39 protein-coding genes are annotated in these 42,792 nt (G+C 67.7%); 18 read left to right on the plus strand and 21 right to left on the minus strand.

The annotated features are described in order from the left end of the window. From VFY73_RS16190 to VFY73_RS16200, 3 genes are all read left to right on the plus strand, one after another. Window positions 1–2,685 (plus strand): serine/threonine-protein kinase (locus VFY73_RS16190; RefSeq protein WP_329720557.1); only part of this gene is annotated, 2,685 nt, incomplete at its 5' end. A gap of 90 nt (window positions 2,686–2,775) precedes the next feature. Then, window positions 2,776–4,311: a hypothetical protein gene (locus VFY73_RS16195; RefSeq protein WP_329720559.1), complete on the plus strand. Its 1,536-nt coding sequence runs from the start codon at window positions 2,776–2,778 to the stop codon at window positions 4,309–4,311. A 174-nt stretch (window positions 4,312–4,485) separates the two neighbouring features. After that, window positions 4,486–6,474, plus strand: coding sequence for a serine hydrolase (locus VFY73_RS16200; RefSeq protein WP_329720561.1), 1,989 nt, complete (start codon window positions 4,486–4,488; stop codon window positions 6,472–6,474). 75 nt (window positions 6,475–6,549) lie between these two features. Here VFY73_RS16200 and VFY73_RS16205 read toward each other — a convergent pair whose 3' ends face one another. Further along, window positions 6,550–7,026: a hypothetical protein gene (locus tag VFY73_RS16205; RefSeq protein ID WP_329720563.1), complete on the minus strand. Its 477-nt coding sequence runs from the start codon at window positions 7,024–7,026 to the stop codon at window positions 6,550–6,552. Window positions 7,027–7,238: 212 nt separating this feature from the next. Between VFY73_RS16205 and VFY73_RS16210 the strand changes: the two genes are divergently transcribed. The 4 genes from VFY73_RS16210 (at window position 7,239) to VFY73_RS16225 (ending at window position 10,794) form a co-directional block, all read left to right on the plus strand. Beyond that, window positions 7,239–8,513: an aspartate aminotransferase family protein gene (locus VFY73_RS16210; protein WP_329720565.1), complete on the plus strand. Its 1,275-nt coding sequence runs from the start codon at window positions 7,239–7,241 to the stop codon at window positions 8,511–8,513. Between the two features lie 3 nt (window positions 8,514–8,516). Continuing rightward, window positions 8,517–9,269, plus strand: a complete 753-nt coding sequence (locus tag VFY73_RS16215; RefSeq protein ID WP_329720567.1) for a TetR/AcrR family transcriptional regulator — start codon at window positions 8,517–8,519, stop codon at window positions 9,267–9,269. A 172-nt stretch (window positions 9,270–9,441) separates the two neighbouring features. Beyond that, window positions 9,442–9,897, plus strand: coding sequence for a universal stress protein (locus tag VFY73_RS16220; protein WP_329720569.1), 456 nt, complete (start codon window positions 9,442–9,444; stop codon window positions 9,895–9,897). A gap of 99 nt (window positions 9,898–9,996) precedes the next feature. After that, a complete protein-coding gene (locus tag VFY73_RS16225) occupies window positions 9,997–10,794 on the plus strand; it encodes a ParA family protein (protein ID WP_329720572.1) in 798 nt (265 codons plus the stop codon). Between the two features lie 16 nt (window positions 10,795–10,810). Here the strand turns inward: VFY73_RS16225 and VFY73_RS16230 are convergent, their stop codons facing one another. Then, window positions 10,811–11,515, minus strand: a complete 705-nt coding sequence (locus VFY73_RS16230) for a hypothetical protein (protein WP_329720574.1) — start codon at window positions 11,513–11,515, stop codon at window positions 10,811–10,813. A gap of 94 nt (window positions 11,516–11,609) precedes the next feature. Here VFY73_RS16230 and VFY73_RS16235 point away from each other — a divergent pair, with 94 nt between their 5' ends. The 4 genes from VFY73_RS16235 (at window position 11,610) to VFY73_RS16250 (ending at window position 14,922) form a co-directional block, all read left to right on the plus strand. Beyond that, the gene (locus VFY73_RS16235) at window positions 11,610–12,344 is read left to right on the plus strand and encodes a TetR/AcrR family transcriptional regulator (protein WP_329720576.1); all 735 of its coding nucleotides are present in this window, start codon (window positions 11,610–11,612) and stop codon (window positions 12,342–12,344) included. Window positions 12,345–12,367: 23 nt separating this feature from the next. Then, window positions 12,368–13,216 (plus strand): alpha/beta hydrolase, encoded by an 849-nt coding sequence (locus VFY73_RS16240; RefSeq protein ID WP_329720578.1) that lies wholly within the window; start codon window positions 12,368–12,370, stop codon window positions 13,214–13,216. Further along, window positions 13,213–14,433: an NAD(P)/FAD-dependent oxidoreductase gene (locus VFY73_RS16245; RefSeq protein WP_329720580.1), complete on the plus strand. Its 1,221-nt coding sequence runs from the start codon at window positions 13,213–13,215 to the stop codon at window positions 14,431–14,433. The genes VFY73_RS16240 and VFY73_RS16245 overlap by 4 nt, the downstream gene beginning before the upstream one ends. Before the next feature lie 78 nt (window positions 14,434–14,511). Beyond that, window positions 14,512–14,922: a heme-binding protein gene (locus tag VFY73_RS16250; protein ID WP_329720582.1), complete on the plus strand. Its 411-nt coding sequence runs from the start codon at window positions 14,512–14,514 to the stop codon at window positions 14,920–14,922. 51 nt (window positions 14,923–14,973) lie between these two features. Here the strand turns inward: VFY73_RS16250 and VFY73_RS16255 are convergent, their stop codons facing one another. The 15 genes from VFY73_RS16255 to VFY73_RS16325 form a co-directional block, all read right to left on the minus strand. After that, window positions 14,974–17,256, minus strand: a complete 2,283-nt coding sequence (locus VFY73_RS16255) for a bifunctional diguanylate cyclase/phosphodiesterase (RefSeq protein ID WP_329720584.1) — start codon at window positions 17,254–17,256, stop codon at window positions 14,974–14,976. 189 nt (window positions 17,257–17,445) lie between these two features. Further along, window positions 17,446–18,414: a tRNA dihydrouridine synthase gene (locus VFY73_RS16260; protein WP_329720586.1), complete on the minus strand. Its 969-nt coding sequence runs from the start codon at window positions 18,412–18,414 to the stop codon at window positions 17,446–17,448. 79 nt (window positions 18,415–18,493) lie between these two features. Continuing rightward, window positions 18,494–19,000 carry a DinB family protein gene (locus VFY73_RS16265; RefSeq protein ID WP_329720588.1) on the minus strand — a complete coding sequence of 169 codons (507 nt, stop codon included), beginning with the start codon at window positions 18,998–19,000 and terminating at the stop codon, window positions 18,494–18,496. Between the two features lie 57 nt (window positions 19,001–19,057). Further along, a complete protein-coding gene (locus VFY73_RS16270) occupies window positions 19,058–20,095 on the minus strand; it encodes a polysaccharide pyruvyl transferase family protein (protein ID WP_329720589.1) in 1,038 nt (345 codons plus the stop codon). Continuing rightward, on the minus strand, window positions 20,096–21,016 hold the full coding sequence (locus VFY73_RS16275; protein ID WP_329720591.1) for a hypothetical protein: 921 nt from the start codon (window positions 21,014–21,016) through the stop codon (window positions 20,096–20,098). It lies immediately after the preceding gene. Window positions 21,017–21,030: 14 nt separating this feature from the next. Next, window positions 21,031–22,038: a polysaccharide pyruvyl transferase family protein gene (locus tag VFY73_RS16280; protein WP_329720593.1), complete on the minus strand. Its 1,008-nt coding sequence runs from the start codon at window positions 22,036–22,038 to the stop codon at window positions 21,031–21,033. Between the two features lie 3 nt (window positions 22,039–22,041). Further along, a complete protein-coding gene (locus tag VFY73_RS16285; RefSeq protein ID WP_329720595.1) occupies window positions 22,042–23,253 on the minus strand; it encodes a glycosyltransferase family 4 protein in 1,212 nt (403 codons plus the stop codon). Between the two features lie 5 nt (window positions 23,254–23,258). Then, complete coding sequence (locus VFY73_RS16290) at window positions 23,259–23,921, minus strand: hypothetical protein (RefSeq protein WP_329720597.1); 663 nt, start codon at window positions 23,919–23,921, stop codon at window positions 23,259–23,261. Window positions 23,922–23,954: 33 nt separating this feature from the next. Continuing rightward, window positions 23,955–25,151, minus strand: coding sequence for a glycosyltransferase (locus tag VFY73_RS16295; RefSeq protein WP_329720599.1), 1,197 nt, complete (start codon window positions 25,149–25,151; stop codon window positions 23,955–23,957). Further along, window positions 25,148–25,900 (minus strand): hypothetical protein, encoded by a 753-nt coding sequence (locus tag VFY73_RS16300; RefSeq protein WP_329720601.1) that lies wholly within the window; start codon window positions 25,898–25,900, stop codon window positions 25,148–25,150. Before VFY73_RS16300 ends, VFY73_RS16295 begins: the two co-directional genes overlap by 4 nt. A 205-nt stretch (window positions 25,901–26,105) precedes the next feature. Continuing rightward, window positions 26,106–26,984: an SAM-dependent methyltransferase gene (locus tag VFY73_RS16305; protein WP_329720603.1), complete on the minus strand. Its 879-nt coding sequence runs from the start codon at window positions 26,982–26,984 to the stop codon at window positions 26,106–26,108. Window positions 26,985–27,028: 44 nt separating this feature from the next. Beyond that, the gene (locus tag VFY73_RS16310; protein WP_329720633.1) at window positions 27,029–28,042 is read right to left on the minus strand and encodes a MerR family transcriptional regulator; all 1,014 of its coding nucleotides are present in this window, start codon (window positions 28,040–28,042) and stop codon (window positions 27,029–27,031) included. Window positions 28,043–28,095: 53 nt separating this feature from the next. Next, a complete protein-coding gene (locus VFY73_RS16315; protein WP_329720605.1) occupies window positions 28,096–29,034 on the minus strand; it encodes a DMT family transporter in 939 nt (312 codons plus the stop codon). Between the two features lie 87 nt (window positions 29,035–29,121). Next, window positions 29,122–29,958 (minus strand): AraC family transcriptional regulator, encoded by an 837-nt coding sequence (locus tag VFY73_RS16320; protein WP_329720606.1) that lies wholly within the window; start codon window positions 29,956–29,958, stop codon window positions 29,122–29,124. Between the two features lie 80 nt (window positions 29,959–30,038). Further along, window positions 30,039–30,875 (minus strand): heparin lyase I family protein, encoded by an 837-nt coding sequence (locus tag VFY73_RS16325; protein ID WP_329720609.1) that lies wholly within the window; start codon window positions 30,873–30,875, stop codon window positions 30,039–30,041. Between the two features lie 330 nt (window positions 30,876–31,205). Between VFY73_RS16325 and VFY73_RS16330 the strand changes: the two genes are divergently transcribed. Further along, window positions 31,206–32,408 carry an alkane 1-monooxygenase gene (locus tag VFY73_RS16330; protein WP_329720611.1) on the plus strand — a complete coding sequence of 401 codons (1,203 nt, stop codon included), beginning with the start codon at window positions 31,206–31,208 and terminating at the stop codon, window positions 32,406–32,408. Here the strand turns inward: VFY73_RS16330 and VFY73_RS16335 are convergent. Both VFY73_RS16335 and VFY73_RS16340 read right to left on the minus strand, forming a co-directional pair. Continuing rightward, window positions 32,400–32,624 carry a hypothetical protein gene (locus VFY73_RS16335; protein ID WP_329720613.1) on the minus strand — a complete coding sequence of 75 codons (225 nt, stop codon included), beginning with the start codon at window positions 32,622–32,624 and terminating at the stop codon, window positions 32,400–32,402. The two genes, VFY73_RS16330 and VFY73_RS16335, sit on opposite strands and share 9 nt — an antisense overlap. 120 nt (window positions 32,625–32,744) lie before the next feature. Then, window positions 32,745–33,665, minus strand: a complete 921-nt coding sequence (locus VFY73_RS16340; protein WP_329720615.1) for a DUF808 domain-containing protein — start codon at window positions 33,663–33,665, stop codon at window positions 32,745–32,747. A gap of 169 nt (window positions 33,666–33,834) precedes the next feature. Between VFY73_RS16340 and VFY73_RS16345 the strand changes: the two genes are divergently transcribed. The 5 genes from VFY73_RS16345 to VFY73_RS16365 all read left to right on the plus strand — a co-directional run bounded on the left by VFY73_RS16345 (window position 33,835) and on the right by VFY73_RS16365 (window position 39,407). Beyond that, complete coding sequence (locus VFY73_RS16345) at window positions 33,835–35,910, plus strand: S9 family peptidase (protein WP_329720617.1); 2,076 nt, start codon at window positions 33,835–33,837, stop codon at window positions 35,908–35,910. 266 nt (window positions 35,911–36,176) lie between these two features. Further along, window positions 36,177–37,064 carry a hypothetical protein gene (locus VFY73_RS16350; RefSeq protein ID WP_329720619.1) on the plus strand — a complete coding sequence of 296 codons (888 nt, stop codon included), beginning with the start codon at window positions 36,177–36,179 and terminating at the stop codon, window positions 37,062–37,064. Window positions 37,065–37,068: 4 nt separating this feature from the next. Continuing rightward, on the plus strand, window positions 37,069–38,259 hold the full coding sequence (locus VFY73_RS16355; RefSeq protein WP_329720621.1) for a hypothetical protein: 1,191 nt from the start codon (window positions 37,069–37,071) through the stop codon (window positions 38,257–38,259). Window positions 38,260–38,316: 57 nt separating this feature from the next. Continuing rightward, window positions 38,317–38,793: a nuclear transport factor 2 family protein gene (locus VFY73_RS16360; protein WP_329720623.1), complete on the plus strand. Its 477-nt coding sequence runs from the start codon at window positions 38,317–38,319 to the stop codon at window positions 38,791–38,793. Between the two features lie 41 nt (window positions 38,794–38,834). After that, window positions 38,835–39,407 carry a peroxiredoxin gene (locus VFY73_RS16365; protein ID WP_329720625.1) on the plus strand — a complete coding sequence of 191 codons (573 nt, stop codon included), beginning with the start codon at window positions 38,835–38,837 and terminating at the stop codon, window positions 39,405–39,407. 216 nt (window positions 39,408–39,623) lie between these two features. Here VFY73_RS16365 and VFY73_RS16370 read toward each other — a convergent pair whose 3' ends face one another. Then, window positions 39,624–40,634, minus strand: coding sequence for a hypothetical protein (locus VFY73_RS16370; RefSeq protein WP_329720627.1), 1,011 nt, complete (start codon window positions 40,632–40,634; stop codon window positions 39,624–39,626). Window positions 40,635–40,836: 202 nt separating this feature from the next. Further along, window positions 40,837–41,907, minus strand: a complete 1,071-nt coding sequence (gene rsgA / locus VFY73_RS16375; RefSeq protein WP_329720629.1) for a ribosome small subunit-dependent GTPase A — start codon at window positions 41,905–41,907, stop codon at window positions 40,837–40,839. A gap of 523 nt (window positions 41,908–42,430) precedes the next feature. Here rsgA and VFY73_RS16380 point away from each other — a divergent pair. Beyond that, window positions 42,431–42,655 (plus strand): RNA-binding S4 domain-containing protein, encoded by a 225-nt coding sequence (locus VFY73_RS16380; protein WP_329720631.1) that lies wholly within the window; start codon window positions 42,431–42,433, stop codon window positions 42,653–42,655. Window positions 42,656–42,792: the final 137 nt, after the last annotated feature.

Genomic DNA, 42,792 nt, shown 5'->3' on the forward strand with positions numbered 1-42,792 from the left:
GTCGACGGGGCATTGCAGCGGGCCGTGGCGCTGAAGCTGCCGCACACCGCGTCATTGCACCAGCCCGGCCTGGCCCAACGCTTCGAGCGCGAACGCGACATCCTCGCGGCGCTCGAACACCCGCACATCGCGCGGCTGTACGACGCCGGCGCCACCGAGGCGGGCCAGCCCTATCTCGCACTCGAGTACGTCGAGGGCCAGCCGATCACCACCTACTGCGACGAGAAGCAGCTGCCGCTGCGCGCGCGCATCGACCTGTTCCTCCAGGTGCTCGAAGCCGTGCAGTATGCGCACGCGCGGCTGGTGGTGCACCGCGACCTGAAGCCCTCGAACATCTTCGTCACCGACGGGCAGCCCCGAGGTGACGGCTCCCCCTTGGGGGGACAGGACCGCAGGTCCGCAGGGGGTTCGGGTTCCACCGACGGGCAGCCCCGAGGTGACAGCTCCCCCTCGGGGGGGCCGGGCCGCAGGCCTGAAGGGGGCTCCGTCCGGCACGACGGCCAGGTGCGGCTGCTCGACTTCGGCATCGCGACCTTGCTCGACGACGGCGACACCCCGCGCACCCACGCCGCCACCGAGTGGGGCCATGCGCCGATGACGCCGGACTACGCGTCGCCCGAGCAGATCGCGCACCAGCCGATCGGCACCGCGTCGGACGTCTACTCGCTCGGCGTCGTGTTCTACGAGCTGGTCACCGGCCAACGCCCCTACCGCTTGCCACGCGAGACCCGCGGCGCGCTGGAAGACGCGATCCTCGGCGTCGATCCGACCAAGCCCAGCCGCATGCCGACCACCGAGACCGCGGCGGCGCAACGCGCGCTGCGGCCGGCCGGCCTGCGGCGCCAGTTGCGCGGCGACCTCGACAACATCGCGTTGATGGCGCTGCGCAAGAACCCGGCCGAACGCTACCCCTCGGCCGAGGCCTTCAAGCAGGACCTGAAGCGCTGGCTGCGCAACAAGCCGGTCCACGCCCACCCGGGCACCTGGTGGTACCGCACCCGCAAGTTCGTGCAGCGCCACACGCTGCCGGTGGTTGCCACTGCACTGGCCGGCGCCGGCATGCTGGCCGGGCTGGCCGTCGCGCTGGATCAGGCCGCCATTGCACGCCGCGAAAGCCAGCGCACGAAGGCCGTGCAGGACTTTTTGGTCGGCCTGTTCAATGAAGCCGACCCCGCCCGTGCCCAGGGCCGCGAACTGACCGTGCGCGACCTGATGGCCCGCGGCGAGCGTGAACTGCAGGCCAAGCTGGTGGCGGAACCCGATCTGAACGTCGCGCTGAGCGGCGTGCTGATCGACATCTACAGCAAGCTGGGTGACAACAAGCCGGCACTGCCACTGGCCGAGGCGCGTCGCGACCTGATGCTGCAAAGCCATGGCGAAGGCAGCCTCGAGCATGCGCGAGCACTGGTCACGCTGGCCTATGTGCACAAGTCGCTCGGTCACCACGACACCTCGTTGACCCTGCTGAGGCAGGTCCGGCCGATGCTGCTGTCCCATGTCCCGGCCGACGGCGCCGACGTGTTGCAGGTGGACCTGGGAGTGGCCGACAACCTGCTCGACCTGAACCGGTACGACGAAGGCCGAAAGCTGCTGCAGAGCCTGTTGCCGGCGGTCGTCAGGCACCACGGCGCCGACAGCTACGAAGTGGCGCTCGCTCGCGTGCGCCTGGCCACCTCGCTGGCCAGCGAAGGGCGCAAGGACGAAGCCACCAAGGCGCTGCAGGCCCTGGCGCCATTGCTGGAAAAAGACTGGCGCTCCGAGGGCATGGGCTCGGCGGCGCTGCGGGCCGACGTCGGCTTCACGCAGTGGCAGATGCGGCTGTTCCCCGAGGCCATCCGGACGCTGGAGAAGGCGGTGGCCGAGCTCGACCGCCTGGCCGGCCGCTACAACTCGCAATCGATCCAGGCCAGCCGCACGCTGGGCATGGCCTACATGGACAGCGGCCACTACGCCCGCGCCGACCAGATCTTCGCCAGCAATGTCGAGCGCTCCAAGAAGGTCTACGGGCCTGAGGACAGCGAGACCGCGCTGAACCTGTCGTTCCAGGTGATGACGCTGAACCGGACCGGCGACGCCGCCAATGCCGAGGAACTGGGGAAGGAGTCGGTCCGGCTGGCGCAGGCGCAAGGCTCGTCGCTGTCCGCATCGGAAGTGCGGGGGTTCATTCGTCGCTACGCGTCGGCCCTGGTCGTGAACGGCAAGGCCGCAGAAGCGCTGCGCTGGTTCGACCAACTGGCCGCGCAAGAAGAAGCCGCGGGGCAGAAGGACATTCGCCATGCATCGACGCTGATGCTGCGCGCCGGCGCGCTGAACGCGCTGGGCCGCGGCCCCGAGGCGGCAGCGGCCGGCGAGCAGGCGATCGAAGCCTGGCGCAGAGCGGGTGCGGCGCTCGGCTCGACGGGCCAGATCGGGATCGCGCGGGCGCAGCTCAACGCCGCGCTCGGCTGGCTCACCGCCGGCCAGCCGGCCCGCGCCGAGCCGCTCATCACCAGCGCCGAGCAGTTGCTGCGCGACAACCACCAGGGTCCGCACCCCGAGCAGCAGTTGGCCGCTCTGACCCGGGCGCAGTGGCTGCGCACCACCGGCCGCACGGCCGAGGCCGACGCGATGGAGCGCGAGGCCCGTGCGCGCTACCGCCAGCTCGCCGGCGCCGACGCGCCGCACCCGCTGCTCGTCGTGTTCTGACCCGAGCGCGTGTCGCCCAAGCGACGCTGTCGATCACCGTTGCATTCCCGGGTTGCCTGGGCAGGGCCGACCCCACAGAATGCCCGCCCCATGCAACACCCCATCTCACACCGCTTCTTCGCGCTACCGGCTGCCCTGCTCGTGATGCTGGCCCTCCCCCACCATGCCGTGGCCAACGACGGACGCAACCGCTACGACACCGGCGTGCCCGCCGAACTCGTCCACCTGCATGCCCCGGTGTCGGCGCAGGCCGGCTTTCGGGTGCTTGCCAGCGACATGCCCGGCGGCGCCGACGGTGACCCGGCCTTTCGCTGGACAACGCGCCCCGCCCTGGCGCTGGTGCGGCTGGCCAGCCGGCGCACGGTGGAGGCGCTCGGCGCCGGCCCGTACCCGCTCGCGATCTTCGACCTGGCCTCCGAGAACGCCGACACACCGATCGGCTTCGGCCCCGAGGGCCCGCGGGGCCGGCACCCCGGCGGCTCGCACGATGGGGGCCACAACCTCGACCTCGGTTACTACCTGAGCAGCGAACAAGGTCGCATCGAAACGCCGGACCCGGCCGCCTGCACCGACCACTTCCGCCAGGGCGCGCCCGCCGGGGCCGCGCCGGTCGAAGACAACATCTGCCACGGCCCCGCCGACAGGCTGGACACCGATCGCCAGACGCTGTTCATGCTCGAACTCGTACGCTGGCACAGCGAGCACTTCGCAGGCGAGCTGCTGGAGGCGATCGGCATCGATGCACAGGTGCGGCTCAAGGTGCTGGCGCGCGCCGGCGATTGGGCACGCAGCAGGCGTTTCGGCGTGACCACGGCGCGCGTGGCGGAGATGGAGCGCCTGTTCGCCTCCAGCCCATACGAAGGCTGGTCCCACTCGCATCATCACCACATCCACGTGCGCCTGCTGCCAATGCACGCCGGTGGCCGGCATGCCGCCCGCATCGCCGCGCTGGTCGCACAAGACCGGGCACTGGAAGCCCGCCTGCTGACACAGCCCGGCGCTGAAAGCGGGGCCGCGGCCGATGGCTGCGCCTTGGTGACCGAGCTGTCGTCGCAGGCGCTGACGCGCTCGCTGGATCTGCAGATCGTTGGCACCGAGCCTCGTTGCGCGCTGGCGGGTGCCGGCAAGCCGCAGCCGGCAGGCGCCGGCTTGAAGCGCCTGCGTTTTCGCATCGACGGCGGTGAATGGTCGGCGCCAGAAGACCCGCTGTCTCCCATGCACCATGTCGTCGATGCGCCAGCGGGCACGGCTTTCTCGACGCTCGTGGCCGAAGCCGAGCTGACCTTCGCCGATGGCCACCTGCGCCTCCTCAAGCGCACGGTCGCGATGCCGGCGCAACCGGGCTGGCTGCGCGTGCGGATCGACGCGTCGCATTTCGTCGGGCGGGCGCGCACCGAGGGCAATGAGCTGCTGTTGGCGCTCGACTTCCCGCCGGTGGACGCCACCTTGATCGACCACATCGCGTTCCTGGTCCATCGCCGCGGTGTCGCCGCGCCCGAGCGCGTCGTGGTCGATGTGCGCACCGCCGCAGCCAAGGTTCAGGAGGCCGGCTCGGTGGAAGCTGTCGAGGCCGAGGTCGGGCTGTCCAGGCGGATGCGGCTGCGCGTGCCGGTCGTGGTTCGGTGAGCGGGCCGGGCGGATTCTCGGACGCCCCCCCAATGGAGGGACCTAACCATAGGGGGTTCGACGTGTCCGGTTGCCCCGCGGGGTCACGAATTGTTAGGTAGGGCCGCACGAAACAACACATCGGCTCCCGACCTCAACCCCCGCAGTTCAACCACGACATCTGGAGAGAACCCCATGAAGACCCGCTTCACTCAGCCCCGCCCGACCTTGTTGATGGCCGCCTTGGCCGCCGCTGCAGCCGGCCTGCTGACGCAAGGCACCGCACGCGCCGAGGACGTCGCCGAAGAAATGGCGATCGACGACCAGGCGATGATCCAGCCCGAAGCGCTGGACATCAACGCGCTGACCGACGACCACTCGGTCAACGCCCCGACCGGCTGGTGGACGTACACCGGCGTGACCGCCGACCAGATCGGCACCTACCTCAACCAGAACGGCGCTCGCCTGACGGAAATCGAGGTCTACTCGGTCACCAACGGCGTGCCGCGCTTCTCGGTCCGCATGGTCAAGAACGCCGGCGCCTACGCGGTGCCGGGCTGGTGGTGGTACTACGGCCTGACCGCCGCGCAAGTGACCTCGTACGTCAACGCCAACAACGGTCGCCTGATCGAAGTCGAGCCGTATGACATCGGCGGTGGGGTGATCCGCTTCGCCGTGGTGATGGTGTCCAACACCGCGGGTGCGGCGCGTGCCTGGAGCTACCTGATGGGTGTCAGCTCTGCGCAGATCAGCTCGCACATCAACAGCTCCGGCCACCGGATGATCGACATCGACAGCTATACCGAAGGTGGCGTCAAGAAGTACACCGCCGCGTTCGTGGCCAACACCGGCGCCGACGCGAAGAGCTGGCAATGGTGGATCAACCAGACCCCGGCCTCGATCGCCAGCAAGGTCGCTTCGTTCAAGGGCCGCATCGTCAAGCTCGAGCGCCAGTCGAATGGCACGTACAACTTCATCCAGGTCAACAACACCGGCAGCGACGCCTCGGCTTGGTGGTACCAGTACGGCTTCGCCTCGATGGCCGACCTGAACAACTACGGTCTGCAGGTGGCATCGCGTCCGATCGACATCACGACCTACATCTCGAACGGTGTGCGCCGCTACGACGCGGTCTTCATCGACAACGCCAACGCGTCGACCCGCCGCATGCGTGACGTGCTGGGCAAGACTTTCCTGGACAGCAACGGCAACCCGACCAAGGGCATCTTCGAGTCCTACCTGAAACAGGTCAACGGCGCCGTCAAGGTCGACCTGAACAGCAGCCGCCGCGCCGAAACGGCCAGCTCGCTGAAGTCGCTGCACCTGCTGCACTCGATGAGGCAGGTCCAGCTGGGCCTGGACACGCTGCCCTCGGCCTTCACGTACTACGAGTACGACATGAACGCCGGCAAGGACGCCTGCCCGGATCCGTCGAAGGAAACGGTTGCCAATCGCCGCACCAACTACAACTTCGAGACCGGCCTGGACGAGATGATGCGCATCTCCGACAACCGCACGACCCGCGGCACCGTGCTGCGCTACGGCGGTACCTTCACGCCGTTCAACACGACGGCGACGAACTCGGGCCTGACCGGCACGACGATGCGCCACAACATCGGCTGCGCCTACTGGAACTTCACGACCAGCAAGTACGACCCGACGAACCGCCGCAACGACACGACGGCCGCTGACCTGGCCCGCATCTATGAAGGCGTGTGGAACTCGACGCTGCTGACCAACACCAACTCTGCGCGCAGCGAGTTCCTCGAATCGGCCAACCCGAGCACCGGCGCCAGCTCTGCGCTGCAGGCGATCATCAACGACGAGGCCTCCAAGCTCGGCAAGTTGTCGATCGCGGCCCAGTTCGGCTCGCTGATCAAGAGCTGGGGCAAGGGCGGCAGCTACGGCACCTGCCTGCCGGACAGCAACGGCGCATGCGGCCAGAAGGTCATCATTCGCTCGGGCACCGGCCTGATCCAGCTGCCGATCAAGGTCAGTGGCCGGACGTCGTACCGTGACTATGCGTTCGGCCGTCTGATCTCCGACACGCCGGTGCCGTGCTGGGAAGACTACAACACTCCGGGCACCAACTGCCAGGCCGACGTGGACTACACCAACGCCTACAGCAACGCCGCCAACGAGCTGTATCGCGACGAGATCCGCGAAGCGTTGAAGACCTGGTAATTCGCTTCCGGCCGATTAGTTTCTTGCTCCTCCCCAAAAAGGATTGCGCCCGGCCCTGCCGGGCGCTTTTTTGTTTCAGCCACCGCTGCGCCAGGTGGCAATCGCCTCGCCGCGCGAAGTCCTGACGACTTCATCGAGCTTCTCGACGGGCGGATCCTTGAAGAACTTGAGGCAGTTGCTGCCCCAGCAGCGCACCTTGCCGCCCTTGTAGATCTGCGTGGCCCAGTCCTTCACTGTTCCGTCGGCATCGACGAGGAAGTAGACGACCCGATAGCGCTGCCGCTCTTCGGCATACGAGCCTGATGGGCCGAATGGCTCGTCTTCGAGGGTGACGACGTGCTTGACGATCCGGTGGCCCGACGCCAGGGTTTCGGTGGCGGCCGGCGGATCTTTCAGGTCCGGACGTTGCTTGATCACCTGGACGTACGGCTTGTCGATGCTGTCCTTCAGTTGCGACCGGTTGGTGCGCTCGCTGTAATCGTCCGGGATGACTGCACAACCGCTCAGCGCCACGCAGAGCGCAGCAATGGCGAAGGCAAGGGTCTTGCGCATGGGTGGTCCTGGTATTTGGAAAGTTGACGAATTCTGGCAATTACCCACCATTTGTCGCGTTAGTCTCTTTCAAGATTTGTCAACCGCGGGCGACCAGGCCCGGCGCTGGTGCGGCTTGCGGCATTTCTTGTGCACCGTACAATGAATCACTGAACGGCGATCAACGGTCGATCCGTGCCGTTCGGCCCTCATGGCAAGGGAAAGGAGCCCGCATGGACCTGACCGACCGCCTCGCGGCGCTGCGCAGCGCCTACATCGCCCGCCACCCGGCCAGTGCCGCCCAGTACGAGGCCGCCTGCGCCCACCTGCCCGGTGGCAACACCCGCTCGGTGCTGTTCTACGATCCCTTCCCGCTGGCCATCGTCAAAGGCCAGGGTGCCCGTCTGTGGGACGCCGACGGCCACGAGTACACCGATCTGCTGGGCGAGTTCACCGCCGGGATCTACGGCCACTCGAATCCGGTGATCCGCGCCGCGATCGACGCCGCGCTGGATCAGGGCATCAACCTGTCCGGTCACAACCTGCTTGAAAGCCGGTTGGCGGCGCTGGTCAATGAACGCATCCCGTCGATGCAGCGCCTGCGCTTCACCAACTCCGGCACCGAGGCGAATCTGATGGCGCTGGCTTCGGCCATCGCCTTCACCGGCCGGCGCAGGGTGCTGGTCTTCAAAGGCGGCTACCACGGTGGCGTGCTGAGCTTCGTCAACGGCGTCGGCTCGCCGATCAACGTGCCGCACGAGTTCATCGTCAGCCGCTACAACGACCTGGCCCAGGCCCGGTCGCTGATCGCCGACAACGCTGCCCACCTGGCCGCGATCCTGGTCGAGCCGATGCAGGGCGCCAGCGGCTGCATCCCGGGTGATGCAGACTTCCTGCGCGGCCTGCGCGAGGCGGCCCATGCCGTCGGCGCGATGCTGATCTTCGACGAGGTGATGACCTCGCGCCTGTCGCCCGGCGGTCGCCAGCAACTGCTGGGCATCACACCGGATCTGACGACGGTGGGCAAATACATCGGCGGCGGCATGTCCTTCGGCGCATTCGGGGGCCGGGCGGACGTGATGGCCTTGTTCGACCCACGCCGCCCCGGCCACCTGCCGCATGCCGGCACCTTCAACAACAACGTGCTGTCGATGTCGGCCGGCATCGCGGGCCTGAGCCAGCTCTACACCGCCGAAGCGGCCGTCGCGCTGAACCAACGCGGCGCCGCGCTGCGCGAACGCCTGAACGCGCTGTGCCGCCAGCGCGGTGCCGAGCTGCAGTTCACCGGCCTGGGTTCGCTGATGAACGTGCACGCGACGGCCAGGCCCATCCGCAGCATCGAAGACCTGCCGACCGACGGCCAGCCGCTGCGCGACGCCTTCTTCTTCCACCTGCTGGAGCACGGCTTCTACACCGCGCGACGCGGCTTCATCAGCCTGTCGCTGCCGCTGACCGACGATGACCTGGACCGCTTCGCGCAGGTGGTCGAGCGCTTCGCCGTGGCCTAGGACATGGTCGACGTTGTTGCAGCTGCCAAGCGGCCGGCGAAGAAGCCTGTTGTCGCCGCCAAAGAGCCGGCCGCACCGACGCTGAGTGCCGGGCGCATCGTCGAGGCGGCGCTGGTGCAGATCGGCGAGCGGGGGCTGGAGCGCTTCAGCCTGCGCGATGTCGCGCGCGCGCTGGGCGTCTACCCCACCGCGGTCTACTGGTACTTCCGCAGCCGCAACGAGCTGCTCGCAGCCGTCTGCGCCCACGCCCAGCGCGACATCGTGCCACCGCCCCGTCAAGGCGATTGGCAAGCGTGGCTGCGCGAGTTGTTCCGCCGCTATCGCCAGGCGATGCGCCGCCAGCCCCACCTGGCCCAGTTGGTCGGTGCGCAGATGCTGTCTAACGCCAGCCTGGATCTGACGCTGGTCGACAGCATCCTGCACATGCTGCAGCAAGCGGGCTGTCCCGAAGAACACATCGTCGACCTCTACAACGCCGTGGTAGCGGCGCTGTGCGGCTTCGCCACGCTGGAGCTGGCGCCGTTGCCGGCCGAAGACCCGGAAGGCTGGGCCGCCGATCTGCAGCAGCGGGTGCGACAGATCCCGGCAATCGAGCACCCGGTGCTGGCCCGTCACTTGGCACGGATGGCCGACCGGTCGTTCATCCTGCGCTGGACGCCCGGCCAGCAGCGGCCGCTGGACAGCGGCTTCGACGCCTATGTCGAGGTCTTCGTTGCCGGGCTGGCGGCGAGGATCACCGCGGCGCGTGCCGCCTGACGCGCGAGTGACGCGCACCCCTGCTCCCGGCGCGTGATCACTTGTGGCCGCCTGGCCGCAAGCCTATGATCAACCACAGGCCGCCCGATGCCGGGCCGGTCGGTTCGAGGGATACGAGGGCGAACAGACTCCTGCCCCCCAGCGCGCCCGGCTGATCGACCGGAGTGTCATGATGTTCAAGCACATCTTGCTGCCCACCGACGGTTCCCGGTTGTCCGAGATCGCCATCTTCAACGGCATTGAACTGGCGCGCCAGCATGGCGCGCGCGTCACCGGCCTGTACGCCATGCCGGAATTCCACCTGCTCAGCTACCGCGCCGCTGCGATCGAGGAGACGCGCGACCACTTCGCCCAGGACGCCCAGGCCCACTCCCAGCGCTACCTGGACTTCGTGCGCCGCACGGCCGACGAGGCCCGCGTCGAGTGCGCCACCGTCTCGGAGTTGAGCGACCACCCGCACGAAGCGATCTGCAAGGCCGCCCGCCGGCTGGGCTGCGACCTGATCCTGATGGCCTCGCATGGCAAGCGCGGCTTGATCAGCGCCCTGCTCGGCAGCGAAACCCAGCGCGTGCTGGCCCACAGCGAGGTCCCGGTGCTGGTCTGGCGGGCGCCGCCGCCGACCCCGTAATCGCCGTTGTTGTCGCGGCGCAGCACGATCCGGGTTACCGGGTGGTGAAGGTCTGTTTGTGCGGTGCACAATCAGTCCCTCGTCATCCGGAGCCTGCCCATGCGTCGTGTCGTGTTCAACCAAAAAGGTGGTGTCGGCAAGTCGACGATCACCTGCAATCTGGCAGCCATTGGCGCGGCCGCCGGCCAGCGCACGCTGGTGGTCGATCTCGACCCGCAGGGCAACTCGACGCGCTACCTGCTCGGTGCCGCCACCGATGCGCTGGAAGGCGGCGCGGCCGACTTCTTCGACCAAACGCTGAGATTCAGCGTGCGCGCGAAGGCCACCGACGACTACATCGTCGAGACGCCGTTCGATAACCTGCACCTGCTGCCCTCGCAGCCCGCGCTGGAAGAGTTGCACTCCAAGCTCGAGTCGCGCTACAAGATCTACAAGCTGCGCGATGCGCTGGCCGCCCTTGATGGCGAGTACGACGCCATCTGGATCGACACCCCACCAGCCCTGAACTTCTACACCCGCTCGGCGCTGATCGCCGCCGAGGGCTGCCTGATCCCGTTCGACTGCGACGATTTCTCGCGCCGCGCGCTGTATTCGCTGATGGAAAACGTGCAGGAGATCCAGGCCGATCACAACCCAGCGCTGAAGGTCGAAGGCATCGTCGTCAACCAGTTCCAGCCGCGCGCCAACCTGCCGCAGCGCACCGTACAGGAGCTGGTCGACGAGGGGCTGCCGGTGCTGCAGCCTTACCTGGGCGCGAGCGTCAAGGTGAAGGAGTCGCACGAGCGTGCGCTGCCGATGATCCACCTCGACGCGCGCCACAAGCTGACGCAGGAGTTCGTTGCCCTGCATGCCGCATTGAACGCTGCGCCGAAGAAGCGGGCGGCGCGCGGCGGCTGAAGCCGTCTTCCGATTTTCAGCGCACGGCGCGCAGGCCGGCCCAGCCCCAGCCCGCCAGGGCCAGCACCAGCAGCGTGACCGCGCCGCCGGTCGCTTGCGGCAACCCCCAGCCCATCAGCCCGGCAGCGCCGGCGATGACACCCAGCACGCCCGACAGGCCCATCAACCGGCCCCAGCCCCGTGGCCGGCCACCAGGCACCCAGGCCAACGCCAACCCGCTCAGGCCACCGGCGAAGGTGCCCAAGTGGAACAAGGCATCGAACAGGGTCCGCGCGCCGGCATAGGCCGCGGCCGCCTCCGGCCCGCCCATCGCCAGCGGCGGCAGTACCTGGCCAACCATGGTGTCGACGATCAGGAACACCAGACCGACGATCGCCAACGCGTACCAGCCCGCCGTCAGTTGCGGCGACTGATCGCGCCGCTGCGCCAGCATCAGCCCGGCCACCGCCAGCACCACATCACCCGGCATGCCGGCCCAGCTGGCCAGCAGCATCCAGCCGATCGCCGATGGCGTGGCCGCGCGCGCGGCGGCAACGCTGTCGGCACCGGCAGGCATCGCGGCCACTGGGCCGGCCAGCGCATAGGCCAGGCAGGTCACCAGCACCATCAGGGCCCCGATCAGCAGCAACAAGTGGGCGAACCACTCGGCCGTCGTGGCCGGCGTATCGGCCCCATGGCGCGCCACATGGGCGGGGTTCAAAGTCAATCGGCCTGTGTCCATGTGTCGGCTTTCCGTGTAATGAATGGTTGCGGTGCGAGAAGACACCATCAAAGTTAACGTCGATAACATAAGGCGAAATGTTATGGTTGTCAACATGAGCAGTCGACCACGTGCCGCCGCCACCGGGCGCCCGGCGCAATCCCCTGCCCGGCCTACCGCCACGGGCCGAAAGACAGCCTCGACGCCGGCGGCGTCGCAGGTGAAGGCCCCGCCGAAGACGGCCTACCACCACGGTGACCTGGCGCGCGCGCTGGTGCGCTCGGCCACCGCGTTGATCCAGCGGGGGGGCCCTGGAGCACTGACGCTGCGCGAAGCCGCGCGTCAAGCCGGTGTCAGCGTTGCGGCGCCCTACCGTCACTTCGCCGATCGTGAGGCCTTGCTGGCCGCCGTGCTGGCAGAAGGCTTCGACGGCCTGGCCGACCACACCGACCGTGCGCGAAGGCGGGCGCCGGATGCGCTGGCCGCCCTGCGCGCCGTGGGCCTGGGCTATGTCGAGTTCGCGGTTGCGAACCCGTCGGTCTACCGCCTGATGTTCGGGCCCGAATGCGACAAGCAGACGCACCCCGACCTGATGGTCGCCGGCCAGCGGGCGTATGGCGTGCTGGTGCAGGCGGTGCGCGATGCGCAGGCCGCGGGCCTCGTCCAGCCCGGCCCGGCCGAGGTGGTGGCACTGGCCGGGTGGTCGATCTGCCATGGCCTCGCCTCGCTGCACGCCGACGGCCTGCTCGAAGGCCGCCTGCCGTTGACGATCGACCAGGCCGCCCAGCGCTTGGTGGATATGCTGCTGGCTGGCGCGGCGGCGCCGGCCCCGCCCAAGCGCCGCCGCTGACACCGACCCTTCTGGGAGAACCCATGCGCATCGAGATCGCCCCCGGCGTGCGCCTGTTTGTCGACGTCGACGGCTTCGGCCTGGTGCCCGACGGCCCGGCCATGCGCGAAAAGCCCACGCTCGTGTTGCTGCATGGCGGCCCCGGCTTCGACCACACTGGCTTCAAGCCGGCGTTTTCGCAGCTGACCGACATCGTGCAGATCGTCACCTACGACCACCGCGGCCACGGCCGCAGCGACCCGCGCCCCATCGGCGAATGGACGCTCGACACCTGGGCCGACGACGTGGTGCGGCTGTGCGACGCGCTGGGCATCGACAAGCCCATCGTGCTGGGCCAGTCGTTCGGTGGCTTCGTCGCACAGCGCTACCTGGCGCGCCACCCGGGCCACCCGGCCAAGGTGATCCTGTCGTCGACCTCGCCGGCTTTCAACCTCGAGCGCAAGTTGCCGGTGTTCGAGCGCCTGGGCGGTGCCGCCGCGCGGCAACTGGCCGAAACGTTCTGGCGTACGCCGACCGAGGCCAACACCGAGCAGTACCTGCGCGAGCTGCACCCGCTGTACAACACCCGGCCACTCGCCAGCGCCGACGGCCGGCTGCGCGCGCGCTACCGGCTCGAGATCCTGCGCCACTTCATCGTCCATGAAATGCAGGGCATGGACCTGCGCCCGGGCCTGGCTGCCGCGCAGTGCCCAGTGCTGGTGATGGCCGGCGCGCACGACCCGGTCTGCCCGCCGGCCGACAGTGCCGACATCGCCGCCGCACTGCCCGCCGGGCTGGCCGAGCTGCAGGTCTACCCCGACAGCGGCCACGGCGCCTGGCGCGACGAACCCGAGGCGGCATTCGCGGCGCTGCGCCGCTTCATCCTCGCGTGACGGTCGCAGCCCGCCGCGTCGCGATCGTCGGCCTGGGCACCGCCGGCCAGGCGGCCGCGATCGCACTGAGCCGCCAGGCGCCTGACGCCGAGATCACGATCTTCGAGCAGGCCCGCGATCCCGGCCCGGCCGGCGCCGGCTTCCTGCTGCAACCGACGGGGCAAGCGGTGCTCGCACGCTGGGGCCTGTTGGCACAGGCGCAGGCGCTGGGCGCACGCGTCGAATGCCTGCGCGGCCACAACCAGCGCGGCCGCCTGGTCATGGACATGCGCTATGACCACAGCGCGCCCCACCTGCAGGGTCTGGGCATGCAGCGCGGCGCTTTGTTCGAGTTGCTGCAGCGCCACCAGCCAGCACGGCTGACGCTGCGCCCCGGCAGCACCATCGTCCGGCTCGACAGCCAAACCGGCGAGTTGCACGGACAAGACGGCCAGCGCTGGGGCCCGTTCGACCTGGTCGTCGTGGCCGATGGCTCACGCTCGGCGCTGCGCGAGCAGCAGTTCGGCCCGGCTTGCGCCCGGCCCTACCGCTGGGGCGCGTGGTGGTGCCTGGTGCCGTCCGAAGGCTGGTCAAGCCCGGCCGAGCTGAACCAGCGCTACCGGCTGGCGCGCCAGATGGCCGGGCTGCTGCCCGTGGGCCGGCACCGCGCCGACCAACCCGACAAGCTGTGCCTGTACTGGAGCATGCCGGCCGACCAGTTGCCCCCGCCCGGTGCCAACTCACACACCGTCGCGCAGGTGTTGGCGCCGCTGTGGCCCGAAGCGGCGGCCCAGCTGCGCGCGCATCCGCCCAGCCCGCTGGCCCACGCCACCTACCGCGCCGTGAACCTGCCGCGCTGGCACCACGGCCGGGCAGTCTGGATCGGCGACGCCGCCCACGGCATGAGCCCGCAACTGGGCCAGGGCGTCAACATGGCCCTGCTGGATGCGATGCTGCTGGCCGACAGCCTGGGCCCGGGCCTGGCCCTGAACCGCCTGCCCCAGTTCGAGGCCACCCGGCGGCGCCATGTGCGCTGGTACCGCTGGGCCAGCCATGGCCTGACGCCGCTGTTCCAATCGAACGCCGACTGGCTGGCGCGGCTGCGCGACCTGGTCTTCGCGTCGGCCAGTCGCACGCCCGGCGTGCAGGGCCTGTCGCGACGCCTGCTCAGCGGCACGCTCGGCTTGCCGGCCAACACCTCGGGCCCTTCCGCAAGGCAACAAATTGATTCAGCTTGAGGGTTGGCATCTTCAATGCTTGTCATGGCATTGGCGATACTCTTGCCGCCTTGCTCGTCACCTCCCTTTGATTTCGCCATGCAAAATAAGCCTTACCTCGAACACGCCGACGTGCGGAAGATCCTCGAGGCCGCCCGCGCCGAAGCCTGGACGCACCACTGGACCGTTTCGATCTCCGTCGTGGACGACGGTGGTCACTTGCTGGGTTTCTACCGCCTCGACGGCGCACCAGCGCTGAGTTCGGAGATGGCCACTGCCAAGGCCCGTACCGCTGCCCTGGGCAGGCGCGAGTCGCGCCACTATGAAGAGATGATCAACCAGGGCCGCACCGCCTTCCTCAGCGCCCCCAACCTGAGCGGCATGCTGGAGGGCGCGGTCCCCATCATCCTGCACAACCACGTGCTGGGCGCCGTTGGCGTCAGCGGCGTGAAATCGAACGAAGACGCCCAGGTCGCACGGGCCGGCGTGGCAGCAGTCGCCCCGGTCTGACCCCTGCCGCCGGTCGAGGGCATCGGCGATGCCCTTCGTCGAGCCGGGCGGTCAGTTCGGGGCCGCCGTGATGGCCGGTTGCGAACGCCGCAGCCAACTCACCGCCTCGACTGCCGGCACCGGCCGACTGAAGTAATACCCCTGGAATTCGTCACAGCCGGCATCGCGCGCGGCATCGGCCTGTTCGGCGGTCTCCACACCCTCGGCCACCACCTTCAGGCGCAGTGCACGGGCCAGCTGGCACACCGCACGCACCACCGCCTGCGCATCGGCAGCCGGCATCGGGTCGATCAGCAGGCGGTCGATCTTGACTACCTGCAACGGCAGGCTGCGCAGGATGTTCAGCGACGAGACGCCAGCCCCGAAGTCGTCCAGCGCCACCTGCAACCCCAACGCACCGAACTCGGCAATGCGCTCGCGGGCCTGGGCCAGGTGGGTCGCCGCGGCGGTCTCGGTGATCTCGATCGTCAGGAACTGCGGCGGCACCCGGTGCAGCGCCATGCTGCGGGCCACCAGGCCGGCGAAGCCCGGGTCGAGCAACTGCAGCGGCGACACGTTCACCGCCACCGGAACCACCGGCTCGCCGGCAGCCAGCCAGGCCGCGACCTGGGCGCAAGCCTTGTCGAGGATCAGCGCCCCCAAGGCGCCGATCAGCCCGGTGCGTTCAGCCGCCGGAATGAACTCGGCCGGGCTGACCAGGCCGACACCGGCCCGCTGCCAGCGCACCAGTGCCTCGAAGCCGGTCAGGCGACCATCGTCAGCCGAGATCTTCGGCTGGTAGACCAACAGGAATTCTTCGTTGTGCAGGCCGGCGCGCAAGGCCTGCTCGGCCTTCAGCGACGCACCCGAGCCGCGCACGAAACCGGCATCGGCCAGGCGCACCGACAACCCCGGCACCCGCTTGGCCTCGTGCATCGCGGCCTGCGCCGAGCGCAGCAACGCCTCGGGTTCACGGCCCGATTCGGGGTGCAACGCCAGGCCGATCGACACGTCGACATAGAAGCGGTGGCCGGGCAGCTCCAGCGGCTGCAGCAGGCGCTCGCGCACCTGGCCCGCCAGCGCCATCGAGGCCCGCTCGGCACTGCCGTCGCCGGCCGCCATTGGCAGCAGCAGCGCGAATTCGTCTTCACCCAGGCGCATCGCCTCGGCCGGCGACGGCGCCGCTTCGCGCAATGCGCGGGCCAGTGCGCGCAGCACGTCGTCGCCGACCGATGGGCCGTGCGCTTCGTTGAACAGCTTGAACCGGTCGACGTCCATCAGCAGCAGGCCGAAGGGCTGGCCCTGCTCGCACAGGTGGCCCAGCCGGCTCAGCAGCGCACTGCGGTTGGGCAGGCCGGTCAGGCCGTCTTCGGTAGCCTGGCGCAGCAGCGCAGCCGCGGCGGCATGGTGCTCGGTATCGTCGATCACCACCACCTGCTCGGCCGGACGGCCGTCCCATTCGATGCGCCAGGAGGCAAACCGCAGGTACATGCGGTGGCCGTCGTGACGCAGCCGCGGGCCTTCCCACTGGATCTGGTCGACCTGGCCGGTGACGATCGCCCGGTGGCGCGACAGTGAACGCTCGCGGTCCTCGTCGGTGACATGCCGGCTGCGCCACGGCAGCGGGAAAGGTTTGTTGCCAGGGTAGTTGTAGATCACCCGGGCCGCATTGTTGGCATAGGGCACCCGGTCGTCCTGGATCACGATGACGCCAAAGTGCGATTTCTCGGTCATCCGCAGATACTGGTCGCGCAGGCGCTGGGCCGCCTCGCCGCTGCGCCGCAGCGCCGCGTACAGCAAGCCGAAGCCCAGCCCGACACGCAGCACGGTGCCCAGGCTGGCCTGCAACGCCAGGCCGGACTCGCCGAGCGCGACAAACCAGAACTGGTTCAGCCCCAGCGCGACCAGCATCACGCCGCTCAGCCGCTCGGCCCGGTCGTGCGGCCACAGCCAGCGCGCGGCCACCAGGCCGACGCCCAGGTTCAACACCCCGGACACCGCCTGGCCGGCGCGCGGCTCGAACGGCAGCGAGACCAGGTAGATCACCACCAGCACGGCCGCAAAGGCCGACAGGCTACGGCGTGACAGGTTGCGCCCGGCCAGGCCCGCCGCGCCGGTGGACAACAGCATCAGGCCGGCCACCACCGAGGCCACCAGCACGATCGCCGCCGGCCAGGAAGCCGCGCCTTGTGCAGCCTGCCACCACAGGAACGCCGGCGGCACCAGAGCCTGCACCAGCGTGGCCAGGCCGAGCGAGCGCAGAAACGCCTGCTCCCGATGCCGCCGCCAGGCCAGCACCAGGGCCAGACCGACGATCAAGTTGACGAGCGAATTGATGAGAAAGGGGTAACCCATGTCCAACGATGGCCGCCCGACAGACCGGTACGGCTCGTGCACTATCGGCCTGGCGACCGCGAAATCAAGCGCCGGCGCCACGATGCCGGGTTTTCACGGCCGGATTGCGCCATCCGGACGCCCGCGCCGTTGGATCGTGGCGACAAGGCGCCAGGAAGTTGCGCCACGGTGCGTCCGGGGGTGTGGTCTTCAGCTCAGGCTGTACAGCGCCTGGCGCATCGCCGCCGGTTCGTTGACGGTACGCAGTTGCTGGTAGGCCACCTCCGCCTCGGGGAAGCGCCGGCGCAGGAAGTTCAGCCACTGCTTCAGCCGGCCAGGCCGGTGGCGCGGCGTGATGTGGCGCTCGACGCCGGCCCAGAACAGCTGCAACAGCGCCAGCAGGCGTGGCCAGTCCAGTGCCGTGTTCGGGCCTGCCAGCGGCGCCAGTGCCGGCTCGCCCAAGGCTGCCCGCACGGCCAGCGCCAGCCCCGGATCGGCCACGATGCCGCGGCCCAGCATCAGGTTGGTGCAGCCGCTCGCCTCGCGGCAGCGCAGCGCGTCGTCGACCGTCCAGATTTCGCCGTTGGCCACCAGCGGCACGTCGACCACTTCGCGCAACTGCGCGATGCGCTCCCAGTAGGCCGGCGGGCGGTAGCCGTCGCGCTTGGAGCGCGCGTGCACGACGATCTCGCCCGCGCCGCCCTCGGCCAACGCGAGCGCGCAGTCTTCAGCACGGCTGTGGTCTTCGGTGCCCAGGCGCATCTTGGCCGACACGGGCAGGTGCGCGGGCACTGCGCGCCGCACCTGCGCCATGATGCGGTTCAGCAATGCCGGGTCGTCCAGCAACGCGGCGCCGCCGCCGTGGCGGTTGACCACCTTGGCCGGGCAGCCGAAGTTCAGATCAACGCCGGTCGGCCCCAACGAGGCCATGCGCGCTGCGTTGTCAGCCAGGCAGGCCGGGTCCGAGCCGAGCAACTGGCCGCGCACCGGCACGCCGGCTGGCGTGTTGCCGCCGTTGGCCAGCTCGGGCATGACCCGGAAGAACACTCGCTCGGGCAGCAGCGTGTCGGTGACGCGGATGAATTCGCTGACACAGCGGTCGATGCCGCCGACGCGCGTCAGCATGTCCCGCAGGTGATGGTCGAGCAGCCCCTCCATCGGGGCCAGAAGCAGTTGCATGGGCGAACGATAACAAGCCGGGTGCCGACACACCGGGCAAAAGGGACGACGGCACCCTCAAGGGCGCCGGCAATGCGTCTTATCGCTCGCGCCGCTCCGGCTCGGTGGTGTGCAGGTAGCGGGTGAAGGTGTCCTTCGGCGGCTGCACGTCAGCCTGGCGCATCACATTGCCAACCGCACCGCGGTGGTAGCCGCCGTGGGTGATCACGTGGGCCAGCATCTCTTCGCGCGTCATGCAGCCCTGCAGGCCGTCGGTGAAGGTGAAGCCGACCGGCTCGCTCAAGCGTTCGGCCGTCAGCGCGCCGACATGGTCGATGTACCAGCGGTCGGTCTCGGTGACCGCGGCCTGCAGCTCGTCCAGCGTCGGGGTCTCGGTCGTGTTGGTGCCGGTGTAGCCATGCGGCTTGCCCGACAGGTGGCCGACGAAGATCCTGTCGACGACGTGGATGTGGTTCAGCAGCCGGATGGCCTGGTGGCGCTGGGCCTCGTTCGCCTCGGGGTCGACCTTTCGAAGCTCGACGAACAGCTCGGCGTTGGCCCAGGCCTTGTACTGGAACAGGGAAAGCAGCAGCGTGGGAGTGCTCATGGCGATGGGTGTGAAAGAAGGCCCGCACATTGTGCAGTGCGCGGCCCTTCCGTCCGGTCAGGCGGCGTTCGCCTCTTCCAGCTCGTGCAGCCCGAACTGAGCCCGCAGCGAATCGCGCAACCCCGCCAAGGCCTCGAAGCTCTGGTCCGACAGGTTGCTGACCTGCCGCCGCATCGGCTCGCTCGTCGCCAACGTGAGCGCGTTGAAGAAGGTGCGTTGCGACAGCTCGCCCGGGTGCACCGAGCAGGACTCGAGCCCCGACTCGCTGTACAGCAGCTGCTGCTTGCGGCCGACACCGATGTTCACGCACGGCCGCTTTGTCGCCAGGCCATAGATGTTGCCGTGCAGCTTCATCGACACGACCAGCGACGCACGCCGCACCACGCCGATGGCCTGGATCGGCGACAGGTTGGCGCTGACATGCTCGACCCGATCGGCACGCTTCATCCGTGCCACCACGTCGTGGTGCATGCGCGCGTCCTGGTGGTTGGTGTAGACCGACAGCGGCAGGAACAACACGCGGTAGTCTTCCGACAGCTCGTCCAGGATCCGCGCCAGCTCCCACTTGAAGTACTCGAGGTAGGCGTTGTGGCTCGGCTCGGTCAATTCGTAGCGCGAATTGAAATGGTCCGCCAGACACACGACGGCAAAGGGCGAGCGCTCGAGCCGGCGCAGCTGCTTGTCGACCTCGACCGGCAAGGGCTCGACTGAGTCTCGCAGGCTGAAGACGATGTCGGGGATGTAGTCGCAGTCGAACCCGCCCGCGCGGGCCAGCTCGACATCGACACGGTTGCGGAACCAGCTGAAACGCAGGTGTGAGCCCTTCTCTCGCATCGCTTTGAGGCTGGCCTCCTCGTACTTCAGCCCGACGCCGAGCATGTGGAAGTCCGCCCCCTCGGGGATCCAGTCGAGGAAGAACGGCGCGACCACATCACCGCCGCCGAGGATGACCGGCCGGCCACCGATGGCCTCGGCGGTCAGGCGCCCGTTGGCAAACTCGATGTTCTCGGCGCCGAACAGCCACTCGTGCGCGAACTTGAACGCCTCGTCGCCGGAGTTGCCGCGCTCGAAATAGCCTAGGCAGATGATTTTCATTCAGGCCTCGAACCACCGGCAGCCCGCTGCCAGCTCTTGGGTGACGGTCTGCTGCAGCGCCTCGAGCGAGTCGGGCGTTGCAGGTTTGCCCTTGGGACAGGGGTGGATCAGTTGGTCGAGAGCACCGCGGTCGAACGACCACTCCGGCAGGAAATGGCCGCTGGCGTGAGCCTGGTGCGAGCTGTCGACGCCCAGCACCGCCGAACGCCGGCCATGCCCCCATACCGCGGTGCCCAGTTCGTAGTGGTCGGTCAGGACCGCGTCGCTGCCCATGGCCAGCGCCATCTGCTCGTCGGCGGTGGCCCCGGTCAGGAAGTTCACCAGCTCGGGCTTGCGGCTGCGCAGGATGATGTCGTAGTGCTCCCAGGCTTCGTTGTCTGCCGCGTCCTGGATCAGGTAGCTCACCTCGTGCTTCGGGATCGCCTCGGTGATCAGGCGCGCAAGTTCCCACTTGACGAATTCGAGGTAGGCCTGCCCATGCGCGGTGCGCTGCGGCGGCGCGAGGATCGGCCGCGTGAAGATCAGGCTGAGCCTGAATCTCTTGGCCCGTTGCGGCGCGTTCTGCAAACGCTCGGGGATGGCAAAGCTCTGCCGGCCGAAAGCCCAGCAGGAGGCAGTGGGAAGGCGGATGCCGCCGCGCGTGGGGCCCTCGGTGCCGTGCGGGCCTTTGGTCGATCTCGTCGGCGTGAAGGGGCTGACCGTCGGTGCGGGCCGGTACAGCGACGCGCCGAAAAGTGTCGGCCCGGTGCCCTCGCCTTCGGCAGGTTCCGACAGCAGCACAACCTCTTCTTCGTCAGCCGCCCGCTCGTTGATCTGTTCGGCATCGAAGGCCAGCAGCCCCAGCCGCTTCGCGCCGCGCAACCAGAGGCGCCGGCTCAGCGTCTGCGCTTCCTTGGGCAAGATGGTCTGCAGGGTTCCCATGGTGGTTCCTTGGTTCAAGTCCTCAGGTCGCGCAACAGGTTGCGAAAGGCCGCCCCTTCGGCGCTGGCCTCTTCGAACAGCCTGTCGCTGATCGATCGAATCTTGGCGAGCGTCTTCGGGTCTTCGGCCGCGCGCACCGAGCGCACGAGCGAGCCGAATGAAAACTGGTACGGCGCGATCGACAGCTCGGGCAGCCCGTTGTCCAGGCACAGGTGCTGCGTCTTGCGCGACAGCCCGATGTTGACGAATGCCGTCTCCGCGAGGACCGCGAAGACGTTCCCGTGGAACTTCATCGACAGCACCAGCTCGGCGTTGCGCACCAGCTCGATGACCTCGGGGATCGGGTCTTCACCGGGCATCACGATGGCGCGCCGCTTTTCCTTCATGTGGCTCGCCACTTCTTCGGCGAACAGGCGATCGTTGTCGTTGACGTTGGTCGACAGCGGGTAAAAGACGACGTCGTAGTAGTCGGCCAGAAAGTCGCAGACCAGCGCCAGCTCGCGCTTGAAGAATTCGTAGTACAGGTAGTTGCGCAGGTCCCCGGTGCGTGAGGCGGCTTGGGCCGCATTGGCCGACGGGAACACCACCAGCCGCTTGCGGTTGACCGGGCCGGCCGGGTCTGCCGGCTTCTGGTCGATCGCCCAGCGCTTGAGCTGGAACACGATGTCCGGCGTGAAGCGGGCGTTGATGCCCATTTCGCGCAGGCGCTCGGCGTCTTTCGCGTTGCGGACCCATGCTGCCTTGATGCGATGCGCATGCCGCTCCATCACCGCGAACTCGGCCTCGCCGCCGATGCCACAGCCGTAGATCACGAACGGCGCCTCGTCGGGGATGCGCTTGATGTAGAACTCGTTGATGACGTCGCCGCCACCCAGCACCCACTGACGCTCGACCCTGGGATCGGGTGCGACACGGTCGTCCACCCACTCGATCGGCTGATCGGGAAAGATCAGCCGGTGGACATCCTTGAACGCCTCGTCGCCACCGTTCTGGCGTCCGTACCATCCGACAAAAGTAATCAAGATTCAGTCTCCCTTGGTGATGAAATGCGCCTGGCGCATGTATTGCTCGCAGGAACGTTCGACGGTGCAGTGCTTGGCCATGTGGCTGATGGCGGTGAGCGACATCGACCGGGCGTAGCCGACGTCGGCCAGGATCTTCCGGATGGCGGCCGCCAGTTGCACCGGCTCTCCTTTCTCCAGCGGCACCTTGTGCACCACGTCGTCGGGAAATTCCGAGAAGGGGCCGAAGTCGTAGACGATCGCCGGCAGGCCCAGCGCCAACGCGCGCGCCAAGGTGCCCGAGCTTTCACCGACGGTCGGGTAGCGCAGGTTGACGAGCAAGTCGGCAGCGCGGATGTAGCGGAAGAAGTCGGTCTCCGAGACGTAGCCGGTGACGATGACTTCATCGGCCAGGTCGTTGCGCGCGATGTGGTCGTCGATGTCGAAGCTGGGGTTGCGCTCGCCGGCGATCACGAACCTGAACTTCTTGCCCTCGCGCTTGAGCATCGCCAGCGCCGACAGTGTCGAATGGATCCGCTTGGGTGGCGTGACGAAGCCAAGCGACAGGATCAGCGGCACATCGTGCGGCAGCCCGAGGACCGACCTCGCCTCGGGTGCACCGAGCGTGCGGAACTGGTCGGCCAGCGGCGAGTAGTGGTGCGGCACGTTCACGGTGCGGTGGCGAACGGCCGCGGGCAGCCGGTCGTACACCCACTGGTTGTGCACGATGACGCCCTGCGCGATCGCGACCAGGTGGCGATTGACCGGCAGCGTGTGCTTCTGGCTTTCCGAGAAGACGCCGATGCCGCGCAGGTCGGCCAGCATGGCGCCGGAGTCGCCGTACTCCTCGCACATCACGGCCTTGTAGCCGGCCACGTCGCCCCGGGCCAGGGTCGCATCCTCGACCAGGTAGTGCAGGTTGAAGTCGTGCTGCACCAGCACCTCGGGCCGCTGCCTGAAGGCGTCGTAGACGAAGACGTGGTCCTTGTTGTTGCCGACCTGGAAGAAGTGCGGCCATGCCTGCTGCTGCGGCGTCGGCTGGTATTCCGGCCAGGGGATCACCTCCAGGTCGGGGCAGAGACGCAACAGGTCCTCGACCTCGTCGGCGTCGGGCTTTTCCTGGCAGACGAGCGTCACGCCGACCATCCGCGTCAACGTGGGCAGCAGTTCGGCCGTATAGGCGCCGATGCCCGATTTGCACGGGGGCAACGGCGAAAACATGACGATGCGGTCCATGGTGGTCATCTCACCGCGTCGAGGTGCGCGGTGATCAAGGCGTTGGTGTAGTCGGCGATCAGCCGCTTCAGTTCGACCGTGGCGAAGTGGTGCAGCGGCTCGACGGTGGCTTTCAACTGCTCGACCTCGGCCACGAGGTGTGCGGGCGCCGCACCTTCCTGTGGCGCGTGGTTGGGGGCCAGCGTCACGGTGCCGATCCCGAGCCGCGCGGCCATGTTGCGCAGCTCGCGCCGCAGGTTGGCGATCTCCTTGCCCTGTTCGTCGACCCGCTGCTGCAAGCGGGCAACCTCGGCGTTGACACCGGCCACGGCGTCTTCGGCGCTCAACGCGTCGATGGCGTGCGCGAGGTGCGGGATGCGAAGGTTCACGCACTGCCGGATGTACTGCTGCTCGGCGTCGACCACCGGCGGCTCGCCCTCGTGCAGGTCGTCGATCAGTTCGATGCCATGGCGCCGGGCGGCCGGCGACGCGGCGATCTCTTGCAGCACGACCGGCCGCTGCTCAGGATGGGTCGACAGCACATACAGGTAGTGCTGGTAGCCGCCCTTGTCGGGCCACTGGCGCTGCAGGGCCAGGTAGGCGTTGATGATGAAGCCCGAGCTGTCACCGCTCAGGAGCTCCGACACCTTGTATGAGCGCGGCAGACTGGGAAGTATTTCGGTGCTCATGAAAAGAGATCGGCTGCGAATCGCCCCGCCCGCTCAAGCGGCGGCGTGGCTGAGTGATTGCACGAGGTCGAGGTACAGGCCCGCCGACCGGTGCACGGAGTGGTGGCTGCGCATGTGTTGCCTGGCCGACTCGCCCAGCGTCTGGCGCAGGGCCGGGTCGTGCATCAGCATGTCGAGTGCGGCGGCCAGTGCCAACGGCTCGCCCAACTCGAGCGGCACCTTGATGACGACCTCGTTCGGGATCTCGGCGAACGGCCCGAAGTTGTAGACGATGGCCGGCAGGCCCAGCGCCAGGGCGCGCGTGAGGGTGCCGGAGCTTTCCCCCACGCTGGGGTAGCGCAGGTTGACCAGGCAGTCGGCCGCCGCGATATGGCGGAAGAACTCATCTTCATCCAGATAACCCGTTATCAACACATGTTGCTCGAGGCCGTGCCGGGCCACGTGGGCGTCGATGTCGAAGCCCGGATTGCGTTGGCCTCCGACCACGAACAGGAACTCCATGCCCTGGCTCCTGAGCAGTCCGAGCGCGGCCAGCGTCGCCTGGATCTGCTTGGGCGGCGTGATGTAGCCCAGCGACAGCACGATGAAGGCGTCCAGCGGCAAGCCAAGCGACGCGCGCGCCTCGGCCTGCGACAGCCCGTCGTACTGCTGAGCCTGGGGCGAGACATGGTGCGGCACGACGATGGTCGAGCTGCGCACGGCCTCTGGCAACCGGTCGTAGACCCAGCGGTTGTGCACGATCAACCCCGTGGCCCGGCGCAACAGATGGGTGTTCAGCGGCAGCGCCAGCTTCTGCGCCTCGGAGAACAGCCCCGCCTGACGCAGATCCGCCAGCGCGGCGCCGGCATCGCCGTATTCCTCGTACAGCACCTCGCGGTAGCCCCGCCCGTCACCGACCGCCAGCGTGGCGTCTTCGACCAGGTAGTGCAGGTTGAAGTCGTGCTGCACCAGGATGCCCGGGCGCCGCTTGAAGGCACGGTAGGCGAAGACATGGTCCGCGTTGTTGCCGATCTGGTAGACGTGCGGGCACTGCGCCAGGCTGGCATCGGCCTCGTAGCCGGACACGTCCACCACCTGCCAATCACCCCGGGGCAGATTGGCAGGAGGCTTCTCGCAGACCACGGTGACCGGCCTCGCGGCGGCCAGCGCCGGGAGCAGCTCCGCCATGTAGTCGGCAATGCCGGACTTCGCCGGCGGCAACGGCGAGAAGACCACCAACGGGTCGGTCATGTACCGCTCCGGCTGGTCCGCTCCACCGCATGGATGTGCGCACGGCCCGGTTTCACGTCACGTGCCGACGAGGCCCGCGCCGCCGCCGGCTGGGGTTGCGTGGCCGAGCTGAGGGCGTTCACGTAGTCGGCCACCTGGCGCTTGAGCTCCACGGTGGCGTAGGCGCGCAGCCGCTCGACCTCCAGGCGGAGTTCGGCCACCTCGGCCTTCAGCGCACTGACGGTGCCCTCGGGTTCATCGGCTTCATGGATGGGCACGACCTTCGACGGGCCGGCGCCTTCCGGCGCAGCCATGGCATTGAGCCGGCTTTCGAGCACCGCCTGGTGGCTCAGCTGCGCCTGGACCAGGCCCTCGACGGCCTGCGCCAATTCACCGGCCGTCAACCGGCTGACGGCCAGGCGCAATTGCTCCACATCGGTCGCCGTGCGGGCCAGGCGCAGCGTCAGGCTGGTTTCTATCAACCTGTGGCTGTCGTGGTCTTCCGGCTGAAAGTCATATTCCGACGACAAGTCGTCGACGAATATGACACCGCATTGTTTGGACCCGGGTGAATTGGCGATCTCGCGCAATATGTCGGTGCGCCGCGCACCAAGTTCACCCAGCGCATGCATATAGTGCGCAAAGCCACCTTCATCCGGCCACTGGCGCTGCAACGCCAGGTAGGCGTTGATCACAAAATCGGCGTGGCTGCCATGCAGCAGCGCACTGGCCCGTATTCTGCTCGGCAGAAACGGAATGGAGAGCCCCATACTTGCCTCCCAGCAATCTTTCCTTAGATTCTATGGATCAAGTGGGCGCCGAATAATGACAAATTTTTTTATCGATATTCGTAGTCTCTTCGAGGCAGCCAGGATAAAGTATCGGCAACCATGGCCACCGCAAAATTAACCCTGATTGAAGTACGGGTGTCGTTCGCGGTAACCAATCAAGGCGGCGGGTCCGAAGCCCGTCAGGCTAGCGGCCGGCGCACATGATGCGCACGCCGTTGCGAGTTTGCAGCCCGTCCTTGCGGCGGAAGAAGTAGCGCCGGTTCAACTCGTCGCTGCCCACGTCGTCGATGTGGGTGTAGCCCAGTTCCAACAACTGCCGCTTCAGGGTCGCCGGGTCGAAGCTGGACAACCACGGCTCGCCCAGCGCGGCGATCTGCTGGGCCACCACGTCGAGCAGCACCCGCTCGACCGGGTTCAGCTGCTCGGGAGGCAGGCGGTAGTCGAAGACGATGCCACTGCCCGGCGGCAGCGTCCCGACCGCGGCCAGCGTCTTCAACACGGCGTCGGGCGTCAGGTACATCGTCACGCCGAGCCAGGCAAACAACACCGGCAGGTCGGTGCGCAACCCCGCCCCGCGCAGCGCCTGCAGCAGGTCGTCGCGTTCGAAGTCGACCGACACGAAGGCGGTGTCGCCCACATCCAGCCCTGCCGCCTGCAACGCTTCGCGCTTCCAGCGCTGGGTCGACGCGTGGTCGACCTCGAACACGCGCAGCCCCTGCGCGGCGTGGGTGTTGCGGGCCGAGAAGGTGTCCAGCCCGGCGCCGAGCAGCACGTACTGGCGCAGGCCTGCATCCACGCGGCGCGCCAGCTCGTCTTCGGCCACACGGCTGCGGGCCACCAGCCCTGCGCGCAGGGAGCGCGCCATCGGGTCGTTGCAACCGAACGGATCTTCCTTCAGCGCCGCCGCCGTCTCCGCGCCCAGCAGCGGTAGCGCCACGGGATCGTCGAGCACGATGGGATCATCGAGCAACGCATGGACGGCGCGCAACGTCGCCACGTACTGCGCGGTGCGGCTTGGTTCACCGCGGTGAATGATGTTCTGGTTTTGGGAGGCTTCGCTCATGGTTGGACTCCTTAGGTCGTGCGTCGAAGCCGCACTGTCCGGCCTCACGCGACGTGAGGGTCAAGCAGCAAGGCGGCCTCGGCGGCCTGGATGTACGCGCGCACACCGGGCGGCAGCACTTCGCCGGCGCGCAGCAGCGGCTCGTTCGCGTAGGCGTGCACCAGCCGGGCACGCAGCGCCTCGTCGTTGCGCGTCGCGCGTGCCAGCAGCCGGCGCCATTCGTCGACCACCGGTTCGGCGGCCGCGTCCTCGGGCGGTGTGCCGGCCTGGATCAACGCATTGACGCGTTCGGCCAGCGCGCGCCATTCGAACTGCAGCGACTTGTCGAGCCGCTCGATGTCGTCAGCCGACAGGTACTTGCCCAAGGTCGTCAGGCGCAGCTGGATGGCCTCGTCGATGTAGTGCAGCGTGGCGTCGTCGATGCCGGCCTTGTTGCTGTTGCTGACCGGCTGTTCGTCCAGCATCTGGCGCCAGCGCTTCAGCAGCCGGGTGTCACCGCGCATCCAGCGCATCGTCAGGTCCATCCAGCGGCGTGCCAGCGGTTGCAGCTCGAGCGCGTCAGTCGGCACGCCCGCCTGCATCGCGGCCCTCACCTCGGCCACCAGCGACGGCCACTCGGCTTCGGTGCATGCCCAGTCTTCGAACAGGCGCTTGACCTCGTCGGCGCTGAAGTACTGCGCACAGGCATTCATCAGCGACAGGCCGCCCAGCCAGTCGTCGAGCCCCGGCTGGCTGCCGCTGGCGAGCAGTGAATGCATCAATGCCAGTTTCGAGCGCAGCTCCTGGCTGCGCTCGATCTGCTCGTCGATCGTCGCGATCTGGCGCGCGATCAGTGCCGGCAGCGGCGCTTCGGGCCCGGCGTCGAGCAGCGAGGCGATCTCGCCCAGCGCCAGCCCCATGCCGCGCAGCGCCTGGATGCCGTGCAGCCGCGCCACGTCCTGGTCGTTGTACAGCCGGTAGCCCGATTCGGACCGGGCCGATGGCCGCAGCAGACCGATGCTGTCGTAGTGATGCAGCGTGCGGATGGTGAGCCCGCTGCGCCTGGCCAACTCGCCCACTTTCAGCAAGCGTGCTCCCTGTGTCGACTCAATGAGCGGTCTAGTATCAACCCTCACGCGGCGTGAGGGTCAAACGCCCGCTGGCCGCGGGGCTTTTCCGCAGGGGCGGCCAGCACCACCGCCAGCAGCACGCACGCGAGCCCCACCCACTGCGCAGCGCGGATGGTCTCGCCCAGCCACAAGGCCGACAACAGCAATGCCGAGACCGGCAACCACGCTGTCGCCAAAGATGCCCGCGTGCCGCTGGTGCGGGCACTGCCCGCGTACCAGAGCAGGAAGCCGCCGACAGTCGGCACCCAGGCGTAGTAGGCGATCGCGCCGAGGGCGCTAGCGTCCAGCACCGACGGTGATGTGCGGAGCATCAACGCCGCCGGGATCGCCGACAGCGCCAGGCCACCGGCACTCATCAACGTCGACAAAGCCAGCGCCGGCACCGGGGTCGTCAGGCGTTTGTTGGCGAGGATGAACAAGGCCTCGCAGCCGATGGCCGCCAGCACCAGCGCAATGCCTTGCCAACGCTCGGGTGCGGCGGCGCCCGCCGCATCCGGCGCGGCGGCCACCACCATCACGCCGACCGTGGCCAGCACGACCGACGCCGCCAGACGCCAGCCCGGCCGTTCGCCGAGGAACAGCACCGACACCAGCGCCGACACGGCCGGCAACGTGCCGGCGACGATGCCGGCATCGGCTGCGCCGCAGCGCTTAACGCCTTCGATCAACAGCACCGTGTAGCCCACGCTGCCGGCCGCCGCCTGCAGCAGCAACAGCGCTCCGTCGCGCCAGCCGACGCGCGGCCAGCGGGCGCGGGTCCAGTACATCAGCAGCAGGAACACCGGCAGCGCCGCCGCATGCCTCAAGGCGGTGGCCAGGAAGGGTTCGACGCGGTGGCCGATCAGTTGGCTGGCGACGACGGTGCTGCCCACCACCACCATGGCCAGGCTGCACAGCCACTGGCCCTTGAGTTCATTTCGGGATTCGGAAGATTCGGACATGCAAGACCTCTGAAGACATTCCAGGGTCCGCAGTCTCGCGACGCCAGGCGCCGCGGTCTTGAACGTGGTTGCAGCCGCAGTCGACGGCTAATGCGTCATTGCTTGTTGCCAGGCACCGGGCGTGAAACCGAAATGGCGAGCAAAGGTGCGCGTCATGTGGCTCTGGTCTGCGAAGCCGCAGGACGCCGCCGCGCTGGCCAGACCCGCACCGTCGCGGATCAGGGCCCGCGCCCGCTCGGCGCGGTGCTGCAGCAACCATGCAAACGGAGTCAGGCCAAAGACCTTCTGGAACTGCCGCAGCAATTGGAACTTGCTCAGCCCTGCGAGGGTGGCCAGTTGCTCCAGGCTGGGCACGTCCAGCGGATCGTCGCCCAGCCGGTCGCGCACGATCAGCAGCTGGGCGGTGGCGAGGCGCGCACTCCCCTCCTGTGTAGCTATGCCAGTCGCATGCCGTTGCAGCAACAAGCCGCAGGTGTGGGCCAGCGCCTCGTCGCAAGCCAGCGCATCGGCGCGTGTGCCGGCACCGGCATTCCAGAGCTCCAGCCGGTCCAGCAGCTGGCGCAGTGCCTGGCCCAGGCGGGCGTCGTGCACCACCGGCCGGGTCAATGCCAGATCGGCCGGCACCTCGCCCATCGACCCGACGACCTGGGGCTCGAGGTAAACCATGCGCCAGCGGCGTGAGTCGGTGCCCAGCGGCCGGCCGTCGTGCACCTCGCCGGGATTGGTGGTGATCAGGTCACCGGCGAAAGCCTCGACATCGCCCTGGCCGCTGGCCGAGCGCTGCGCGCCCTGCTCCACCACACCCAGCCCGTAGGTGGCGTGCCAGTGCCGCCCATAGTGGCGCGCACTGTCGATCCAGGTGCCGTGCACGCCCGTCCAGGGCGAGCCGAGCACGCGGGCGCGGTGATGAGGCGCGATAGCCATGGGCCGCATGATGCCCGAGGCTCCGCGTGGCCCGCGAACTTCCGGCTGAGACCGCCAGCTGGCTCGTCAGCGGCCGGCCGCTATGGCTTCTGAATGGCGCTCGGGCAATCCCGCTTGGCCGTTTCAGTCACGCACCAGTCGGCAAACAGGACGGTCTCGTCACGCAGGTACGAAATATTGTCCAGGCTGCGGTAAATGCCCCATTTGCCCCGGTTGTAGGAGGCGCCCGTTCGCCAGGTATCGAGGGTGCCGCTTTTCCACGACAACAGCGAGGCGCCATCGCTGAGCCTGCGCAGGTTGACCTGGATGCTGCCGTTGTCATCGTTGTAGATTCGGACATACGCCTCCACCCAGGTGTTGATGAACGGCGCGAGGTTGGCCTCGGCCTTCACCCCGCTGTTGGACGACCCCGTGTAAATGACCTGCAATTTGCTGGGGTTTCCGAAGCGCGGCGTGAGCGTCAGGATCGGCGAATCGTCGTCACCGCCGTAGGCCTTGACCTGGTGAATATGCGTGAAGCTGGGTGACGGCTGGAAGCCGCTGGGCAGTTTGAATTTCCAGCGGTAGTGAGCCGTCTCGCCGCGCGCGTGCTGCTGCGTGGGAGATCCCTCTGGCGAGGTCTTGATCTCCACGCGTTGCCGGTCGGTGGCGGTGCACCGATCGTCGTCGAGATCGCGGTGGATGTCGAAGGCAAAGACGTACTTGTCGAGGTCGCTGTCGAAGGCTTCTCGCACATGCCGAACGTTGTGCTTGCAATCCGGCACCTCGATCCCGAATTTCTTGGACTCGATCAGTTCATAGGTATTACCGACACCATCGGCACTCAACGTGACCGCGGCCTGCGCGGTAAATGCACTTAGAAATACGGCTGCGCCGGCCCAATATCCGGCACCAAAACCAATCGGGATATTTTTCATTGATGGACTTCCTACGGTTGACCTGAATGCCCCCAAGGGACCTCTTTTCTCCATCCCGATGCTTCCGTCCGGCCCAAAAGGCGTCAATCTGCAGATGTAACGACTTTCTCGTTGGATCTTCGCCCCCCGTCGCCCAATACAAGACCTTCTGCCGATCGGTTAATATCGCGTCTGGTCTCTGTCATCTTCGCTACAACTCGACACAGTGCCAGGGCAGGAATATTCATATCCCACCAACTGACGCCCCGACCGACGAAATATCGCGGACCGACCAATCCGCCAGCGTGGACTTGCGTTGACCCCACCTGTCGTGCGCGCGACGATTCCGCCATGAGTGAGAACACGCTGCCGCCGCTGCCCACGCCGTCACCCGCAGGGGCCCAACGCTGGCGCGACCCGCACCGCTACCTGTGGCTGCTGAGCCCGTTCTTCGCGCTGGGTGCTGCGTGGAATCTGGTGAACTTCTGGCGCAGCGGGGCCGAGTTCTGGCTCTGGCTGCTGCCGGCGGTGATGTACATCGTGATCCCGCTGGTCGACGCACTCCTGGGGCCGGACGGCCGCAACCCGCCGGACGGCAGCACCGCAGCCCTTGAAGCCGACAACTACTACCGCGCGATCGTCGTTGCCTTCATTCCGTTCCAGTTTGCGGCCACCATCCTGGGCTGCGCGCTCGCGGCCTCGGTGCCGCTGTCAGCCACCGGCTGGTTGGGGCTGGTGCTCACGGTCGGCGGCATCAACGGGGTGGCGATCAACACCGCGCACGAACTGGGCCACAAGCGACCGCGCTGGGAGCGTTGGTTGTCGCGCATCACGTTGGCCCCGGTGGCCTACGGGCACTTCTATGTCGAGCACAACCGCGGTCACCACCTGCGGGTGGCCACGCCAGAAGACCCGGCCAGTGCGCGGATGGGCGAAAGCTTCTGGGCCTTCCTGCCGCGCACGATGCTCGGCAGCGTACGCTCGGCCTGGCACATCGAGTCGACCAGCCTCGCCGCGCGCGGGCTGCCGGCCTGGCATTGGCGCAACGAGGTGCTGCAGGCCTGGGGGATGACCACCGTGCTGTTCGGCGCGCTGGCATGGGCCTTCGGCCCCAAGGTGCTGGTGTTCCTGGCGGTGCAGGCCTTCTACGGCGCTTCGCTGCTCGAGGTGGTCAACTACATCGAGCACTACGGCCTGCTGCGTGCGAAGCGTGCCGACGGGCGGCGCGAGCCTTGCGACGTTACGCATTCATGGAATACGAGCCACGTACTGTCGAATCTGTTCCTGTACCAGCTGCAGCGCCACAGCGACCACCATGCCCATCCGGGCCGGCGATACCAGGCGCTGCGCCATTTCGCCGAGAGCCCGCAGTTACCGTCGGGCTACCCGGCGATGCTGCTGCTGGCCTATGTGCCGCCGCTGTGGTTCCGCGTGATGGACCGGCGTGTGCTCGCGCACTACGGCGGCGATGTGGGCCGCGCCAACCTGCATCCGCCTCGTCGCGAGGCCTTGCAGGCGCGCTATCCGCGACCCGCCTCCCGGGAATCAGTGTGAATAGTCGGGTGTGACGGCCGGCGTGGCGTACTCGAAGCCGATCACGGCACGGGCGTAGAGGTAGTTCTCACGGGCCCGCTCGCTGAGCGCGTCCATGTCGACCAGCCCTTGCTCGTTGCAGGGAAAGACCATCGCGCGACCCTGGTTGAACAGGGATTGGAACCGCAGTTCGTAACGCTGTTGGGCTGACGGTGCGGTTTCGATGCAGATGTCCATTTGGGGTCTCCACAGGCACCTGGAAGTTCCGGGTGTATGGACTTAACTCTAAGCACCCCCTCTGCGGTTGACAGCGGGCGGACACCGATCCGGTGTGTCGGTGTCAAGCGTGACGTGATGTCAGCGTTTGTCCGACACGCGTCGCCGTACGCTGCCAAGCGCCAGCACACCCGCGACGACGACGAAGCCAGCCGCGATGCCGGTCAGCGCGTCGCCCAGCAGGCTCACCAGCCAACCAACCGACGGCAGCGCAGCGACGGCCGCTTCGATCAGGTGGTGCAGCGCCGGAATGCCGTGCACCAGGATGCCGCCACCGACCAGGAACATCGCTGCGGTGCCGACCACCGCCAGTGTGCGCATCAGCCACGGCGCCGCCGCCAGCAGAAACGCGCCCAGGCGTTGAGAGAACGCGCCGGGCCGCTTGCTCAGCGCGAGACCAGCGTCGTCGAGTTTCACGATGCCGGCCACGAAACCGTAGACACCGACCGTCATCACCACGGCCACCAACGCCAGCACGCTGGCCTGCGTCGTCAGCGACGTGCCAGCGACGCTGCCCAGCGTGATCGCGATGATCTCGGCCGACAGTACGAAATCGGTGCGCACCGCGCCTTTGATCTTGTCTTTCTCGAACGCCACCAGGTCGGCCTCGCCCGCCACCAGGGCCTGCGTCAGGCCCGCGTGCTCGGCCTGGTCCTCCGCGGGGCTGTGGAAGAAGCGGTGCGCCAGCTTCTCGGCTCCTTCAAAGCACAGGTAGGCCCCACCGATCATCAGCAGCGGCGTGATCAGCCATGGCGCCACCGCGCTGATCGCCAGCGCCGCCGGCACCAGGATGGCCTTGTTGAGCATCGAGCCCTTGGCAACCGCCCACACCACCGGCAACTCGCGCTCGGCGCGCACACCCGACACTTGCTGCGCGTTCAGTGCCAGGTCGTCCCCCAGCACGCCGGCTGTCTTCTTCGCGGCGACCTTGGTCAACACCGCCACGTCGTCCAGCACGGTGGCAATGTCGTCGAGCAGGGCAAGCAAACTGGCAGCGGCCATGGCAATTCGGAAGATGACAAAACGCGGCATGTTAGAGCCTGGCAGGGCCTGGCGGATGCATGGCCAGTTAAAGTGCTCCGACGCTGGCGCCACCATGGCCAGCGCCCCCCTCACGAATGACGCCACCCGCGTGTGACGTGATCAACGAAGTGACGACACGAGCATCGACATGACCCCTGCCTTGCTTCCCCGCCCGCTCGGCGGCCTGGCCGCGCTGGCCACCGCCACCGCGCTGATGCTGGCCGCCTGTGCCAGCTCCGCCCCCACGGACCAAGCCCCGGCGCCCAACGCGGCGTCCACGACGACCGCGGCCAGCGAAACGCTGGCACCCAACAGCAACCTGCATGTCGAAGGCATCCCGGCGGTGCCGCTGAGCGTGGTGAAAGCGGTCGACAAGTACACCGACTTCCGCGGCCATGGCTTCGTCGACTGGCACCCGGCACAGCGCGAGATGCTGGTCACCCACCGACCGGCCGGCGGCAGCACCGCGCAGCTGTATCGCGTGAGCGCCCCGCTGGCCGAACCCGAGCGCCTGACCGACTTTGCCGACCCGGTCTACAGCGCAAGCTACGAGCCGCTGGACGGCAAGTACATCGTGTTCGAGCGCTCCAGCGGTGGCAACGAGGTGAACCAGCTCTACCGCATGGAGCTGGGCACCCGGGCCACCACGCTGCTGACCGACCCGGACCAACGCCACAACGTCGAGACCTGGCTGCACGAGAAGCGCGGCGTCGCGAGCCGGCTGCTGTACACCTCGGTCCCGCTGGACCGCACGGCCGCCGGCGGCGCCCGGGCACAGATCAGCACCACGCTGTGGCTGATGGATCCGCTCAAGCCCGAGGCGCGCCGCAAGGTCATCGAGCTGCCCGGCGGCGGCTGGAACGCCTCCAGCGTCTCGTGGGACAACAAGCAGGCCGCACTGACCAACTACATCTCGGCCAACGAGTCACAGGTCTGGCTGCTCGACCTGGCCAGCGGCAAGCGCCGCCAATTGCTGCCAGCGCCTGGCAGCAAGCAGCGGGCAACCCACCTCGCCTCGGGTTTCTCGCGCGACAACAAGGCCCTGTTCTTCGTCAGCGACCGCATCGGCGAATTCAACGAGCTGCAACGCGTCAACCTCGCCAACGGTGCGATCACCCGCGTGACCGGCCACATTTCGTGGGACGTCGCCGGCGGCAGCCTGTCCGACGACGGGCGCCTGCTGGCGCTGAACATCAACGAAGATGGCCAGGGCAAGCTGCGCCTGGTCGACGCGCGGAGCCTGAAGGAGAAGCCGGCGCCGGCGCTGCCAGCGGGCAACCTGAGCGGCATGCACTTCCACCCGAAGCGCGGCGAGCTGGCCTTCGGCCTGAACAGCTCCGCCGGGCCGAGCCAGATCTACAGCCTCGATCCGGCCAGCGGCCAAGTGCAGCAGTGGACGCGGGCCTACGCCCCCGAGGGGGTGGACCCGACCCGCTTTGCACCGCAACAGCTGGTTCGCTGGAAGAGCTTCGACGGCCGCACGATCTCGGGCATGCTGACGATGCCGCCGGCGGGCTTTTCCGGCAAGCGGCCGGTGATGATCAACATCCATGGCGGCCCGGAAGCGCAGGCACAGTTCGGCTTCCTGAACCGCAACAACTACTTCGTCGAGGAGATGGGCATCGCGATCATCCAGCCCAACGTACGGGGTTCGACCGGCTACGGCAAGACCTTCGTGGCGCTGGACAACGGCCTGCAACGCGAAGACTCGGTGAAGGACATCGGCGCGTTGATCGACTGGATCGCCACCCAGCCTAACCTCGATGCGTCACGCATCGTGGTGATCGGCGGCAGCTACGGCGGCTACATGAGCCTGGCGGTGTCGACGAACTACGCCGACCGGATTGCCGGCGCGATCGACATCGTGGGCATCTCGCACTTCGTGACCTTCCTGAACAACACGGAAAGCTACCGTCGTGACCTGCGCCGCGTCGAGTACGGTGACGAGCGCGACCCGGCGATGAAGGCCTTCCTCGACAAGATCTCGCCGTTGACCAATGCCGCGCGGATCAAGAAGCCGCTGTTCGTCATCCAGGGCCGCAATGATCCGCGCGTGCCCTACACCGAAGCCGAGCAGATCGTGAAGAGCGCGCGCGCTAACGGCACACCGGTATGGTATCTGCGGGCCGAGAACGAAGGCCACGGATTCCAGCGCAAAGAGAACGCGGACTACCAGTTCTATGCCACCGTGCTGTTCCTGAGGGACACGCTGAAGCTGCAGTGAACTCAGCGTCCCGCAGGGCCGCGAGCCTCTCGCGGCCCTGCCCAAAGGCCGTCCTCGGACGGCCTTTTTCTTTGGTCGAACGGTTGCGCGCCATGCGCGCGCGTGGACGTTCGCACGTGCACCCGCGCATAGCAATCGACGCGCCTGGCCCTGCGTTTCGCGTGTCGGGAATTCCCCCGTTGTTGCCGCCTCCCCGTCAGTCGCATAGTGTGCAGGCACGTTTTCGAACGAGCGTGCTATTTTTCTAAAAACTGCAGGAGACGGTCATGGCGAAACGCATCGTGCGTGGGGTGTCGTGGTTCGTGTTGTTCGCAGCAGGGCTCCTCGCCCTGGCCCATGCGACGAACTACTCTCTGTGGATCAACGGCCGCACCGGCGGCGGCCAGCTCGGCAACCATGCCGACTTCAGCTACTGGGGCCCGGCCACCGCCAACGCCGGCGTCAACAAGAAATCGGTCAACTGGGACGGCTACAACCACGTCTCGGACCAGAACTACCTCGTGCGCGATGCGCTCGACTGCTACTGCACCGGCCAGAACTGGTGCTACATCGCGGTCCACAGCGCAGGCAACCTGCAGATCGGCTACTCGCTCGCGCTGTACGGCGGCACCAGTCGCATGATCAAGAACGCCAGCCCGAACAGCCAGGGCCAGTGCGGCAACCTGAACGGCAGTTCGCAGACCGGCTGGAACATCAAGTGGGTCGATGTCGGCGGCGGTGCGGCCGGGGGTTCCGAGCTGGCCGATGCCGGCGACTGGGCACTCGACGAGCCGCTGGTGGCCGACCTGAAGACCGCTACCGCACGTGCCATGTACGACCATGGCTCGACCCGCGCGACCTGGTTCAACATGTACGCCGGCGCCAATGGCACGGTGTATTCGTTCGTGCTGCCCGGGCAAGACGACGAGGCCATCGCCTACCACTCCAGCGGCGGTGTCTCGGGCAGCGGCAACGGCTCGTTCTGCAACCCGAGCGACTGGTGGTGCAACGACCTGACGCTGGGCACCGCGAAGAACGAAGGCGGCCGAGCCAAGTGGGCTTTCCACACTGTCGCCTTCCGCGACAACGGCGAAAGCTACAACCACTACACCAGCGGCAACTGGGGCGGCATCATGAGCCGCGTGCGTGCCGACATGGAAGCCAACGCGCGCTGAAGCCATGCGATCCCGCCGCACTGCCGCCGTGCTGGCGGTGCTTGGGGCGGGCGCGGCGCTGCTGTGGTGGGCCTGGGGGGACACCCCACAGGCCGTCGCCGCGCCGCCAACCGCCGCCCCCCCGTCAGCCCCTGCTGTGGTCGCTGACGCCCCTGCCCCTGCGCCCAAGGCGCGAGCGGACGACCGCAGCGCGGCGCGTGCACTGTGGAAGCAACGGCTGGAGCGCGCGCGTCGCACCCTCGACAGCTACCGCGAGGCAACACGTTATCCGCACGAGTCGCGCCCGCTGGCCGAGCATCCCGATCAGGTGCACCCGAACCTGCCGATCGCCACCGAGCGGCCGCTGCGCGAACCCGGTGGCCCGGTGATCGAAGGGCTGACGTTGCGAACCACGCAGGAGCGTGTCTATTCGCAAGGTGACGAGAGCGTGCTGTTCACCGTGGCAGCCATCGACGGCGAAGGCCGCACGCTGCCGCTGCAGGTGCCGCGGGCCATGGCGCACGAAGGCGCCACCGGCGCGCGCCCCTCGCGCGTGGCGCCGATGATGGTGCAGTTCACCGACGACGGCCGCAGCGGTGACGCCGTCGCCGGCGACAACGTGCTGAGCTTTCGGCTGCAACCGGCACGTGATGGCTTTGCCGATCTCGACGGCGTGATCCGCGTCGAGCTGGCGCTGCAATCGGGCGAGCATTCGGGTTACGCGTTCTTCGACGTGATCCATTCGCCGGGCACGCCCGCCGTCTGGGGCGCAGTCGTCCGCGAGGCGGTGGAGGCCGGTTCATTGAACCTGTACCTGCCGGCGCAGGTGATGCAACCCGGTCGTTACGTGGTGACAGGCCGCGTCGACGATGCCGACGGCCGGCCGCTGGCGTTGCTGAGCTTCAATGACGAGCTGGGCGTCGGGCCGGTCGAGTTCAAGCTGCAGCTGTTCGGCAAGCTGGTGCGCGACATGCAACCGACCTTTCCGCTGGTGCTGCGTGACGTCGACGCGTTCCTGCTCAAGCCCGACACCTTCCCCGACCGCGCGCTGATGCCGCGCCGCATCGGGCAGGTTCACCGAACCAAGGCCTACCCGCTGGTCGCCTTTTCACCAGCAGAGTGGACCAGCGAGGAGCGCAACCGGTACCTCACCGAGTACGGCAAGGACGTACAGGAGGCGGAAGACCACCTGAAAGACCTCGGGTCGGGCCCCTGATGCGTGAGGGCGGGAACTGGTACAACCGCCGCACCGTTCAACTGCCTCGCCCCTGCCATGCCGACCCCCTCTCGATTCCTGGCCGTGCTCGGCCTGGTTGTCGGCGCGATCGCGCCCTTGCACGCCCAGACCGCGCCTGCCGGCGCGCCCGACCCCGAGCAGTTGCGCAAGGTCGTCTCGGACACCGAGCGTGCCTTTGCCAAGACGATGGCCGATCGCGACCTCGCGGCCTTCACGAAGTTCCTGTCGGCCGACACCGTGTTTCAGGGCAGCAAGGGTTCGTTGCGCGGGCCGGCGGCCGTGACCGCCGCCTGGAAGAAATTCTTCGAGGGCCCGCAGGCGCCGTTTTCCTGGGAACCCGACAACGTCGAGGTGATGACCACCGGCGAACTGGCCCTCAGCAGCGGCCCGGTGCGAGACCCCGGCGGCAAGCTGGTCGCGCGCTTCAATTCGGTCTGGCGGCAAGAGACCCCTGGCGTCTGGCGCATCATCCTGGACATGGGCAACGACGCTTGCGACTGCCCGAAGCCCTGATTCCTTTTGCCTGATCCGTTGACTGCTCACGAGGCCTGTTGATGAACACTGCTTTCTTTGTCCGCGGCCATGCGCTGAGCGCAGCCGCCTTCTGCGTGGCCAGCCTGGCTGTGCCGGCCGCCGAGGCGGCGCTGGCCGTCGGTGCCAACGCCCCCGATTTCAGCGCCGATGCGGCGCTCGGCGGCCAACCCTACCGCTTCGTGCTCGCCGACGCATTGAAGAAAGGGCCGGTGGTGTTGTACTTCTACCCCAAGGCCTTCACGAGCGGTTGCACGGTCGAAGCGCACCAGTTCGCCGAGGCAACGCCGAAGTTCGCCGCCCTCGGCGCCACAGTGATCGGCATGTCGAACGACGACATCGAGACGTTGAAGAAGTTCTCAGTCGAAGCCTGCCGCAACCAGTTTGCGGTGGCGGCCGACCCGGGCGCCAAGATCATCAAGCAGTACGACGCCAACTTAGCCGTCGTGCCCAACATGGCCAACCGCATCTCGTACGTGATCAGCCCACAAGGCAAGGTGTTGCTCGCCTACGCCGCGATGGATCCGGACGGCCACGTCAGCGCGGCGATGAAGGCGGTCGAGCAGTGGAAAGCCAGCCAGCCGACCAAGCCCTGATCGGAGGCGGCGGCCCTCTGACACCCGCTCAAGAAGACTGAGTGGCGGGCTGGCACACGCGTGCCAACCCGCCATCAGCTCCTCCCCTGCGGCAGTCTTGGCTGCCTGTCGCGCGGCCCCCGCTCTTGGGTCAGCCGCCGATGTCAACGGCCGCTTCACTCATCGTGCTGGCAGCCTGGTCTCCTCGGCCCCTGTCAACCATCGATGGCGGCCTCGTCAGTTCGTGGCAGCCAACTCCTGGTAGAACACGCCGTCGTCGAGCGTCACGAACAGCAGACGACCATCGGGCGACACCTTGGTGCGGCCCTCGACGAAGGCGCCGTTGCCGGTCCAGTCGAACTGACCGGGCACCGTGAAGCGACGGCGCTCGGTCATCGTCCTGCGGTCGTACTCAGCGACGAAGTTGCTCTGCGCGAACGGGAAATACACGACGTCACCGGTCGGCGCATAGGCCGCGCCGATCGGGGTTTGACCCGCATAGGTGCCCACCGCCGGAAAGCTCTTCTTCGCGTCATCGATGAACGTGCCGCCGTAGGTCGGCACTGCCGACTGCGCGCCGTTTGGCGCGATCGCGATCTCGAACAGCGACCAGTTCGTCGATTGCAGCGACCGGTACGCGGTATCGCCGGTCATGTAGCGGCCGTAAGGGCCGCTCGACATGTTGCCTTCGGCGACTGCCACGTAGCGGTGGTTCGCGCTCGGGCTGACCATGGCCGGCGCCGACAGCTCGGCCAATTGATGACTCAGGCCGGTGACCGGGTCGTAGTGGCGCAGCGGCGTCCAGCCCGAGCCCTCGAACCTGCTGGTGACCAGCAACTTGCCCTCGGCGTCGTACGCCACTGCGTGGGTGCCACCTTCGGCGAACGCCAGCGGGAACGAGACACGCCTGACCTTGCCGGTCCTCAGCGTCACGATGTCGACGAAATTCTCGTTCGCACCGCGCGAGGCATTCGCAATCGCCAGCCGCTTGCCATCGGCCGAGACGTCCATGCCCATCGTCGCGCCGCCCAGCGCCAGCGGCGGCAGGAAGCTCTTGGTGTTGAAGTCGAAGCGCCGCACTTGTGGCCCGCCGCTGATGTAGAGGACCTGGTTGGTGCCGTCGAAAGCGATGTCGACGCGGCCTTCGGCGGGGATGAAGCCGCTGGTCAGCGCGTCGGCCTGTGCCGAGCCGGCCAGCACGAAAGCAAGCGCCGCCATGCGGCGGATCCAGGGGGTTGATTTCGTCATGTGTTCTCCTTGAAGGTCACCATCGATGTACGGCCCCAAATGAAGCCGCAACGCACCGGCTGGCCCGCGTGGCCCCGCGGCGGAAACAGTCGCCCAACAGCGACGTCTCCACCCTCCTCCTCGTTTGGACCGCAGATCAGTCAGTGCAGAAGACAGTGTAGGCATCCAGTGGCTCAACCGATGAGCCACCAAGAAAGTGCCGCTAACCACGTTTGCTGCGCCCCACCGCCTTGGCCGCCCGACCGCGGGCTTTCCACTCGCTCAGCAGCTTGTGCCTGTCGAACACCGTCATCTCATGACGCTGGGCTTCGCGCTGCAGCTTGTGGTAGCTGAGCAGACGACCTGCCGGCACAGCAGGTCGCACCGCGCAGCCGGGCTCGTCCTGGTGCTGGCAGTCGCGGAACCGGCACAGCGGCGCCAGGCTCGAGATGTCGTCGAACACGGCGTCGAGCTGCGCCTCGTCGGCATCGAGCTGCAGGCCGCGCAGCCCCGGTGTGTCGATGATGCAGGCACCGTTGGCGCACCGATGCAGCGAACGCGCTGTCGTCGTATGGCGGCCATGCTCGTCACCGCGACGCACGCCACCGGTGTCTTGCACCGCGCCGGTCAGCTGGTTGGTCAGCGTGCTCTTGCCGGCCCCGCTGGACCCCAGCAGCACCAGCGTCTGGCCTTCGCAGAGCCAGGGCGCCAGGGCTTCGGCGCTCGATGCATCGAGCCCATTCAGCGCGAGCACGTCGACACCGTCGCTGGTGTGGCGGCGCACCGCGTCGACCCGCGCCGCGGGGTCGGCGCACAAGTCGGCCTTGCTCAGCACGACCAGCGGTGACACGCCGGCCAGGCGCACCAACGCAAGATAGCGGTCGAGCCGGCGCAGGTTGAAATCCTGCCCCGCGCCCATCACGATCAGCGCTGTGTCCACGTTGCTGACCAGCGTCTGGCGCTGACCACTGCTGTCGCGCCGCACGAGGTGATTGAGGGGCGGCACCCGGGCCGCCGCCCACAAGGTATCGCCCAGGTCACCGCCGGTACGCGCGGCGACCCAGTCGCCGACCACCAGCGCGTCGCCCTGCATCTGCAAGGCCAGGCGCAGCGTTGGCCAGACCTGGGCCACATGCTCGTGGCGGCCATCGTGCAGGCGCAGCCGGTCGCGCTGCACTTCGACAACGCGCATCAGCCGATCCGCGGCTTCGGTTTGGAGGTTGAACATCTGCGCCACGAGGCCTTGGGTCAGGCCGATGCCGCGCAGGGTTTGGAAGTCGATCGTGTCGAACATTGCTGTGGGTGATCCGCATCGAGACAAATGGAACCGTCTGCGCGGCAGGATTGACCGACACGCGCATGCGGCAGCCTGGCCTGGAGGCCAAGGCAAACAATGGTTTTGGGGTGCGGATCGCCCGGCAGTCAGGTGCCGGAGCGCAGGAAACTCGATTGATGGGGCGCGCTGGATGGAGCGCGAGCCCGGCCGTCAGGGCGACGGCTTGACCTCAACCGACAACGTCAACGCAGGGTGGCAGCGCGACGCAGGCGAACCGCGAAGGGGGTGGTCTTGACTTCATCCATGGCAGCCTCCTTCGATCGGTTGAGTGCACGCGCGCCGCGACAAGCAGCACGCCTGAGGTGGCGCACTGTGCCGCGGGCCCCAGCGCTTGTCAATCCTTCGGCGTGAGGATGCAACGCGTCATTGCACGCGCTCGCCCTCCGCTGCCAGCGACGGTCGATGCCTGACGACGGGCGCACCACGCCAACCGGCGGACCCGGCCATGCCACGCTTGGAATCGGGGCGCGACAATGACGCCATGGACACCATCGAATTCGAACTGCGCGGCGACCACATCGCGCTCGACGCCTTGCTCAAGGCCACCGGGTTGGCGCCCAGCGGTGGCAGCGCACGGCAGCTGATCGTGGCCGGCGAGGTGCGGGTCGACGGGCAGGTCGAGTTGCGCAAGACGGCGAAGATGCGCGCCGGCCAGCTCGTGCAGCTGGGCGACGCGCAGGTTCGAATCGCTGCCGCAGGCTACTAGTGTAGTGTTCGATTCTTGATCGAACTTAAATTAGCTTTACCGCTCCAATGGTCTACTTCGGTCTGCATTGGAGCGAGCAATTGCGAGTTGCCCCGGTCGTCGTCCTCAGTGAAGAGCAAGAAGCCGAGTTGATCAAG

It is taken from the genome of Ideonella sp., assembly GCF_036277275.1.
Lineage (GTDB): Bacteria > Pseudomonadota > Gammaproteobacteria > Burkholderiales > Burkholderiaceae_C > Ideonella.

What these genes read in the sequence shown, in the direction of transcription:
- VFY73_RS16320 (WP_329720606.1), bottom strand. Translation starts at nt 29,958, where the DNA reads ATGGCTATCGCGCCTCATCACCGCGCCCGCGTGCTCGGCTCGCCCTGG.
- VFY73_RS16365 (WP_329720625.1), top strand. Translation starts at nt 38,835, where the DNA reads ATGAACACTGCTTTCTTTGTCCGCGGCCATGCGCTGAGCGCAGCCGCC.
- VFY73_RS16295 (WP_329720599.1), bottom strand. Translation starts at nt 25,151, where the DNA reads ATGACCGACCCGTTGGTGGTCTTCTCGCCGTTGCCGCCGGCGAAGTCC.
- VFY73_RS16355 (WP_329720621.1), top strand. Translation starts at nt 37,069, where the DNA reads ATGCGATCCCGCCGCACTGCCGCCGTGCTGGCGGTGCTTGGGGCGGGC.
- VFY73_RS16215 (WP_329720567.1), top strand. Translation starts at nt 8,517, where the DNA reads ATGGTCGACGTTGTTGCAGCTGCCAAGCGGCCGGCGAAGAAGCCTGTT.
- VFY73_RS16260 (WP_329720586.1), bottom strand. Translation starts at nt 18,414, where the DNA reads ATGCAACTGCTTCTGGCCCCGATGGAGGGGCTGCTCGACCATCACCTG.
- VFY73_RS16340 (WP_329720615.1), bottom strand. Translation starts at nt 33,665, where the DNA reads ATGGCCGCTGCCAGTTTGCTTGCCCTGCTCGACGACATTGCCACCGTG.
- VFY73_RS16285 (WP_329720595.1), bottom strand. Translation starts at nt 23,253, where the DNA reads ATGGACCGCATCGTCATGTTTTCGCCGTTGCCCCCGTGCAAATCGGGC.
- VFY73_RS16230 (WP_329720574.1), bottom strand. Translation starts at nt 11,515, where the DNA reads ATGGACACAGGCCGATTGACTTTGAACCCCGCCCATGTGGCGCGCCAT.
- VFY73_RS16220 (WP_329720569.1), top strand. Translation starts at nt 9,442, where the DNA reads ATGTTCAAGCACATCTTGCTGCCCACCGACGGTTCCCGGTTGTCCGAG.
- VFY73_RS16380 (WP_329720631.1), top strand. Translation starts at nt 42,431, where the DNA reads ATGGACACCATCGAATTCGAACTGCGCGGCGACCACATCGCGCTCGAC.
- rsgA (WP_329720629.1), bottom strand. Translation starts at nt 41,907, where the DNA reads ATGTTCGACACGATCGACTTCCAAACCCTGCGCGGCATCGGCCTGACC.
- VFY73_RS16265 (WP_329720588.1), bottom strand. Translation starts at nt 19,000, where the DNA reads ATGAGCACTCCCACGCTGCTGCTTTCCCTGTTCCAGTACAAGGCCTGG.
- VFY73_RS16200 (WP_329720561.1), top strand. Translation starts at nt 4,486, where the DNA reads ATGAAGACCCGCTTCACTCAGCCCCGCCCGACCTTGTTGATGGCCGCC.
- VFY73_RS16315 (WP_329720605.1), bottom strand. Translation starts at nt 29,034, where the DNA reads ATGTCCGAATCTTCCGAATCCCGAAATGAACTCAAGGGCCAGTGGCTG.
- VFY73_RS16205 (WP_329720563.1), bottom strand. Translation starts at nt 7,026, where the DNA reads ATGCGCAAGACCCTTGCCTTCGCCATTGCTGCGCTCTGCGTGGCGCTG.
- VFY73_RS16255 (WP_329720584.1), bottom strand. Translation starts at nt 17,256, where the DNA reads ATGGGTTACCCCTTTCTCATCAATTCGCTCGTCAACTTGATCGTCGGT.
- VFY73_RS16225 (WP_329720572.1), top strand. Translation starts at nt 9,997, where the DNA reads ATGCGTCGTGTCGTGTTCAACCAAAAAGGTGGTGTCGGCAAGTCGACG.
- VFY73_RS16195 (WP_329720559.1), top strand. Translation starts at nt 2,776, where the DNA reads ATGCAACACCCCATCTCACACCGCTTCTTCGCGCTACCGGCTGCCCTG.
- VFY73_RS16275 (WP_329720591.1), bottom strand. Translation starts at nt 21,016, where the DNA reads ATGGGAACCCTGCAGACCATCTTGCCCAAGGAAGCGCAGACGCTGAGC.
- VFY73_RS16210 (WP_329720565.1), top strand. Translation starts at nt 7,239, where the DNA reads ATGGACCTGACCGACCGCCTCGCGGCGCTGCGCAGCGCCTACATCGCC.
- VFY73_RS16325 (WP_329720609.1), bottom strand. Translation starts at nt 30,875, where the DNA reads ATGAAAAATATCCCGATTGGTTTTGGTGCCGGATATTGGGCCGGCGCA.
- VFY73_RS16350 (WP_329720619.1), top strand. Translation starts at nt 36,177, where the DNA reads ATGGCGAAACGCATCGTGCGTGGGGTGTCGTGGTTCGTGTTGTTCGCA.
- VFY73_RS16300 (WP_329720601.1), bottom strand. Translation starts at nt 25,900, where the DNA reads ATGGGGCTCTCCATTCCGTTTCTGCCGAGCAGAATACGGGCCAGTGCG.
- VFY73_RS16360 (WP_329720623.1), top strand. Translation starts at nt 38,317, where the DNA reads ATGCCGACCCCCTCTCGATTCCTGGCCGTGCTCGGCCTGGTTGTCGGC.
- VFY73_RS16330 (WP_329720611.1), top strand. Translation starts at nt 31,206, where the DNA reads ATGAGTGAGAACACGCTGCCGCCGCTGCCCACGCCGTCACCCGCAGGG.
- VFY73_RS16370 (WP_329720627.1), bottom strand. Translation starts at nt 40,634, where the DNA reads ATGACGAAATCAACCCCCTGGATCCGCCGCATGGCGGCGCTTGCTTTC.
- VFY73_RS16240 (WP_329720578.1), top strand. Translation starts at nt 12,368, where the DNA reads ATGCGCATCGAGATCGCCCCCGGCGTGCGCCTGTTTGTCGACGTCGAC.
- VFY73_RS16305 (WP_329720603.1), bottom strand. Translation starts at nt 26,984, where the DNA reads ATGAGCGAAGCCTCCCAAAACCAGAACATCATTCACCGCGGTGAACCA.
- VFY73_RS16235 (WP_329720576.1), top strand. Translation starts at nt 11,610, where the DNA reads ATGAGCAGTCGACCACGTGCCGCCGCCACCGGGCGCCCGGCGCAATCC.
- VFY73_RS16270 (WP_329720589.1), bottom strand. Translation starts at nt 20,095, where the DNA reads ATGAAAATCATCTGCCTAGGCTATTTCGAGCGCGGCAACTCCGGCGAC.
- VFY73_RS16250 (WP_329720582.1), top strand. Translation starts at nt 14,512, where the DNA reads ATGCAAAATAAGCCTTACCTCGAACACGCCGACGTGCGGAAGATCCTC.
- VFY73_RS16290 (WP_329720597.1), bottom strand. Translation starts at nt 23,921, where the DNA reads ATGAGCACCGAAATACTTCCCAGTCTGCCGCGCTCATACAAGGTGTCG.
- VFY73_RS16345 (WP_329720617.1), top strand. Translation starts at nt 33,835, where the DNA reads ATGACCCCTGCCTTGCTTCCCCGCCCGCTCGGCGGCCTGGCCGCGCTG.
- VFY73_RS16335 (WP_329720613.1), bottom strand. Translation starts at nt 32,624, where the DNA reads ATGGACATCTGCATCGAAACCGCACCGTCAGCCCAACAGCGTTACGAA.